Below are 46,553 nucleotides of genomic sequence, written 5' to 3'. Positions count from 1 at the left end.
GTGGACGGCAGCCTGACCGAGTACGGCCTGACGACGTACGTGCGGGGCGCGCGGCCGCGGCCCGCCCGCCCCTCGTCGTCATCGGAGCCCGGGACTCGGAGCCCGGGGCTCGAAGCCCGGGGCTCCGTACGGCGTCAGTCCTGCGGCGTGTAGTACGAGACCAGCTCCGCCGTACCCGGCTCGACGCCCTTCCACGAGCCGCTGAAGCTGAGCACCGCGATCGCCGCCGTCGGGAAGCCGCCGAGCCGCAGCCGCTCCAGCGCGTCCCGGTCGCCCGCATCACCGGCCAGCACCTGGGTCAGGCCCAGCACGCCGGGGTTATGCCCGACCAGCACCACGTCCGCGTACTCCTCCGGGGTCTCCTGGAGGACGGCGATGATCTCGCCGGGGCTGGCCTCGTAGACCCGGTCCTCGTACACGGTCTTGCGGGCCCGCTTCGGCAGCTCGTGCGCCGCCAGCTTCCAGGTCTCGCGGGTGCGCAGCGCGGTGGAGCAGAGCACGTAGTCGGGGTTGATGCCGGAGTCGACCAGCCAGCGGCCGGCGTCCGGGGCCTGGTGACGGCCCCGGTCGGCCAGCGGCCGCTCGTGGTCGTCCACGCCGTTGGGCCAGTCGGCCTTGGCATGGCGGAGAACGATGATCCTGCGGGGCGTGTCGGCGCTCATACCCAGCAAGCTTGGCAGAAAAGCCGCTCCGGGGCGCGGTGCTCCCGGTTGCCGCCACTCGCAGGGGTGGAGGGTGTCATCATCCGCCGTTCGTCCGGCCCTTCCGATGGACGGAGGTGCCCGGTGGACGGCGGTGATGCGGGGGGGGCTGGACCGGGTCAGCCTATGGCGGCGGCGACGGAGGCGATGATCGCCACCAGCACCACGATGCCGGCGATCGCCAGGGCGATCTGGCCGAGTTGCTTGCGGCCGTCGGTCGGGTTGGGATCGAGAACGGGCATGTCCGGGATTCTTCCACCCCGAACACGCCCGTCGGTCACCGACCCCTCGGGGTTGGCCGTCCCTTGGTCAGGCCTTGACCTGCGCCACGGGGTGGACCGCCTCGTCCTCGATGTGCCGGGCCATCGCGGCCCGCAGGCCGAACATCATCTGCGGCACCAGCAGCAGCGCCAGGAAGCCCAGCGGCCCGTACCACTCACCGGTCATCTGGTAGATCCGGCCGATCAGGATCGGGCCGGGGATGGAGATCAGGTAGCCGACGCCCTGGGCGAAGGCGGAGAGCTGGGCGACCCCGCCGGCCGTCCGGGCGCGCAGCCCGATCATCGTCAGCACCAGCGGGAAGGCGCAGTTGGACAGGCCCACCAGGACCGCCCAGAGCCACGACGCCCCGGCCGGGGCCAGCGCCAGCCCGGCGTACCCGACGATGCCGCAGGCGGCCAGCACGACGACGAACAGTCGCTGGTCGCCGCGGCGGGCGGCCAGGTTGGGCAGCACGAAGGAGACCGGCACGCCGATCACCATGGTCACCGCGAGCAGCACCCCGGAGGTGCCCTTGTCGACGCCGGCGTCCTGGAAGATCTTCGGCAGCCAGCCCATCACCACGTAGGCGCCGGTGGCCTGGAGGCCGAAGAAGCAGGCCATCGCCCAGGCCGTCCGACTGCGGGTGATCGGCAGCCTGGCGGCGGCCGCCCCGCCCGCGCGCTCGCCGCGCTCGCGCTTGGTCAGCAGCACCGGGAGCCAGAGCAGCAGGGCCAGCGCGGCGAGGCCGGCCCAGACGCCCAGGCCGTAGCGCCAGTCACCACCGAGTGCGCTGGTCATCGGCACGGTGACGGCGGCGGCCAGCGCGGTGCCGGCCGACAGCGCCATCGAGTACAGGCCGATCATCGGACCGACCTTGTCCGGGAAGTAGCGCTTGATCACCACCGGGATCAGCACGTTGGAGACCGCCACGCCGGCCAGCGCGAGCGCGGTCAGCAGCAGGAACACCGCGGTACCGCCGGCGAAGGAGCGGGACAGCACGCCCGCGGTGATCGCGCCCATGCCGGCGGTGATCACGGCGATCGGGCCGACCCGCCGGGCCATCGAGGGTGCGGCGAAGCCGAACAGGCCGAAGCAGAGCGACGGGACGGCGGTGAGCAGCCCGGCGAGCGTCGGGTTCATCCCGAGGCCGGCGCGGACCTGGTCGAGCAGCGGCCCGAGGCTGGTGACCACGGGGCGCAGGTTGAAGGCGGCGGCGGCGATCGCGATGGCGAACAGCCAGCCCAGGTACTTGCCGGAGGAGGTGGTGGAGGGCCGCTCGGTCTGCGGCCGGGCCTCGGTTCGTGGGGAGGCGGTGGTGTCTGCTGCGGGAGGCATGGACGCCATCATAGAATGATGGGATGAATCGGCGCACCTTGGAATTGGCATGATGTGCCGACCCACTCCCCCACCGGGCACCGGGCCGTCCCACCCACCGGCCCCGTCCACCCACCCGTAGCCGCAAGGAGTCCCCGTGGCGCTGTCCTCGCCGAGGCGCACCCCGCTGTCCGACCAGGTGATCGCGCAGCTGCGCGCCCAGATCACCTCCGGGGAGTGGCCCGTCGGCTCCCGCATCCCCACCGAGGCCGCACTCGTCGAACAGCTCGGCGTCGCCCGCAACACCGTCCGCGAGGCCGTCCGCGCCCTCGCCCACAACGGGCTGCTCGACATCCGCCAGGGCTCCGGCACCTACGTGCTCGCCACCAGCGAGCTGGCCGGGGTGATGCACCGCCGCTTCGCCGACGCCGACCAGGCGCAGGTCGCCGAACTGCGGGCCGCCCTGGAGACCTCCGCGGCCGGCCTCGCCGCCACCCGCCGCACCGACCGCGACCTCGGCCTGCTGGACGCCGCGATCGGCCGCCGCGAGGCCGCCTGGCACTCCGGCGACGCCGAGGACTTCATCCAGGCCGACGCCGCGTTCCACCAGGCCGTCGTCGCCGCCGCCCACAACGACGTGCTCGCCGCCGTCTACGCCGACCTCGGCGAGGTCACCCGCGCCCACCTGCGGCACGACGTCGGCCCCGAGCTGATCGCCGAGCGCTACATCGGCCACGACACCATCCTCGACGCCATCCGGGCCGGCGACCCCCAGCGCGCCGCCGTCGAGGCCGGCCGCGCCATCGGCGCGTGCACCCCCGCCGACGTCTGAGCCGTCCTGGAACGCCGCTGCCCGGCACCCCCGTGGGGGTGCCGGGCAGCGGCGTACGGCGGAGCGGCGTACGGCGAAGCGGTCAGGCGCCGATGGCGTGCACGCCGCCGTCGACGTGGATGATCTCGCCGGTGGTCTTCGGGAACCAGTCCGACAGCAGCGCGACGATGCCGCGACCGGCCGGCTCCGGGTCGCTCAGGTCCCACTTGAGCGGGGAGCGGTGGTTCCAGGTGTCCGCGAGGTCGCCGAAGCCCGGGATGGACTTGGCGGCCATCGAGCCGATCGGGCCGGCCGAGATCAGGTTGCAGCGGATGTCCCGCTCGCCCAGGTAGCGCGCCAGGTAGCGGTTGGTCGACTCCAGGGCGGCCTTGGCCGGGCCCATCCAGTCGTACTGCGGCCAGGCGTACTGCGCGTCGAAGGTGAGGCCGACGACCGAGCCGCCGTCCTGCATCAGCGGCAGCAGCGCCATGGTCAGCGACTTCAGCGAGAAGGCCGAGACGTTCATCGCGGTGGCCACGGACTCCCACGGGGTGTCCAGGAAGTTGCCGCCCAGGGCGTCCTGCGGCGCGAAGCCGATCGAGTGGACGATGCCGTCCAGGGTCGGCAGGTGCTCGCGGACCTTGTCCGCGATGCCCGCCAGCTCCTCCTCGCTGGAGACGTCCAGCGGCAGCACGGTGACCGGCTTCGGCAGCTTCTTGGCGATCCGCTCGGTCAGGCTCGGGCGCGGGAACGCGGTGAGGATGATCTCCGCACCCTGCTCCTGAGCGAGCTTGGCGGTGTGGAAGGCGATGGAGGACTCCATCAGCACGCCGGTGATCAGGATCCGCTTGCCCTCAAGGATTCCACTCATGCTCAGTGACCCATGCCCAATCCGCCGTCGACGGGAATGACGGCTCCGGTGATGTACGCGGCCTCGTCCGAACCGAGGAACCGCACGGTGGAGGCGACCTCGGCGGGCGACGCGTAGCGGCCCAGCGGCACGCCCGAGACGATCTCCGCACGGCGCTCGTCGCTGAGCACAGCGGTCATGTCGGTGTCGACGAAGCCGGGGGCGACCACGTTGACGGTGATGTTGCGCGGGCCCAGCTCGCGCGCCAGCGACCGGGCGAAGCCGACCAGGCCCGCCTTGGACGCGGCGTAGTTCGCCTGGCCCGGCGAACCGGACAGGCCCACCACGGACGAGATCAGCACGACGCGGCCCTTGCGGGCGCGCATCATCAGCTTCGAGGCGCGCTTGACCACCCGGAAGGCACCGGTCAGGTTGGTGTCCAGGACGGAGGTGAAGTCCTCCTCGGACATGCGCAGCAGCAGGGTGTCCTTGGTGATGCCCGCGTTGGCGACCAGCACCTCGACCGCGCCGTGCTTCTCCTCGATCTCGGTGAAGGCGGCGTCGACCTGCGCGGCGTCCGTGATGTCGCAGCGCACCGCGAGGACGTCGTACTTCTCCAGGGCCTCGGGCACCTCACCCGAACGGCTGGTGATGGCGACCTTGTCACCCGCCTCGGCGAAGGCCTGGGCGATCGCGAGGCCGATGCCCCGGTTTCCTCCGGTGACGAGAACCGAGCGGCTCAACGATCCACCTCTCTCCGTGTGTGAGCACGTACGTCGGAACGCGTACGCAGTGTGACGCTATCGGGCGGTCGGCGGTGTCGGCGCATCGGGCTCCCACAGCGCCGCACCAGAGGAACTGTCGCAATCCGACAATCCGTACCCGCAGCGCCCCGCACCTGCTCAGCCACCCCGATCGAACCACGGCCGGAGCCGAGCCGGCGCCGCCGTACGGGAACAACACGGCCCCGCGCACCCGTTGCCCCCGTGGTGCGGGCCGACCCGGGACCGGCCGTACCGATCCCCGAAGGGTCCCGCGAGGAACGAAGGCAGGGCGCATGACCAAGGCACGGCCCCGGAGCACCCACCGACACGGACGGCTGCTGGCCCTGACCGCCCTGGCGGCCGGCCTGGGAGCGGCCGCGTGGTCGCTGCGCGACCTGCCGGCGGCGTTCGGCCGGCGGCCGGACGGCGAGCACGAGGAGCGGGTGCGCGACTCGCCGCAGTACCGCGACGGCGTCTTCCACAACGCCCCCTCCACCCTGGCCCGGGCCACCACCACCCCGGACATCGACCGCGGCACCGTCCGCCGGATGCTGTTCGAGCGCGCGGGCCTCGTCCCCGCCAACCCGGTGCCGACCGTCCGCCCCGTCGGCGGCCCCGGCCCGGCCGCCGAGGGCGTGGCGATCACCTGGTACGGGCACGCCTCCGCACTGGTGGAGATCGAGGGCTCCCGGGTGCTGCTCGACCCGATCTGGAGCGAACGCTGCTCCCCCGCCGCGCACGTCGGCCCCAAGCGGCTGCACCCGGTGCCGGTGGAACTGGAGGAGCTGCCGCAGGTCGATGCCGTGCTGATCTCGCACGACCACTACGACCACCTGGACATGGCGACGGTCAAGCGCCTGGTGCGCAGCCAGTCCGCGCCGTTCGCGGTGCCGCTGGGCATCGGCGGCCACCTGCGCCGCTGGGGCGTCCCGGAGCACCGCATCATCGAGCTGGACTGGGACGAGACCTGCACCCTCGGCGACCTGGTGCTCACCCTCACCTCGGCGCACCACTTCTCCGGCCGCGGCCTGACCCGCAACACCACCCTGTGGGGCTCCTGGGTGATCGCCGGCCCCGACCGCAAGGTCTTCTACACCGGCGACTCCGGCTACTTCGAGGGCTACGCCCGGATCGGCGACCAGCACGGCCCCTTCGACGCCGCGCTGGTGCAGATCGGCGCCTACGACGCCGCCTGGGCCGACATCCACATGACCCCCGAGGACGCCGTGCGCGCCCACCGCGACCTCCAGGCGGGCCTGCTGGTGCCGGTGCACTGGTGCACCTTCAACCTGGGCCTGCACCCGTGGGCCGAGCCGATCGAGCGGCTGCTGGTCGAGGCCAAGGCGCAGGCCGTCCCGCTGACCGTGCCGCGCCCCGGCGAGCGGGTCGACGTGGACAACCCGCCGGAGCTGGACGGCTGGTGGGAGAGCGTCGGCTGACCGACCGGCCACCACGGCGGCGCACCGACCGAAATGCGCTGGCCGAAACCCCCTGGACCGGCCATGATGCGGTGCGGGCGCCCCTGTGCGGCGCCGCACCGCCACCCTCCGCGACCAGGGAGCTCGCTTGCCTCCGATCCCTCCGGCCGACAGCGTCGGCGCCCCGCACGGGCGCGCCGTCGATCCGCTGTTCCTCGCCTTCCCGCTGCGCACCCTCGCCGACGCCGCCCTCACCCGGGCGCGCGAACTCGGCGCCACCCACGCCGACTTCCGCCTGGAGCGGGTCCGCAGCGCCTCCTGGCGGCTGCGCGACGCCCGCCCGTCCGGCACCTCCGACAGCGTGCAACTCGGCTTCGCCGTCCGGGTGCTGCTGGACGGCGCCTGGGGCTTCGCCGCCGGGGTGGACCTCACCGCCGACGCGGCGGCGCGGGTCGCCGAGCAGGCCGTCGCGGTGGCCCGCCTGTCCGGCGGAATCAGCCGGGCCGCCGGCTCCGCCGAGCGGGTCGAGCTGGCCGACGAGCCGGTGTACCGGGACGCCACCTGGGTCTCCTCGTACGAGGTGAACCCCTTCGAGGTGCCGGACGCGGAGAAGACCGCACTGCTCGCCGAGTGGAGTTCGCGGCTGCTGGCCGCCGAGGGCGTCTCACACGTCCGGGCGAGCCTGCTGACCGTCCAGGAGAACAAGTTCTACGCGGACACCGCGGGCACCGTCACCACCCAGCAGCGGATCCGGCTGCACCCCACGCTGGAGGCCACCTCGGTGGACGAGCGCACCGGGGCCTTCGACTCGATGCGCACGCTGGCCCCGCCGGTCGGCCGCGGGTTCGAGTACCTCACGGGGGCCCGGGGGTCGTCCCCCGACGGACGGGGCCCGCGCGGAACGGGCTGGGACTGGGACGCCGAACTCGCCGAACTGCCCACCCTGCTGGCCGAGAAGATGAAGGCACCGAGCGTCCGGGCCGGCCGCTACGACCTGGTCATCGACCCGTCCAACCTCTGGCTGACCATCCACGAGTCGATCGGCCACGCCACCGAGCTGGACCGCGCCCTCGGCTACGAGGCCGCCTACGCCGGCACCTCCTTCGCCACCTTCGACCGGCTCGGCTCGCTCAGGTACGGCTCCGAGCTGATGCACGTCACCGGCGACCGCACCGCCGAGCACGGCCTGTCCACGATCGGCTACGACGACGAGGGCGTCGCCACCCAGTCCTGGGACCTGGTCAAGGACGGCATCCTGGTCGGGTACCAACTCGACCGCGGCATGGCCGAGCTGAAGGGCTTCGAGCGTTCCAACGGCTGTGCCTTCGCGGACTCCCCGGCGCACGTGCCGGTGCAGCGGATGGCCAACGTCTCGCTCCAGCCCGCCGCCGACGGCCCGGACACCGAGGGCCTGTTCGCCGGGGTGGAGAACGGCCTGTACATCGTCGGCGACCGCTCCTGGTCGATCGACATGCAGCGCTACAACTTCCAGTTCACCGGCCAGCGTGCCTACGCCATCAGGAACGGCGAACTCGCCGGCCAGGTCAAGGACTTCGCCTACCAGGCGACCACCACCGACTTCTGGGGCTCGATGACGGCGGTCGGCGGCCCACAGACCTACGTCCTCGGCGGCGCCTTCAACTGCGGCAAGGCGCAGCCCGGCCAGATCGCGGCGGTCAGCCACGGCTGCCCGTCGGCGCTGTTCCGCAACGTCAACGTGCTCAACACCCAGCAGGAGGCGGGTCACTGATGACCGCGATGCAGCCCCACGAACTGGTCGAGCTGGCACTCGGCCTCGCCCGCGCCGACGGCTGCGTGGTGATCGCCGACGAGGAGTCCACCGCCAACCTGCGCTGGGCCGGCAACTCGCTGACCACCAACGGCGTCACCCGCGGCCGCCGCCTCACCGTGATCGCCACCGTGGCCGGGGCCGACGGCACCGCCTCCGGCGTGGTCTCCCGCGAGGCCGTCACCCCGGACGAGGTGGAGGGCCTGGTCCGCGCCGCCGAGGAGGCCGCCCACGCGGCCGGCCCGGCCGAGGACGCCCAGCCGCTGGTGGCCGACCGGCCGTCCTCGCCGGACTTCACCCAACCGCCCGCCGAGACCTCGATCGCGGTGTTCGACGCCTTCGGCCCGGCCCTCGGCGAGGCCTTCGCCCGGGCCGCCGCGCAGGGCGAGCTGCTGTACGGCTTCGCCCGGCACGAGGTGGTCAGCAGCTACCTGGGCACCTCCAGCGGTCTGCGGCTGCGCCACGACCAGCCGACCGGCATGGTCGAGATCAACGCCAAGACCGCCGACCTGTCCGGCTCGGCCTGGGCCGGCGCCGCCACCCGGGACTTCTCCGACGTGGACGTCACCGCCCTGCACACCGAGCTGACCAAGCGCCTCGGCTGGGGCACCCGCAAGGTGGACCTGCCGGCCGGCCGGTACGAGACGCTGCTGCCGCCCTCGGCCGTCGCCGACCTGATGCTCTGCCTCGCCTGGTCCGCCGTCGGCCGCGACGCCCACGAGGGCCGCACCGTCTTCTCCAAGCCCGGCGGCGGCACCCGGATCGGCGACGAGCTCGGCGGGCTGCCGCTGACGCTGCGCACGGACCCGGCCGAACCCGGCCTGGAGTCGGTGCCGTTCGTCCTCGCGCACTCGACCGGCGGCGACGTCTCGGTCTTCGACAACGGCCTGCCGATCAACGCCACCGCGTGGGTCCGCGAGGGCGTGCTGGCCAACCTGGTCACCAGCCGCCACTCCGCCGGCCTCACCGGCCTGCCGCTGCGCCCGTTCGGCGACAACCTGGTGCTGGAGACGGCCGACCAGGACACCGCGCCGACCCTGGACGAGATGATCGCCCGCACCGAGCGCGGCCTGCTGCTCACCTGCCTCTGGTACATCCGCGAGGTGGACCCGGCGACGATGCTGCTCACCGGCCTGACCCGGGACGGCGTCTACCTGGTCGAGAACGGCGAAGTCGTCGGCGCGGTCAACAACTTCCGGTTCAACGAGTCCCCGGTGGACCTGCTCGGCCGGATCACCGAGGCGGGCCGCACCGAGCGCTGCCTGCCCCGCGAGTGGAGCGACTACTTCACCCGCACCGCGATGCCACCCGTGCGTGTCGCGGACTTCAACATGAGTTCGGTCAGCCAGGCCTCATAGCCACTGACCAACGGGGGGATACGAGAGACATGATGGACGAGAAGCGGCTGGTCAAGACGAGCAAGATGCTGTCGCGCATCCTGCGGCACGATCCGGAGCGGGTGGGCGTCACGCTGGACGAGTCCGGCTGGGTCCGGATCGACGTGCTCCTCGCCGCCCTCGCGGCGAAGGGCAACCGGCTGACCAGGGCCGATCTGGACCACGTGGTGGCGACCAACAACAAGCGCCGCTTCGGCTACTCCGCGGACGGTCTCTCGATCCGCGCCAACCAGGGCCACACGGTGGCGGTCGACCTCGGTCTGGCCGCCACCGTGCCGCCCCCGGTGCTCTACCACGGCACCGCCGACCGCCACCTGGCGTCGATCTTCCGGGAGGGCCTGCGCCCGATGGCCCGGCAGGACGTCCACCTGTCCGCGGACACCGAGACCGCGGTCCGGGTCGGCGCCCGGCACGGCCGCCCGGTGGTGCTCACCGTGAACGCGGCCGCGATGGCGGCGGCCGGCCACGAGTTCCGGATCAGCGACAACGGCGTCTGGCTCACCGACGCCGTCCCGCCGCAGTTCCTCTCCCGGCGGTCGTAGAACACGCCTCCGCCCGTCCCGATCGGCCGGACAGTCCCTTCGCACGCCCGACCGGGTGGGTCCGCCCCACCCGGTCTCGTCGTCGCCGCTGCCCGGGCGTACCGTGAGGAGGCCGTGCGGCGAGTCGCGCGGGAGCGTGGACGAGGGCGGTAGGACATGGGCAAGAGCGCCGGCGACGGGCAGATCCACCGGATCACGGGAGCGCGGAGCAGCCTCACCGAGGACGTCCGCGGGCGGCAGCGCCGCTACGTGATCTCGATGCTGCTCCGGACGGTCTGCGTGCTGCTCGCCGTGGTGCTGTGGGACGTCCAGCGGTGGCTGGCGTTCGCGGCGCTGGCGGGCGCCGTGCTGCTGCCGTACTTCGCCGTCCTGATCGCCAACGCGGGCCGGGAGCGGGCGCCGGGGCTGCCGAGCACCTTCGACATCCCGCTGGACACCCCGCTGATGCTCGGCCCCGGCGGGACGGGTGGGAAGGGTGGGGCGGGTGGGGCTCCTGGTACAGGAGGGGCAAAGGCCGGTGCCACCGATCCTTCACAGGGCCCGAACTGACCGTCCGTTTCGCGGTGTTTCGAGCGAATCCGGCTCGAAGAAAGCTCAGAAGAAGCTCAGATTAATCATGCAGGACCTCCCCATCCGAGGCACCTGGCGTGACATACTGCGTACGCGCTCCGCATCCCCCGTCGGAGCGACGGACCGACGCCGGGCGGCTCCCCCCGTGGCTGCCCGGCGTCGCCATGCCCGGATCCGGGCGGGCTCCCTCCGGGCCGCGGGAAGCGCGTGAAACACTGGCGGTGCAGACCACCCGCCTATCGCTGAGGACGACCCGATGGACACCCCGCAGACGCCGATCTGCTCCGCCAAGGGCTGCCGGGCGGACGCCCGTTGGGTGCTGGTGTGGAACAACCCCAAGCTGCACACCCCGGACCGCCGCAAGACCTGGCTCGCCTGCGACGACCACCGCGAGCACCTGTCCCAGTTCCTCGGCGTGCGCGGCTTCCTCAAGGAGGTCGTCGCCTTCGCCGACTGGACCCCCGACCCGTCCGAGCCGGCCTGACGCCCTGCGGCGCCCGGGACGCACCGGCCGCCCGAGACGCCCTGCGCCGCCCGAGGAGCCCTGACCGCCCGAGGACTGCTAGCCGCCGATCGCCGACATCGGCCGCTCGGGCTGGTGGAACTCCGGGTCGTCGATCCCGGCCCCGGCCTTCTTGCCCCACATCGCCGCCCGCCACAGCGTGCCCAGCTCGGCGTCGTCCGCGCCCGAGCGCAGGGCGGTGCGCAGGTCCGTCTCCCCGGTCGCGAACAGGCAGTTGCGCACCTGCCCGTCGGCGGTCAGCCGGGTCCGGTCGCAGGCCCGGCAGAACGGGCGGGTGACGGAGGCGATCACGCCCACCCGGGCCGGGCCGCCGTCCACCAGCCAGCGCTCGGCGGGCGCCGCGCCCCGGCGGGCGGACGGCTCCGGGGTGAGCGTGAACCGGGTGCCGAGCAGGTCGAGGATCTCCTCGGCGGTGACCATCGCGGAGCGGTCCCAGCCGTGCTGGGCGTCCAGCGGCATCTGCTCGATGAAGCGCAGCTCGTAACCGTGCTCCAGGCACCAGGCCAGCAGGTCGGACGCCTCGTGGTCGTTGACCCCGCGCATCAGCACCGCGTTCAGCTTGACGGGCGTCAGCCCGGCGGCCTCGGCGGCGGCCAGCCCGGCCAGCACGTCCTGGTGGCGGTGGCGGCGGGTGAGGGTGTGGAACACCTCGGGGTCGAGGGTGTCCAGCGAGACGTTGACCCGGTCGAGCCCGGCCTCGCGCAGCGCCGTCGCGGTCCGGGCCAGCCCGATGCCGTTGGTGGTGAGGGACAGCTCGGGGCGCGGCTCCAGCTCGGAGCAGGCGGCGACGATGGCGACCAGGCCGGGGCGCAGCAGCGGCTCGCCGCCGGTGAAGCGGACCTCCCGGACGCCCAGATCACGCACCGCGAGGGTGACCAGCCGGACGATCTCCTCGTCGGTCAGCAGCTCGGGCTTGGCCAGCCACCGCAGGCCCTCCTCCGGCATGCAGTAGGTGCAGCGGAGGTTGCACCGGTCGGTGAGGGATACCCGCAGGTCGACGGCCTGTCGTCCGAAGGTGTCGAGCAGCACGTGCGTCCCTTCCCGAAAATGCGGCCGGCCCCGGCAATGCGGCCGGCCCGGCCACCGTCACGGCGGGCCGGGCCAGCATAGTCATCGCCGGTCGGTCAGTGGGCGCCCAGCCCGGTCAGCGCCCGGACCTCCAGTTCAGCGTACTTCGCCGGGTCGGGTCGGTCCTTGGACAGCAGGGTGGCGATCCACCCGGCCAGGAAGCCGATCGGGATGGAGACCAGGCCGGGGTTCTCCAGCGGGAACCAGTGGAAGTCGCTGTCCGGGAACAGCGAGGTCTTCGCGCCGGAGACCACCGGGGAGAAGACCACCAGCACCACCGAGCTGATCAGACCGGCGTAGACCGAGCTGACCGCGCCGGCGGTGGTGAAGCGCTTCCAGAACAGCGAGTAGAGCAGGGTGGGCAGGTTCGCCGAGGCGGCCACCGCGAAGGCCAGGGCGACCAGGGCGGCGGTGTTGAGCTTGCCCGCGAAGAGGCTGAGCACGATGGCCACCGCGCCGATCGCGACGGCGGCCCACTTCGCCGAGCGCACCTCCTCCTTCTCGGTGGCCTTGCCGCGCCGGATCACGTTGGCATACAGGTCGTGCGCGAAGGAGGCGGAGGAGGCCAGGGTGAGCCCGGCGACCACGGCCAGGATGGTGGCGAAGGCGACGGCGGAGATCACCGCGAGCAGGATCGCGCCGCCGGTGGTGCCGGAGCCGCCGCCGAGCACCTCGGCCAGTTGCGGGGCCGCCGTGTTGCCCGAGGCGTTGGCCGCCTTGATCGCCTTGGGGCCGACCAGCGCCGCCGCGCCGAAGCCGAGCGCCAGGGTCATCAGGTAGAAGACGCCGATGATGCCGATCGCCCAGAGCACCGACTTCCGGGCCGCCTTGGCGGTGGGCACAGTGTAGAAGCGGACCAGGATGTGCGGCAGGCCGGCGGTGCCGAGCACCAGCGCGATCCCGAGGCTGATGAAGTCGAGTTTGCTGGTGTCGCTGGCCCCGTACTTCAGCCCCGGTTCGAGGAAGGCCGCGCCCTTGCCGCTCGCGCTGGCGGCCGCGCCGAGCAGTTCCGAGGGGTTGAAGTGGTACTTGGCGAGCACCAGGACGGTCATCAGCGCGGTGCCGGCGATCAGCAGCACGGCCTTGACGATCTGCACCCAGGTGGTGCCCTTCATGCCCCCTATCACCACGTAGACGACCATCAGCGCGCCGACCGCGACGATGGTCCAGCGCTTGGCGGCGTCCCCGTTGACCCCGAGCAGCAGGGCGACCAGCGTCCCGGCGCCGACCATCTGGGCGAGCAGGTAGAAGATCGACACCACAATGGTGGAGACGCCCGCCGCGGTGCGCACCGGGCGCTGGCGCATCCGGAACGCGAGGACGTCCGCCATGGTGAAGCGGCCGGAGTTGCGCAGCGGTTCGGCGATCAGCAGCAGCGCGACCAGCCAGGCGACCAGGAAGCCGATCGAGTAGAGGAAGCCGTCGTAGCCGGAGAGCGCGATGGCGCCCGCGATGCCGAGGAAGGACGCGGCGGACATGTAGTCGCCGGAGATGGCCAGGCCGTTCTGGAAGCCGGTGAAGCCGCGGCCGCCGGCGTAGAAGTCGGCGGCGTCCTTGGTCTGCCGCCCGGCCCAGACGGTGATCGCGAGAGTGGCCAGCACGAAGAGCCCGAACAGGGTCATCGTGATGCCGCGGTGCTCCGTGGCGGAGCTGGCGAGCAGGGTCATTCGGCGGACTCCCGGGGAGCGTGGACGACGGCGCCGTGGGCCTCGCGGATCGCGGCGGCGGTCGGGTCGATCCGCCGGTCGGCGTAGCGGGCGTACCAGGCGGCGATGGCGAAGGTGGTGACGAACTGCAGCAGCCCCAGCACCAGGGCCACGTTGATGTGCCCGACGACCTTGGTGCCCATCAGGCCGGGCGCGTAGCAGGAGAGCAGCACGTAGAGCAGGTACCAGAGCACGAAGCCGATGGTGACCGGGAAGGCGAAGCTCCGGAACGAGCGCCGCAGGGTACGGAACTCCTCGCTCTCATCAATGAGTTGGACTTCCGTAGGGGTAGTGGTGATCGGCGGCGAATCCACTCTGTCTCTCCTCACTCCTTCGGCGTAGCGGTCGCGCGGGGAGACGATCGGACGTGAGGGGCGTCACAATCCGTGTGCGCGCCGCGCAATGCTAGGAGCGTCGCGCCCGCCCCGAAAGGGGTTGACCGCGATCAGCCAGTCGTTCACCCTCTCGCACTACCCAATTGGCCGAAAACCACCACTCGTGTCGCTTTGCGACTCCGCCGCCACATGCGGAAGGGGCGGCACCGTCCAACGGTGCCACCCCTTCTGACGCATCGTCAGAAAACGATCCGGACCTTCAGCGCCGAACGGTCGTCCATCGCCCGGTAGCCGTCCGGGACACCGTCCAGGCCCACGGTGCGGTCGAACACCAGACCCGGCTCGATGGCCCCGGAGAGGACGTCCGGCAGCAGGTCGGGGATGTAGGCGCGGGCCGGGGCGACGCCGCCGTTGAGCGAAACGTTTCGGCCGAACATCTGACCGATGTCGACGCCCGCGCTGCCCCCGTGCGGAACGCCGACGTAGCCCACCGCGCCACCGTCCCGGGTGATCGAGACGGCCGTGCGCATCGACTCCTCGGTCCCGACCGCCTCCAGCACCGCGTGCGCGCCCTGGCCGCCGGTCAGCTCCTTCACCGCCTCGATCGCGGCCTCGCCGCGCTCGGCCACCACGTCGGTCGCGCCGAAGCGCCGGGCCAGGTCGGTGCGGGCGGGGTGCCGGCCCAGCGCGATGATGCGGTCCGCGCCCAGCCGGTGCGCCGCCAGCACGCCGCACAGGCCCACCGCGCCGTCGCCGACCACGGCGACCGTCGCGCCCGGGCGCACCCGCGCCGAGACGGCGGCGTGGTGCCCGGTGGCCATCACGTCGGACAGCGCCAGCAGCCCCGGCAGCAGCTTCTCGTCGCCCGCGGCCTCCTTCGGCAGCTTCACCAGCGTGCCGTCCGCGAACGGCACCCGCACCGCCTCGCCCTGGCCGCCGTCGGAGCCCACCTGGCCCCAGAACCCGCCGTGCGGGCAGGAGGTCTGCAGGCCCTCCCGGCAGAAGTCGCAGCTGCCGTCCGACCAGACGAACGGCGCCACCACCAGGTCGCCCGGCGCGAAGCCGCGCACCTCGGCGCCCGCCTCCTCGACCACGCCCAGGAACTCGTGCCCGATCCGCTGCCCGGCCACCCGCTGCGCCACCCCGCGGTACGCCCACAGGTCGCTGCCGCAGATGCAGGCGTTCACGACCCGCACCACGACGTCCGTCGGGTGCTGGATCACCGGGTCCGGGACCTCTTCGATCCGGATGTCGTTGGGGCCGTGGATCACGGTGGCGCGCATGGGGGTTCGTCCTTACGGAGTCGGTCGTCGGGGGGTGTCGGCGGCCGGTGGATGGCGTCGACCGGATATCCGACGCTTATGCGGAATACTCTATTCCGGGCGCTCGGCCGGAACATTTCGACCGGACCCGGGCCCGACGGCGCTTATCCTGTTGGACCATGCAACCGATCCAGCCCGAGACGTACGGCGCGCCGCGGACCGTCCCGGTCCCCGCCCAGCGCACCGCCGCCCCCGCCGAGGGCTTCGCGGTGGTCGACGTCGAGACCACCGGCCTCGGCCGCTCGGACCGCGTCATCTCGGCGGGCGTCTACCAGCTGGACCCGGACGGCGAGGTCACCGACCACTGGTACACCCTGGTCGACCCCCAGCGGGACCCGGGCCCGGTCTGGATCCACGGCCTCACCGCGGAGCTGCTCTCCGGCGCCCCGACCTTCCCGCAGATCGCCGAGGAGTTCGCCGACCGGCTGCACGGCCGGGTCCTGGTCGCCCACAACGCGCTCTTCGACTGGAACATGATCTCGCGCGAGTTCTCCCGGGCCGGCCTGCGCGCCCCGGTCGAGCAGCGGATCTGCACCATGGTGCTCTCCCGCGACCTGCGGCTGCCGCTGCCCAACGGCAAGCTCTCCTCGCTCGCCGCGCACTTCGGCGTCCGGCAGCAGCACGCGCACAACGCCCTGGACGACGCCCGGGTGCTCGCCGAGGCGTTCCGCCCCAGCCTGCACCTGGCCCGCCAGGGCGGCGTCCCGCTGCCGTTGCAGGCCTGCGTGGCCGTCACCGACCTCGGCGAGGACGAGCCCGCCACCCCCGGCCGCGCCTCCTGGACGGGCGCCGCCTACCGCCAGGCCAAGAAGCGCCCGCCCTGCCCGTACCCCAACCCGGGGCGCTGGGAGGACGGCAAGCCGCTGGTGCAGGGCATGCGGGTGGCCTTCACCGGCGACACCGCCACCGACCGGGAGCTGCTGGAGGACCGCGCCGCCGAGGCCGGCCTGCACATCGCCGGCTCGGTGAGCCGGCTCACCAGCCTGCTGGTCACCAACGAGCCGAACAGTTGGAGCGGCAAGGCCCGCCGGGCCCGCGAGGTCGGCACGCCGGTGGTCGGCGAGGACGCCTTCCTCCAACTGCTCCGCGAAGTCGCCCCGCACCCCGGTGCGTGAGCCGGGTGTGAGGTCGGCGTACCGTGCCCATGTGTACCGTTTTCTGCTGACCCGCCAGTGGCTGATCACCATGCTGATCGCGCTGCTGCTGATCCCCGCGACGATCGAGCTGGGCTTCTGGCAGCTGCACCGCCACGAGGCGCGGGTGGCCCGGAACGACCTGATCGGCAAGGCCCTCACCGTCGCCCCCGTGCCGTTCGACACGGTGTCGTCGGCCCCCGGCTTCGCGGTGCCCAAGGACCTCACCTGGCACCCGGTGACGGCCACCGGGCAGTACGACCCGGCGCACGAGTTCGTCGTCCGCAAGCGGACCGACTCCAGCGGGGACACGATCGGCTACTTCGTCATCACCCCGCTGAAGCTCTCCGACGGCAGGGGCAGCGTCCTGGTCAACCGCGGCTGGGTGGCCGGCGACGGCGGCGCCACCGCCTACCCGACGGTCCCGGCCGCCCCGACCGGCGAGGTCTCCCTCACCGGTCGGATGCGCGCCGACGAGACCACGGGCGGCAGCGGCATCAAGGACCGCGCCGGCCTGCCCGACCGGCAGTTCAACCTGATCAACACCGAGCAGCAGGCCAAGGAGACCGGCACCACCCTGCTCGGCGGCTACCTGGAGCTCACCGCCACCACCCCGGCCCCCGCCGACCAGCCCGAGCTGATCCCCGAGCCCAACCACTCCGACATCGGCCCGCACATGGCGTACGCGATCCAGTGGTGGCTGTTCACCGCGATGATCCCGGTCGGGGTCGGGGTGCTGGCCCGCCGCGAGGCCAAGGACCGGGCCAAGCAGGCCGCCGAGGCCGAGGTGGCGGTGGAGGCCGTACCGGCGGCCTGAGGCCCCGGCCCGCGGGAAGAGCCTCCTGGAACACGCCCTAGAGCACGTCCTCCAGCTCGCGCAGCAGCCGCGTCTTGGCACGGGCGCCGACCACCGAGCGCACCGGCTCACCGCCGCGGAACACCATCAGCGTCGGCATCGACAGCACCCCGTACGCCGCCTGGGTGCGCGGATTGCGGTCCACGTCCACGCTGACCACCCGCAGCCGGTGCGCCTCCTCGCGGGCGACGTCCGCCAGCACCGGCGCCATCATCCGGCACGGCGGGCACCAATCCGCCGTGAAGTCCACCAGCACCGGCCCTTCGGCCGCCAGCACCTCCGCGGCGAACGTGTCGTCCGTCACCGCGGGCACCCCTGGGATCTGCACCATCGTCTACTCCTTCGCCCATTCGTTCGCCAGTTCACAGCGCGGCGGCTGTCCGGAGGGCTCGGCCGCCAGCCCGTCCCGGGCCCGGACCGCCCGGTCGAACTGCCCGGCCACCCGGGCCCGGACGTCCTGCAGCCGGGCGATGCACTCGTCCAGTTCGGCGAGCTTGCGCCGGTACACCTCCAGAGAGGCCGGGCAGGAGTCGCCCTCGGGGTGGCCCGCCTGCAGGCACTCCACGAACGGGCGGGTCTCCTCCAGGCCGAACCCGAAGTCCTGCAACGTCCGGATCTGCCGCAGCAGCCGCACGTCCTCCTCGTCGTACGCCCGGTACCCGTTGCCCGCCCGCCGGGCCGGCAGCAGGCCGAGCTGCTCGTAGTACCGCAGCGCCCGGGTGGTCGTCCCAGCCCGCTCCGCCAGCTCCCCGATCCGCATCTGCGCACCCGCTCTCCCGGCCCGCCTCCGCACGCCGCCGGGACCGACGGTAGACCTTGACCCGGACGTCAACGCCAGCCCGCCCCTGCCTCCGGCCGGCCCGGCTCCGCCCGCCCGGTCGCCACCCCGCCCTCCCCCGGCCCCGGCTCTCCCCCTCGCGCCCGCCACCCGGCAGGATGGACCCCATGGATCTTGGACTGAAGGACAAGGTGTACGTGGTCACCGGCGCCACCCGGGGCCTCGGCTTCGCCGCCGCCCGGGAGCTGGCCGCCGACGGCGCCCGGGTGCTGGTCAGCGGCCGCGGCAAGGAGTCCGTGGCCGCCGCCGTCGCCGAACTGGACGCCATCGGCGGCGCCGGGACGGCCCACGGCCTGGCCGCCGACAACGCCGACCCGGCGACCGCCGAGCGGCTGATCGCCGAGGCCACCGGGCACTTCGGCCGGCTCGACGGCGTGCTGATCAGTGTCGGCGGCCCCCAGGCCGGCCCGGTGGTCACCGCCCCCGAGGAGGCCTGGCGCGACGCGTTCGAGTCGGTCTTCCTCGGCGCGCTGCGGCTCGCCCGCGCCGCCGCCGCGACCCTCGGCGAGGGCGGCGTGATCGGCTTCGTGCTCTCCGCCTCGGTGCGCCAGCCGATCCCCGGCCTGGGCATCTCCAACGGCCTGCGCCCGGGGCTGGCGATGGCCGCCAAGTCCCTCGCCGACGAGCTCGGCCCGCGCGGCATCCGGGTGGTGGGCCTGCTCCCGGCCCGGATCGACACCGACCGGGTGCGCGAGCTGGACTCCCTGGGCGGCGACCCGGACGGCGCCCGCGCCCAGGCCGTCGCGACCATTCCGCTCGGCCGCTACGGCACCCCGGAGGAGTTCGGCAAGGTCGCGGCGTTCCTGCTCTCCCCCGCCGCCTCCTACCTGACCGGTGTGATGATCCCCGTCGACGGTGGCGCCCTGCGCCCGCTCTAGGACATCCGGGGGCGGGCGGCCGACTCCGCCCGCCCCCGCTTCACTCCACCCGCGGGGGCCTGCGCCGCCCCCGGCGCCGGCGCGACTCGGGCGGGGCGGCCTGGAGGACCCGGATCCGCAGGTAGGCGGGGAGTTCCGGGAGGCCCAGGCTGGTCCGGGCGTCGGTTCGCGGGCCGGTGTCGAAGTGCTCCACCAGGGCCGCCGGATCGCCGCCGGGAGTGAGCCGGACGGCGCCCCGCAGGCGCGGGCGCCCGGGTGCGCGCACCAGGCGTACACCCGCGCGCTCGACTTCGGGGAGCGTGGCCGTCCCGGTCTCCAGCGCCTCTTCCAGCGCCCGGGTGCGGACCCGCAACCTGAGTCCGGTGGCGCCGGGGGTCGGCACGGCGATGCCGGCCGGGCCGCTGCGCCGCAGTTGCGCCACCAGCCACCAGGCGGTGCCCGCGACCACCACGGCCAGCCCGCCGATGACGGTGGGCCACCACCAGGTCGAGTCCGCCCAGCGGGTGCGCGAGCGGGCGCTGAGCACCGGTTGGTCCGGGGAGGTGAGCGGCCACCAGCCCGGCGGGTCGGCGCCGAGCCGCCGGTACAGGTCGAGCCCGCCGGCCAGCAGCAGCACCCCGGCGGCCAGCAGCACCGCCCCGACCACCCCCAGCAACACCCGGTTGACGGTCGTCCGCCTCATCCCGCCGCCCCCGCTCCGGGGGCCGCCCCGCGCGCCGCCCGCACGTCGAGGCGCAGCGGCCTGGCCAGCGTCAACCGCGCCAGCTCGTCGCGCAGTTGGCGCTGGACCGACACCGGGTCCGCCGTCCCGGTGAGGGTGACCCGGACGCGTCGGCGGCTGATCCGGATCCGCAGGTGGTCGATGCCCGGGAGTCCGGCGGCGCGGTCGGCGAGCAGGTGCCCGATACCGGCCCGGTCGATGGCGGCGCCGGTGTCACCGCTCGGGCGCAGCGGGAGCCAGCGGCCGAGGCCGGGGGCGAGGGCCAGCCAGAGCAGCACCCCGCCGAGGAGGACGGTGGCGCCGGCGCCCACCAGCACCCCCAGGTCGTCGAGGTGGCGGGTGGCCAGTTCGTCGGCGATCCGGGCGCGCCACCGACGGGTCGGGTAGCCGGCGCGGACGGCGACCACGTCGTACAGCAGCGCGCCCGCGACCACCAGCAGCACGGTGGCGACGAGCGCCGCGACGGCGGCGCGCGGCGCCCGCGGCCGCCGTACCTTCTCCGGCGCCGGCCCGTCCCCGGCTGCCGTCGCCTCCTCGCCGGGCACCGGTTCGGCCCCCGTCCTCATGACACTCCCCCGGTCACCAGCCGCTCCACGACGACGACCACCTCGGACACCCTGGTCCCGGTGAGCCCGGCGACCTGCACGGCGACGCGCTCGCGGACGGCCCGGGCGAGCGCCGCGAGGTCGGCGGGGAAGGGCAGTTCGACGGCGACCCGGACGGTCACGGTGCTGCCGGGCGCGGCCACCGAGACGGCCGGGGGCGCGCCCTTGGCGGTGCGGCCGGTCCAGGCGTCGGCGAGGGCCTCACGGGCGGCCCGGGCGGCGATCCGGGCGTAGACGCGGTCGGCGACCCGGAGCCGGCCCCGGGCGGCGGGTTCGCGGCGGGTAGTGGTGGTGGGGGCCGCCATCAACGGCGCCGGTCGCGACCGCGGAGCAGGTCGCCGAGGTCGCCCAGCTCGATGTCGCCCTCCAGCAGGCGGCCGGCCACGAAGCCGACCAGCCCGAGCGCGGCGACCAGCAGGAACGCCGCGAAGCCGCCGAAGTACCCGGCGAAGCCGAGGGCCATGCCCACCACCAGGCCGACGATGGCCAGGTTCATCCGCTACTCCTCGTCCTCGCTGCCGCCCGCCGCCGGGCGCTTCGTGGGCTCGCTACTTGAGCTTGGGCCGCTGCCCCGAGACGATCGTCTCCTCTTCCTCCTCCTCGACGTCCGGCTCGTCGGGGAGGTGGACGTCGTTGACCGCGATGTTGACCTCGACGACTTCCAGGCCGGTCATCCGCTCGACCGCGTCGATGATGTTCTCCCGTACCTGGCGGGCGAGTTCGGGGATGACCACGCCGTACTCGACGACCAGGGCGATGTCGATGGCGGTCTGCTTCTCGCCGACCTCGGCCTTGATGCCGCGCCCGATGCTGGACTTGCCGCCCGGCACCCGGTCGCGCATCGCGCCGAAGGTGCGGGAGAGGCCGGAGCCGAGGGCGTGGATGCCGTTGACCTCGCGGGCGGCCATGCCGGCGATCTTCTCGACCACGCCGACGGCCAGCGCCGTACGGCCGCGCTCGCCGACCGGCTTGCCGGCGTCGGTCGCGGCGGAGGCGACGGACGCCGGGGAGGGCGCGGACGACGCGTGGGCGGCGGAGCCGGCGGGCGCGGCGTGGCCGGGGTTCTTGTGCATGGTCGCGGGCGTCGGAGTGTCAGGCATGGGGGCGGATCTCCCGTCGTACGGCTCCAGCTATATCGCAAATCCCCCCAACTCTGGCATTTCGCCACGTTTCGCGCCCGCCGGGGAGGGCCACCGGGATGCCGCCGGAACGCCGCGGGCCCGGCCCGGGGAGTGCTCCCCGGGCCGGGCCCGTTCACGCGCGGTACGAGGTCAGTCGCCGATCCCGGCGAGGTCCCGCAGGCGCCGGGCCTGCGCCGCCCGTTCGGCCGAGCGCTGCTCGTCGAAGGAACGGCCGGAGGCGCCCTGGAGCAGGGCCTTGGTCTCGATGACGGCGTTGCGCGGCGCGGCCAGCAGGGCCGCGGCGAGGTCGCGGGCGGCGGCGTCCAGTTCCGCGCCGGGGACGGCCAGGTTGGCCAGCCCGATGGCGGCGGCCTCCTCGGCACCGACCCAGCGGCCGGTGGCGCAGATCTCCAGCGCCCGGGCGTAGCCGACGAGTTCGGTGAGCGGCTTGGTGCCGGCCAGGTCGGGGACGAGGCCGAGCGAGGTCTCCTTCATGGCGAACTGGACATCGTCGGCGACGACGCGCAGGTCGCAGCCGAGGGCGAGCTGGAAACCGGCGCCGACGGCGTGGCCCTGGACGGCGGCGATGGAGACCAGGTCGGGGCGGCGCCACCAGGTGAAGGCCTGCTGGTAGGAGGCGATGGCGTCGTCGAGCTCCTGGTCGGAGGCGCCGGCGAGCTGGAGGAAGGTGGGCTCGCCGGGGATGCCCTCGGGGGTGAACATGGCCCGGTCCAGGCCCGCCGAGAAGGAGACGCCCTCCGCGCGCAGCAGGACCACCCGGACGCCGCCGGGCAGGTCGCGGCCGGCGGCGGCGAGGGCGCGCCACAGGGCGGGCGACTGGGCGTTGCGCCGCTTGGGCTGACACAGGGTGACGACGGCGAGCTCGCCGTCGACCTCCAGGCGGACGCCGTCCTGCTCCCAGCTCGGGGCCTGCGGGTCGGTGACGGGGGCGGTCATGCGGGGACCTCCGGTGGCGAGGGGCTTGGCTACCGGAGAGTAACAAACCTGGGGGCGCGGCGGCAGGGCGCTGACCCGGAAAGATCGGCGGAGGGAGGGAGCCGGGGGGCGACGACACCCCGGACATGACGATCGGCGGCCGGTCCACTCGATCCGAGGGCGGACGATCGCTTGTCGTCTCCTCGGTCGGCGCCCTGCCGCCGCGTCATCCGGCCATAAGCCGACGGACCGTCAGGAACCGGCCCCGGCGGTCGCCTTGCTCTTGCCACGCGTGGCACCACCGCGGCCCCGGAGAATGACTCCGGACTCGCTCAGCATCCGGTGCACAAAGCCGTACGAACGACCGGTCTCCTCCGCGAGAGCGCGAATGCTCGCCCCGGAGTCGTACTTCTTCTTGAGATCGGCCGCGAGCTTCTCACGCGCGGCACCGGTTACCCGGCTGCCCTTTTTCAGAGTCTCGGCCACCCGTGCCTCCTCGTAGCGTTGCTCGGTCAGATTCCCATGATCACCCATCCACCGCGTCCTGGCCACCCATTCGGCAAGGTCGATGTCGGGAATGCGTGGTCCTGCGGTGGTGATCCGAGCGCATCAGGGCGCTCACGTAGAGTGCACGCCCCCGGGCGGATTCCGCCGTCCGCCGCGAAAGGGCTGATCAGCAGCGTCGGCCCGACCACGATCGAGTGGCGGGCCGACAGGAAGTCCTTAAACGGAATCCAGGCTTTCTTCATTCCCGGACACGCCGTAAGTACTAGTTTTTCTGGTCCTCAAAGCCGAGGTCACGTCTACACCCGGTCAGGCCAGCGAGACCAGGTCGGCGTACGCCGGGCTCCAGAGGTCCTCGACCCCGTCGGGCAGCAGGATGATCCGCTCCGGCTGGAGCGCCTCGACGGCGCCCTCGTCGTGGGTGACCAGCACGACCGCGCCGGTGAACTCGCGCAGCGCGCCCAGGATCTCCTCGCGGCTGGCCGGGTCGAGGTTGTTGGTGGGCTCGTCGAGCAGCAGCACGTTGGCGCTGGAGACCACCAGCGAGGCCAGCGCGAGCCGGGTCTTCTCACCGCCGGAGAGCACGCCGGCCGGCTTGTCGACGTCGTCGCCGGAGAACAGGAAGGAGCCGAGGATCTTGCGGATCTGCACCAGGTCGGTGTCCGGCGCGGAGGAACGCATGTTCTCCAGCACCGAGCGCTCCGGGTCCAGGGTCTCGTGCTCCTGGGCGTAGTAGCCGATCTTCAGGCCGTGGCCCGGGGTCACCTCGCCGGTGTCCGGCTGCTCCACCCCGGCGAGCATCCGCAGCAGGGTGGTCTTGCCCGCGCCGTTGAAGCCGAGGATGACGACCCGCGAACCGCGGTCGATGGCCAGGCCGACGTCGGTGAAGATCTCCAGCGAACCGTAGGACTTGGAGAGCCCGCTGGCCATCAGCGGCGTCTTGCCGCACGGCGCCGGGTCCGGGAAGCGCAGCTTGGCGACCTTGTCGTTCTGGCGCACCTGCTCCAGGCCGGAGAGCAGCTTCTCGGCGCGGCGGGCCATGTTCTGCGCGGCCACCGTCTTGGTCGCCTTGGCCCGCATCTTGTCGGCCTGGGAGTTGAGGGTCGCGGCCTTCTTCTCGGCGTTGGCCCGCTCGCGCTTGCGGCGCTTCTCGTCGTCCTCGCGCTGCTGCTGGTACTGCTTCCAGCCCATGTTGTAGACGTCGATGGCGGAGCGGTTGGCGTCCAGGTAGAAGACCTTGTTGACGACCGTCTCGACCAGGTCGACGTCGTGCGAGATGACGATGAAGCCACCCTTGTAGGTCTTCAGGAAGTCCCGCAGCCAGACGATCGAGTCGGCGTCGAGGTGGTTGGTGGGCTCGTCGAGCAGCAGCACGTCGGAATCCGAGAACAGGATCCGGGCCAGCTCGACGCGGCGGCGCTGACCACCGGAGAGGGTGTGCAGCTCCTGGTTCAGGATGCGGTCCGGCAGGCCCAGCGCGGCCGCGATGGTGGCGGCCTCGGCCTCGGCGGCGTACCCGCCCTTGGTGAGGAACTCGGTCTCCAGGCGCGCGTACTTCTTCATCGCGTTGTCCCGGGTGGCGCCCTGGCCGTTGGCCATCCGGTCCTCGTTCTCGCGCATCTTCTTGAGCACGGTGTCGAGGCCGCGGGCGGAGAGGATGCGGTCCTTGGCGAGGATGTCCAGGTCGCCGGTGCGCGGGTCCTGCGGGAGGTAGCCGACCTCACCGGAGCGGGTCACCGTGCCCGAAGCCGGCATGCCCTCGCCGGCCAGGACCTTGGTCAGCGTGGTCTTGCCCGCGCCGTTGCGCCCGACCAGGCCGATCCGGTCGCCGGCGGCGACCTTGAAGTTCGCGGACTCGATCAGGATCCGGGCACCGGCGCGCAGCTCAAGGGCGTTGGCGGAAATCATGGCGGAAACTACTCCTGGGACGTGGGCGGGCGGCCGGACGGGGCCCGGGGCCGGGCAGCGGGAAGGGGCGTCGTCGGTGGTCGGCACAGCGCACGGGGCGGTGCCGCGCGCCCGCTATTGCCCGGAGAAGTCAGCCATGACGGCAAGTCTACCGGGCCGCGCGGGAACCCCCGGAGCTACCGCCCGGGGGTACTGGCGGTCCGGCGCTACTGCTAGGGCTGCTGGGGCTGCTGTGCCTGGGGCGGCGCGGGCGGCTGATCGCCCGCCGGGGCGTCCTGACCCGCGGGGGCGTCCTGGGTCGGGACCGCCGCCGGGTCGGTGCAGCCGCCCTGCGGACGGACCGCCGCGAACGGCGCGGACGGGCTGTCGCAGGCCGCCTCGGGGGCGGCCGCCTTGGTGTCGAACACCCGGGCCGGGACGATCGGGCCGTCGGTGATCAGCACCCGGCTGCCGTCCAGCGCCTTGATCGACACGCTCGGACCGGTGTTGAGCTGCCAGCCGGTGCTGTCCAGCCGGTAGCCGTTGATGCCGCCGGAGACGGCCTGCCCGGCGCCGTTGGTGCAGCTGCGCGGGACGAGTACGGCGTACTCGGTGCCGACCGTGCGCAGCGGGTCGTAGAGGCAGCTGCCGGGCGGCTTGGAGTTGTAGCGCAGGTCGCCGTCGGCGTCGCGCAGGCCCATGGTCAGGTTCGGGGTCACCACGGCCACCCAGGCCGAGCCGCCCCGCTGGACGGTGTGCAGGGCCGCCGCGGCCCGCTCCTGGGCCAGTTCCTTGCGCTGCGCGTCGGTGCGCTTGTCGGCGCCGGGCTCGCCGTCGCCGCGCAGCCAGTCCGCCAGGCCCGGTACCGCCCGGTGCCAGCGCACCTCGTGGTCGCCGGGGCGCACCGAGGTGACCAGGCCGTCGTCCCAGACCACGATGGCGTTGTCCCCCGCCATCGACAGGTACAGCGCGGTGGCGCCCTCGCGGCGGTAGGACCAGGCCTGCTCGCCGCTCTGCCGGTGGAAGGCCTCCAGCCCGGGGCCGACCTTCAGGTCCAGGTCGGCGGTGCTCAGCGACTGCGTGCTGACCGGCGCGGCCTCCGCTTCGCCCGACCCCGCCACCCGGTCGCCGAACGGCACCGGCTTGTTGGCGTGCGCCGCCGCACCGGCCGCAAGGACCAGCATCACCGCCAGGGCAGGCAGGATCGAGCGGGGGGTCAGTACACGCAGCGGCTTCCAGGACACGGCCGGAGCGTACCTTTCACCGGGCCCGCGAGTCAGCCCGGAATCGCCCCCGCTCCACCGCGCGGACCGCACGTCCGGCCGCGTGCGCCCTCCCCGCGCACCCGCCCGCCCACCTGCACCGTCGGTGCCGCGGCCGGGCCGCCGCCGCCTCCGGGGCCCGGCGCCGAGGCCCGGCCGGACCGTTACAGAGCTGATACACGCAGCGAGGTCCGGCCGGGCGTTGCGGCAGACGGCGTTCGAATATCGCCCACTTTAGGGTGACATTCGGCTTTTCCGACGCCCGCCGGGCCTACTGTCGGCGAGCGGAGCGCCACGGTCCGTCCAGCGCGCCCCCCGCCCCGCGACGCCCGGAGGAGAGACCATGCGAATCGGCCGCCTGACGCTGGCCGCCGCCGCCCTGCTGCTGATGGCCACGGCCAGCGTCCCGGCCGGGTCGCCGCTCAGCCAGACCGAACGGCACTCCCTCTCCTCGGATGCCTTCGAGCCGCGCGGCGCCGCCCCCCGCCCGCCCGTCCAGCGGCCCCAGCACGAGCCGCCGTTCGGCGCCTTCGTCGGCTCCTGGGACGACTACATCCCGCAGATCGGCCGGTACGCCCAGTGGCTGGGCGACGCCAACCTCCAGGTCGGCCACACCTACCTGGCGGGCAACGGCTGGGCCGACGTCGAGGGCGAGCCGATGGTGCTCGGCACGTGGTCGCAGTGGCGGCTGGCCGACCCCTCCCGGACGCTCGTCCTCGGCGTGCCGATGCTGGTGCCCAACGAGGCGAACGTGCCGGACGGCGAGGTCGCCAAGCTGCTCGCCCAGGGCGCGCGCGGGGACTTCGACCGGCACTTCCTGCGGCTCGCCCGCCGGCTGGTCGCCCTCGGCGGCGCGGACACCGTGCTCACCCTCGGCTGGGAGATGAACGGCGTCACCTACACGCACCGCTGCAAGCCCGACCCGTCCGCGTGGAAGGCGTACTGGCGGCGGATCGTCGGCGTGATGCGCTCGGTGCCCGGGCAGCGGTTCCGCTTCGACTTCACCCCGAACCGGGGCCTGGACGCCATCCCGTGGACCAAGTGCTACCCCGGCGACGACGTGGTCGACATCATCGGCATGGACAACTACGACCAGCCCGCCGGTGGCACCTTCGACGACTACGTGCGCGAGCCGTACGGGCTGCAGGACCAGGTGGAGTTCGCGGCCAAGCGCGGCAAGCCGGTCTCCTACCCGGAGTGGGGGCTGTTCCGCAACGGCGACAACCCGGAGTTCGTACAGCGGATGGTCGAGTGGATGCGCACCCACGACACCGCCTACCAGACCGTCACCGACTACTGCCCGCACGGTTTCTTCCAGTGCGACCGCAACCCGCGCTCCGCCGCGCGGTTCAAGCAGCTGATGTCCGGGTCGCAGGGGGCGCCGGCGGTGGTGCCGACGACGCCCCAGGCCCCCGTCCCGCCGGTGGCACCGAGCCCGCCCGCCCCGCCGACCGTGCCCGGGGCGCCGCACACGGGGCCAGGCCCGTCCGCGAGCCCGTCGCCGGGCCCGTCCGCCACCGCGTCCGCGAGTCCGTCGGCGAACCCGTCCGCGAGTCCGTCCGCGGCCGGGACGCCCGCCCGGCGCTGAACAACCCGGACGGGGCCCGCGGTCAGCCGCGACGGCGGGCCAGCAGGGCCTCCTTGAGCCGCGGGAAGCGGGTCCGCAGCACGTGCGCCGCCCGCTGCCGGACGCGCACCGCGCCGGACCGGGCGGTGGCCGCCGGCGCCGGACCGGGCGGACCGAACAGCAGACGCTGGTTGGGCAGCTGATCCGGCCGCCAGCGCTGCTTGTACGGCTCCTGGCCGCGCAGCAGGCCGAGCACCGGGACGCCCGCGCCGACGGTCTCGTCCAGGGCCGCGCTGAACAGCAGCCCGGCGATGTCCAGCCGCTCGCGCAGCACCGGGTGCGCGCCGTACATGTACAGGCCGCCGAAGGACGGGCAGAGCAGCAGCAGGTTCACCGCGACCAGTTCGCCGTTCAGCCGGAACTGGTGGACGGCGGCCCTGCCGGTGGCGACCAGGCCGACGGTGGACTCGGTCAGGTGGCGGGCGAAGCGCTCGGTGCGGTGCTCCGGGGTGACGCCGCGCTCCTGCCACTGCAGGAAGTGCAGCCGCAGCAGGCCCTCCAGCGCCGCCGGCACCTCGGCCACCGGCGTCGAGCTGACCTGCACCCCGGCCTCGGCGATCTTGCGCAGCTTCACCCGGCTGCGCTGGGCGGTCTTGCCGGGCACCCGCTTGAGCAGCCGGTCCATCGGGACGGCCGGCAGGTACTGGCAGAGCGAGTCCTGGTAGCGGCGGCGCCGGCCGTGCCAGTGCTCGTACACCCGCTGCACCGCCGCCTCGGGGTGCACCTCGCGCAGCTCCAGGGAGTGCCACGGGCGGGTGAGCGGGAGGGCGGCGGCGAACTCGGCGGCGGCCCGGTCGGCGCAGTCGTCGTCGAGCAGCACGTCGGAGTAGTCGACCAGCCCGGCGCCCAGGGCGGTCAGCCCGCCGAGTGGGCCGCCGCGGCGTCTGAAGGCGCCCGCACCGACCAGGAGGCCGCCCCGGCGGACGAGCACCACCAGCAGGCCGCCCGGGCTGCCGTAGTGGCGCCACCAGGAGCGCTGCCAGTCGACGGCCTGGAAGAAGGTGGCGGTCCGGCAGCGGGCGGCCAGGTCGTCCCACTCCTCGGCGAGGGTGTCCAGGGCGTCGTCCTCGCGGCGCAGCTCGGTGGTCCAGCCCGGCGCCGCCGACTGGGCCGGGACGCCGGTGTGCCGGGCCTCGGTGCTCATCGCCCGCTCCCGGTCGCGGCCTTCTCCTTGGCCGGGGGCTCCTCGGCGCTCTTCTTCGCGGCCTCGGCCTTCCCGGGCCTCCCTCCCGCCTTCGCCGTCCTCTCCGCCGTTTCCGTCTTCTCGGCCTTGTCGGCCTTGTCGGCCCCGTCGGCCTGCTCGACGGCCGGCGGTTCCTCGCTGCGCGGGCCGGGGGTGATCGGCGCCACCGGGGCCTCGACGGCCTCGGCGGCCTCCGCCGGGGCGACGGCCTCGCCCCGGCGACGGGTCATCATCACCAGGGCCCCCACCAGCAGCCCGGCCGCGCCGCCGACCGCGACGTCCAGCTTGGCGGACGGGGTGGTCGGTTTGTCCGGCTCGGCGGCCGGGGCCAGCGTCACCAGCCGGACGTCGGTGTCCTTGCTGCTGGCGTTGGCGAAGGAGACCAGCGAGCGGGCCACCGCGTCGGCGGTCTGGGCGGCCTCCTGGGGGCGCGTCCCGGTGCCGGTGATCTCGATCATCGGGGCGTCCGGGGAGGTGGTCCCGTGCACCAGGGACTCCAGCTCCGCACGGGTGTGGCCGGTCTCGGCGGCCGCCACCGCGAGCACCTGCGGCTGGCCCGCCAACCGCCCGTACGCCTGGGCGAAGTTGGTCGCGGTGGCGGCTTCCCCCGGGTTCTGCGGCACCACGAGGACGTAGGAGCTGGCGGCGTACGAGGGGTGCGAGACGACGGCGTACCCGGCGCCGGCCGCGGCGCCCAGCGGCACCGCGAGCGCCACCGGCCACCAGCGGCGGACCAGGTGGCGGGCGCTTCGGCGCGGTGTGGTCATGGGTGTGACTCCTTGGGTATGTGACGGCGGTTCCGGCGGCGGCGGGCGGTCAAGCGCGGGCCAGCCGGTCGTAGAGGGCGCCCAGGTCGGCGGCGACCCGGGCGATGTCGTAGTGGCCGACCGCCGGGGGGTGCGGCAGCGGGTCGGCGTTGTGGTCGTTCAGGTGCCGCAGGTCGCGCAGCGCGGCGGCGTACGCGGCGCCCTCGGACGGGATCCGGCGGGCCTGCGGGGCGGCGCTGGGCGGCAGCTCGTCGAGCGCCGGGCAGGCGCTGTGCCGCACCGGCAGGCCGGCCGCGAGGCCCTCCAGGACGCCGAGGCCGAAGGTCTCCGTGGTGGAGGGGGCGGCCAGCACGTCCAGGGCGGTCAGCAGATCGGGCACGTCGTCGCGCTCGCCGGTGAGCACCAGCCGTTCCCGGACGCCGAGTTCGGCGGCGCGGTGTTCCAGCGCGGCGCGCTCCGGGCCCGCGCCGACCAGCACCAGCCGGGTGGCCGGGTCGAGTTCGGCGAGGGCCTCCAACAGCACCTCGAAGCGCTTGCCGGGGACCAGCCGGCCGACGCCGCCGACCACCCAGCTCCCCTCCGGCAGGCCGAGTTCGGCCCGCAGCCGGCGGCGGGTGGCGGCCCGGGCGGCGGCCGGGCGGCGGTAGCGGGCGGTGTCGATGCCGTTGGGGATCAGTTCGACCCGGGTCGGCGGGACGCCCCAGGAGTGCAGCGTCTGGGCGACCTGCCGGGACACCGCGACGGTGGTGCTGCCGAGCCGCTCGGCCGCCAGGTAGAGGCCCTTGACGCCGCGGGTGACCGGGCGGCCCTCGATCACCCCGGCGTGCAGCGAGTGCTCGGTGGAGACCACCGCCCGGACCCCGGCGAGCCGGGCCGCCAGCCGGCCGTACAGCTGCGCCCGGTACAGGTGGGTGTGCACCAGGTCGTAGCGGCCGGAGCGGACCAGCCGGACCAGCCGGGGCAGCGCGCCCAGGTCGTGGTTGCCGCGCATGCCGAGGTGGTGGACGGTCACCCCGTCGGCGCGCAGCGCGGCGGCCACCGTGCCGGGGTTGGTCAGCGCGACCACCTCACACTGCTGATGTGCGGGCAAGTGCCGTAGCAGCAACTGGAGTTGGCGCTCTGCACCGCCCGAGGCGAGGCCGGTGACGATGTGCAGGACCCTCACGGCCGGGCCCCCCGCCGGGCACCCAGGGGGCTTCGACGCAGCTCGGTGACGATGTCGCGCAGCCGGTGGCGGCCGCGCTTGGCCCGCAGCCGCCAGGCACCGTCACGGTCGCCGACGTAGCAGCGGGGCAGCGCGAAGCGGCCGGTGAGCGGGGAGTGCGCGATGGCACAGGCGTAGTCGTAGCCGGCGTCGCGGACGGCCTGGGTGGCGGGCAGGTCGACGGCACCGTACGGGTAGCAGAAGCCGGTGACCGGGCCGCCGACCACGTCCTCCAGGAGGCGCCGGCTCTCCCGGGTCTGCACCGCCAGGACGTCGGCCGGCAGGCCGGGCAGCGCCTGGTGGCCGAGGCCGTGCGAGCCGATCTCCCAACCGGCGGAGGCGAGTTCGGTGACCTCCTGGACGGTGAGCAACTGCTTGCGCGGCCCCTTGGTGTCCCAGCCGTTGTCCCGGCCGAGCAGGTCGGCGACCACGTACGCGGTGGCGGTGAAGCCGTACGCCTGAAGGATCGGAACGGCGTAGCGCGCGAAGTCCGCGTAGCCGTCGTCGAAGCTCAGCCCGACCAGTCGGTCGTCCCGGCCGACGGCCCGGGCCCGCATCAGCTCGCGGACCGAGACGCCGCGCCGCCCGCGCCGGTGCAGCCAGGCGATCTGCTCGGCGAACCGCTCGGGGCTGACGGTCAGCTGGTACGGGTCCTCCTTCTCGACCGCCACCGAGTGGTACATCAGGATCCACGGCGAGGAGGCGCCGGGGCCGGACGGTTCGCCGACCGGGCGGCGGCTCCTGGGCAGCTGCGCCTTCGGCCCGGCGGGGTCGGCGTACGGGAGGTCGCCGCGTGGTGCGGCGGCAGCCGGCACGGCCTGGCGGCGGACGCCCGCCTGGGCCGAACGGACGGTTCCCCGTTCATTGTCCATGGGGAAGCTTCCCTTCATCGGCGACGGTTGGCGGGTTCAGGGCCCGGGCCACGGCGAGGACCGGACCGCGCACCTCACGCGCGCCGAGACCGGTGCCGAGGACGGCGAAGGCCAGCGCCACGGTGAGGCCCCCGAGGAGGGTCGAGAGCAGGGGGTCGGCGGCCAGCCCGGCGACGGCGGCGCCGAGGGCGGTGGCGCCGCCGGCGGCGACCACCAGCCGGGCGTGGCCGCCGAGCACCCGGCGCAGCCGCAGCGGAATGCCGCGCAGCACCAGGCCGTGCAGCAGCAGCGCGGCGGTGGCGGTGATCCCGGTCGCGTTCCCGGCGGCGAGCCCGAGGGCGCCGAAGCGGGGGGTCGCGAGCAGGCTGACCGTGACGGTGACACCGAGGCCGAGCAGCATCGCGGCGACCGGGAACCAGTCCAGCAGTCGGCGGCCGCCGTCCTCGGTGCCCGGATCGTCGGCCCGGCGGACCACCGGGCGCAGCGAGAAGTACGGGCGGATCATCACGCCGATCAGCGCCTGGGCCGGCAGGCCGAAGCTGTAGACCCGGATGACGGCGGCGGTGGCGGCGGTGTCCTGCGGGCCGAAGGCGCCGCGCTGGAAGAGCAGCGAGACCACCGAGGGGGCACAGGCCATCAGGAAGGCGGTGCCGAACAGGACGACCGTCGCGGCCTGGCCGAGGTCCTTCTCGACCCGGTCCCGGGCGGCGGTGAGGTCCCCGGCCGCCAGCGCCCGGGCGACCAGCGGGAAGGTGACGGTGCAGATCAGGATGCCCGCCGTCATGGCCAGTTGGGAGACCTTGGCGGCGTAGTTGAGATGCGAGATGGTGCCGGGCGGCAGCGCCGAGCCGAGGTAGCGCTCGACGAAGACCTGCGACTGGCGGGTCAGGGTGAACGCGGCCACCGGCAGCAGGGCGAACGGCATCAGCACCAGCGCCTTGCGGGAGCGGCGGGCGCGGCCCGTTCCCGCACCCGCGCCCGCACCCGCACCCTGACGCAGCCGGCGCAGGAACGGGGCGACCAGCAGGCCGGCCATCAGCAGGCTGCCGAGCGCGACGCCGAGGGCGGCGGAGCGCACGCCCAGGAAGGACTGGCAGCCGAGCAGCACGGCGAGGATGCCGACGTTGTAGGCGACGTAGATGCCGGCCGGCGCGGTGAAGCAGTGGTGGGCGCGCAGCGCGGCGGCGAGGTAGCCGGCCACGCCGAACGGCAGCACGGTGATCGCGGTGATCCGGGTGCAGGCGACGGCGAGTCCGGGGTCGGCCAGACCGGGGGCGAGCAGGTCGACCAGCTGCGGGGCGCCGAGGGCGACGGCCAGCGCGAGCCCGCTGAGCGCGAGCAGCAGCCAGGGCAGGGTGGCGCGGACCAGTTGGCGGACCGGGTCTGGGGCGTCCGGGTCCTCCTCGCGCAGCACCAGGGCGAGCGCGAAGGCGGGCACCATGAGGAAGGACATGGCGTCCTCGATCAGCAGCGGCGCGGCCGTCTCCGGGACGGTCCAGGCGACCAGGAAGGCGTCGGTGCCCTGGTTGGCACCGAAGTAGCGGGCCAGCAGGAGGTCGCGCAGCAGACCGAGGCCGGAGCCGGCGGCGCTGAGGACGGCGGTGATGCCGAAGGCCTTGGCGAGGAAGCCGCGCCGGGGGGCCGGGTCGGGCCCCGGTGGCGGGCCGTCGGCGCGGACGCCGCGCGGGGCGGGCACGGTGGAGGCGAGGGCCGGCTGGTCGGTGGTCATCGCGGGTCGGCCTCCGCGACGCAGGCCCGGGCCGCGAGGCCGAGGACGACGGAGGTCAGCACGGTGGTGGTGCCGCCGATGTCCGCGTACAGGAAGTCGACCAGCACCCAGGTGAGCAGGGCCAGGGCGGCCAGGGCCGGGCCGCGGGAGTGCCGCAGGCAGCCGAGCAGCAGGCCGAGGAAGAGCGCGGCGTAGGCGACGATGCCGATCAGGCCCTGCTCGCTGAGCACCAGGAAGTACATGTTGTGCGGGGAGAGCAGCGGTTCGCGCTGGAAGCCGATGGTGGAGTCGGCGGCGTCGCTGCCGGAAGAGAGCCGCAACGGGGCGTGGCTGTCGCGCAGTTGCTGGAAGGCCTTGGGGCCGGCGCCGTGGAGGGGGTGGTCCTGCCAGATCCGCCCGGCGGTGGCCCACAGGTCGTAGCGGTCGGAGACGGACTGGTCGGGGGCGGCGGAGACGGAGCCGATCGAACCGAGCCGCTCGGTGACGCCGGAGGCGCCGAGGCCGAGGCCGCCGACCAGGACGACCGCGGCGGCCAGGCCGAGGACGGCGCCGCGGACGGCGAGCCGGGCGTCGGCGCGCAGCAGCAGCACGGTGGCCGCGGCGGCGGTGGCGATCCAGCTGCCGCGGCTGAACGAGACGGCGAGCGGGAAGGCCAGGAAGGCGGCGGCCGCGAACACGGCGCGACGCAGCCGGACGTCGCCGCCGGGGCGGCGCTCGGCGAGCCCCAGGGCCAGGGCGGCGAGCAGCCCGTAGCTCACGACCGTGGACATCGCCATGATGTCGAGGGCGCCGAAGGTGCCGACGGCCCGGATCGGCTGGCCGGTGTAGGAGGCGCCGGTCCGGGTGAGGTACTGGTGCGCGCCGACCACGCCCTGGATCAGCGCGGCGAGCACGAAGGAGCCGAGGACCAGCCGCTGGTCGACGCGGTCGCGCAGCGAGCAGAGCACCCCGGCCGGCACCAGGACGAACACCTGGGTGAGCCGGACGAAGCCGGTGAGGCTGGTGGCCGGGTCGATCGAGCCGACGGTGGCGACGGCGGCGGCGACCACGATGCCGCCGAACAGCACGCAGGTGGCGCGGCTGACGGCGGGCAGCCGCCCGCGCAGCAGGTTGAGCGCGGTGAGGGCGACCAGGGCCAGCGAGGCCACGTCGGCGGCGGTGACGTGGACGGCGGCGGTGACGTCCTTCTCGCCGGTGGGCACGCAGACCAGCAGGACGGTCGCCGCGGCGAGCAGGCTGGGCCGGTCCGCGAGCGCGGGCAGCGCCTTGCGTAAGGCGAGCCGCGGGACGGCGGGAAGGGTCAGGGCCACGCGGGTCAGCTCCCGTCCGGGTGGAGCATCAGGACCGCGGTGCGGCACAGGATCTTGACGTCCTGCCAGAGGCTCCAGCTCTCGATGTAGCGGTTGTCGAACCGGGCCCGGTCCTCGATGGAGGTGTCCCCGCGCAGGCCGTTGACCTGGGCGAGGCCGGTCAGGCCGACCGGGACGCGGTGGCGGTCGGCGTACTCGGGGTAGGCCTGGCCGAACCGCATGACGAAGTAGGGGCGTTCGGGGCGCGGGCCGACCAGGCTCATGTCGCCGCGCAGGACGTTCCACAGCTGCGGCAGCTCGTCCAGCGAGCTGCGGCGCAGCAGCCGGCCGACGGCGCCCATCCGGTGGTCCTGGGAGATGTTCCAACGGGTCGCCGACTCGTGCTCGTTGCTCGGGCGCAGGGTGCGGAACTTGAGAACGGTGAACACCCGGCCGTCCAGCCCGGTGCGCTGCTGGCGGAAGAGCACGCCGGGGCCGGTGTCGAAGCGGACGGCCAGCGCGCAGAGCACCAGGACGGGGGCGAGCAGCAGCAGGCCGAGCCCGGCGGCGGCGACGTCCAGGGCGCGCTTGGCGGCCCAGCCGGGGCGGCGCATCGCCGGTTGGCCGACGCGCAGGCAGGGGAAGCCCCACAGGTGGTCGCCGCCGGCCAGCGGGCCGGCGGGCAGCGAGCCGTACTCGCGCAGCGCGGGCACCAGCCAGACCTGGCAGCCGAGCCGGGCGGCGTCGCGCAGGGCGGCGGCGGTCTCGGCCTCGTCGGCGGCGCCGGCGGTGGCGACCACGTGGTGGATCCGGTGCCGGCGGACCTCGCGTTCCAGCACCTCGCGGCCGCCCAGGACGGGCAGGTCGGTGTCGCCGGCGAGCAGCGGCGGGTCGGCGTCGAGGAAGCCGATCGGGCGCATCCCGTACTCGCCGCGCTCGTTGAGGGCGGCGGCGACCCGGCGGCCGAGCCGGCCGGCGCCGAGCACCAGGACGGGGCTGGGGCGGCTGCGGCGGATCCGCCGGACCAGGTGGTAGAGCACCGCGCGGCCCGCGGCGGCGATCAGCAGTTGGACGCCGAGCAGGATGGTGAGCCGGGCCGGGGTGGCCGGGCCGCAGTCGGGCCAGCGGCCGTCCAGGCAGCCGGCCAGGGTGACGGCGAAGGCGGTGGCGACGACGGCCCGGACGGCCAGCGCGGGCAGTTCGTCCAGGACGGAGAGGGTGAGCCGGGTGCGGTAGAGGCCGCCGACCAGGTTGAGGGCGAGCAGCAGGGGCAGGACGGCGGCGGCGCCGAGCAGCGGCGCGAGCGGGACGGCCGGGTCGACGGCCCGGTTGGCGAGGCCGGTGGCGGTGCACAGCGCGATCGCGTCGACCTGGACCAGCGCGAGCGGCAGCGCGAGCCGGGAGTGGACCGCCCTGCGGCGCCGGCGGGGCGGTGGCACCGTCCGGGTCTGGGCGGATCCGGCCGGGCGGTCGAGCAGCCCGGTGCCGGGCCGCCGCGGGCCGGACAGGGACCGACCGGATCGCGGCACGCTGTCGTGGTCAATGGTCATCAGCGCACGAACTCCCCTGCTGTGTGCCCGGGGTGACGGCGCCCCGGCGCCGGATGGCGCGGAGCGGCCGTCCCGGCCCGGTGGGCGCGGTCCTGACAGCACCTGCTGCCGCTGGCGGCTTTCGGTCCTCTCGCGTCGGGCCCGGCCGCGCGGGGCGCGGCCGTGAAGACCTCAGTCGCGAATTCCCGGCGTGAAATCGAAACGAAGCAGGCGAAATCCGACAATACATAACCGGGCTGCGCAGGCTGGAAGTTGACTTGCCGTTTCATTCCAGCCGCCCATTAATAGGTATTTCGGATTTGACGCCTCGTCCCTATCCGGTTGAGGGTGCGAATACGACAGCGCCGGATCGGCGGGCATTCACGGCATGTGAAACGATCAGATCCGCTCTGGGACACGGGCCCGGCGCCGCCCGGCCGCCGGACCGGCACCCAGCAGATGGCGGTACAGGGCGTCCACCTGTTCGACCACCGTGCGGACGTCATGCCGGGCGACCACGTGATCGCGCAGCCGCGCCCCGCGCCGCTCGCACTCGATCGAATCGGACAGCGCTTCCGCCATTCGGGTGGCGAGCGCGGCCACGTCCTCGGGCGGCACCACGGCCTGCCCCCGCTCGGCCTGGGGCAGGCACTCCCGGGCGCCCGGCACGTCGGTCAGCAGCACCGGACGCGCCGCCGCCATCGCCTCCAGCGGGGCCAGCGCCATGCCCTCCCAGCGCGAGGGCAGCACCACCAGGTCGGCCGCCGCCAGCCACGGCCTCGGGTCCGGCACGTCCCCGACCAGCCGGACCCGGGACGGCTCGGCCGACTCCCGGACCAGGTCCGCCAACCGGTTCTCCTCGGGACCCCCGCCGACCAGCGCCAGCCGGGCCCGCGGCACCGCCCGCAGCACCTCCGGCCAGGCCGCCAGCAGCACGTCCTGGCCCTTCTGCCGGCACAGCCGGCCGACGCAGACCGCGAGCGGGGCGTCCAAGTCCAGGCCCAGCGCGATCCGGGCCGCCCGGCGGTCGGCGGGCGCGTAGTGGCGGACGTCCACGCCGTTGGGCACCACCGCCCAGTCCGCGCTCACCCCGGCGGCGACGCCGTCGGCCCGCTCCTGGACGCTGACGCAGAGCAGGCGGTGCGCCCAGCGGCTGGCGAAGCGCTCCCAGTGCAGGGTGGCGGCGGCCAGCGAGCCCTCGACGGCGGCGAAGGACCAGGCGTGCGGCTGGAAGACGGTCGGCACCGCGCCGCGCACCGCCAGTCGGCCGGCCAGGCCGGCCTTGGCGCTGTGCAGGTGGACCACGTCGGGCGCGGCCGCCCGGACGATCCGGCGCAGCCGCCAGGCCTCGGCGACGGTGCCCGGGCCCGGCGAGCGCCCGGCGGGCCAGTCCTGGACCAGCGCGCCCACGGCGGCGGCCTCCTCGGCCAGCCGACCGCCGCGCGGGCAGGCGACCAGCACCCGGTGACCGGCCTCGCGCTGCCCCCGGACCAGATCGGCGACGACGCGGGCGACTCCGCCGTCCACCGGCTGTGAAATGTGAAGGATCGTCATATGCACGGCGGCGAGCCTAGGGTGGCTCCCCCGCGCCGGGCGGCCCTCGTCACCCGGAGGTGGCGGGCCGTCCACCCGTACGGCTTTCCGCTCGTACGGGCGGGCGAACCGCTCGAATTCCCGGGCGAATTACCGCGGGAAAAACGGACTCAGCGGACTCAGCGGACTCAGCGGACCTCGGCGGCCAGGTTGGCCAGCACCTGGTCGTGGATCCGGTTCAGGCCCTTCGGAGCGAAGGTGCGCTCGAAGAAGCCACCGATGCCGCTCGCGCCCTGCCAGGTGGCCGAGACGGTGACCTTCGACCGGCCCTCGCCGGCCGCCGAGACGGTCCAGGTGATCACCATGCTGGAGTTGGCGTCCTTCTCCACCAGTTGGTCGGGCGCGGGCGCCGAGACGGTGAACAGGCAGTCCCGCACGCGCTTCTCGGTGGCCTGGAGCTTCCAGTGCACCTGGGTGCCGGCGCCGGTGCCGCCGACCCGGACCTCGTACTCGCTGTACTGCGGGGGCAGCAGCTTCGGGCGGGTCACCTGGTAGTCGGCCAGCGCCTCGTACACCCGCTCGGGGGCGGCGTCGTAGTCCCGCTCGGTGGTGGCCTGCACCTGTCCCATGGCCTTGCTCTCCTCATCTGGTGGTCTTCCGGTTCTCACCGGCAAGCCAATCACAGCGCCCGGGGCGGAGGCCGACCGGACGGCCCGCCGCGGTGGCGGGGCGGCGGGATAGGGTGGCCGGTGTGCTCGATCTGGTGACAGCAGTGCGCTACGTCGACCCGCTGCGGTCCGGCGGCTCCGTCCCGGGCGTGGTGGAGACCGACGACCTGGGGACGTACGTGGTCAAGTTCACCGGCGCCGCGCAGGGCCGCAAGGCGCTGGTCGCGGAGGTGATCGTCGGCGAGCTGGCCCGGCGGCTCGGCCTGCGCGTCCCCGAACTGCGGCTGGTGGACTTCGATCCGGCGGTCGCCGCGGACGAGCCCGACACCGAGATCCAGGACATGCTCAAGGCCAGCGGCGGCCTCAACCTCGGGATGGACCTGCTGCCCGGCGCGCGGGACTACCGGCCCGGCATGATCCCGGTGGACTCCGCCGAGGCCGGCCGGGTGGTCTGGCTGGACGCCCTCACCGGCAACGTCGACCGCACCGTCCACAACCCCAACCTGGTGGTCTGGCACGGGCGGCTCTGGCTGATCGACAACGGCGCCGCGCTGATCTTCCACCACCGCTGGGCCACCGCCGAGGCGGCGGTCGGCAAGCGCTACGACCTCAGCGCGCACGCGCTGGGCGGCTCGGCCCCGGACGTCCGGCTGGCCGACGAGGAGCTCGGCCCGCTGGTCACCGTCGGCCTGCTGGCGGAGGTGCTGGCGCTCGTCCCGGACGAGTGGCTGGCCGACGAGCCCGGCTTCGACTCGGTGGCCGCCGTCCGGCACGCCTACGTGACCCACCTGGCCGCCCGCGTGGTGCTCTCCGCGCAGTGGCTCCCGGAGGACTTCGCCACCCCCGAGCAGCTGCGCGAGGCCGAACGCCGCCGGGCGGCCCGGACCCGGGCCGGCCGGCCCGCCTGGCTCCAGGAAGTCCCGGACCTGCACGGCAAGCCGCCGGTGGAGACCGGCTGGGAGCACCACGTCGAGTGAGTGCGCCGGGGCGCGCCTCGGACATCGGCCGATCGCGAGCCGGGCGGGGGCCTGAGTACGGGGACCCGGAAACGACCGGGGAGCGGGACCTGGACGGTCCCGCTCCCCGGCTCAGTGTTCAGGTGTCGCCGTGGTCAGCGCGTCAGCGCCACCACTGGACCGCCTTCTCGGCGTTGATGATGCCCGCGCCGTAGAAGCCGTTGTCGTCCGCGCCGCCCTCGCAGGTGGCCTTGTAGTCGCCGGTGCCGCCCGGGTTGTACGCGCCGGTCGGGCAGGGGTGCGACTCGGCCTGGTTGGTGAGCAGCTCGGTCAGCTCGTCCGGGTTGGCCCACGGGAAGGTGCTGGCGAGCAGCGCGACCACGCCGACGACGTGCGGGGTGGCCATCGAGGTGCCCTGCATGTAGCCGTACTTGTTGCCCGGGATGGTGGAGAGGATCCGACCGTCCTTGTCCGGGGTGTCCGGGAGCTGGTAACGGCGGTCGCCACCCGGCGCGGCGACGGTCACGACGCCCTTGCCGTAGCTGGAGTAGTACGCCTTGTCACCCTTGACGCCCACCGAGGAGACGGCGATGACGCCGGGCAGCTCGGTCGGCAGCGACAGGCAGTCGTTGGTGACCGGGCGGGTCACCTTGGTGGTGTCGTCCGGGCTGGCGACGTCAACGGTCTTGTGGGCCAGGTCGATGTTCTCGTTGCCCGCCGCGGCGACGTTGAGGACGCCCTTGCGCTGCGAGAACGAGACCGCCTTGCGGACGGCGGCGCTGATCGCGGCCTGGTCCTTGTCGTTCGGGCAGTTGAACATCCACGGGTCGACGTAGTAGCTGTTGTTGGTCACCTTGAACTGGTGCTCACCGGCCCACACGAAGCCGCAGATCGCGTACTCGGGGTAGATGAACCCGCCGTCGTCGACGACCTTGACCGCGGCCAGCTTCACGTTCGGGGCGATGCCGACGACGCCCTTGCCGTTCTTGGCGGCGCCGATCGTGCCGGCCACGTGGGTGCCGTGGTCGCTGGTGGTGGGCTGCCAGGACTTCCAGTCCGTGTTCGGCTTGCCGCCGTCGATGCAGGAGACCGACTGCGCGGCGTCCACGTTGGCGGCCAGGTCCTCGTGCGTCGCGTCGATGCCGGAGTCCAACACACCGACGGTGACGTTGCGGCTGCCGAGCGAGAGCTTGTGCGCCTTGTCGACACCGATCTGGCGCATGTCCCACTGGTTGGCCTCGTACGGCTCCTGACCGGCGGCGGGCGCGGCGGAGGGCTCGGCGGCGACGTCGGCCTTGGCCTGGTCGGCGGCGGTGATGCCCTTGGTGCGGCTGGCACCGACGGAGTCCACGCCCTTGGCCTGACGCAGCTTCTGCGCGAACGCGGTGTCGTTCGAGCGGGCGATGACGACGCCGATCTGCTCGTACGAGTAGACCACCGAGCCGCCGAGGGCGGTGACCGCCTTCTCGACCTTCTGCACCTGGCCGTGGTTGGCCTTGGTGTTGACGACGTAGCTGAGCAGCGGACCGGTCGTCGAGCCCTCCGAGGGGGCCGCGACGGCGGTGCCGGCCGGCAGCGCGAGGGCGCCGGCGGTGGCGAGCACGAGACCCACCGCCGCGAACCGGGTCCGGCTGATCCGAGGAACTCTCATAGGGGTTGGCCCTCCCGAGTCGTCATGCGGCAGCTGCGGTGTGGCAGGTGCGCTGGAATGATCGGGACGTTAATGAATATTTGCTTATAAGCGCAAGAGGTAGACATCTAATCGTCACATCTTGGCCAGCAGCGGAAACCTGGAGTCCGGGGCCAACAACGTCAACAGAGTTGAAGAGTGTTAAAAAGTGATGGTTCGCCGACGTGCTACGGTGCGCCCTACAGCGAGTACAGCCTGCGGGCGTTGTCGGCAGCCACCGACCGGGCCAGCCGCTGCGCGTCCGCCGCCGAACAGGCGCCACCCGCCCGCCAGTCGGCCAGCACCGCCCCCAGTCCGTACCGGAACTGGGCGGCGCCCACCAGGTACAGCTCGGACAGCCCGTACGCGTCGGTGGAGAACAACAGCTTGCCGAACGGCGCGAGTTCCAGCATCTCGCCCAGCACCGCCGCCACCCGCGGCCCTGTGTAGGAGGCGGTCAGCCCGAGGTCGGTGTACACCGTCGGGAAGGCCTGGGCCAGCCAGCCGGCCTGGCGGTGGTACGGGTAGCAGTGCAGCAGCACCAGCGGGACGCCGCTCGGCTCGGCGGCGCGCACGAAGCCGGTCAGCAGCGACGGATCGGCCCGGTGCAGGGTGAGGTCGGGATCGCCGAAGCCGGTGTGGAGTTGGAGCGGCAGGCCCAGCCCGGCGCAGACGTCCACGGCCGTCCAGAGCAGGTGGTGCAGCAGGACCGGATCGGCCAGCCGGCCCCGGCCGCCGCGCAGCCAGGCACCGGCCGCGGCCACCACGGCCGCCCGCTCGGGCCGTTCGGCGGGGGCGGCCAGGCCGTGCCGGTAGGCGAGCACCGACTTGACCGCGACCGCACCGGCGGCGGCCGCCGCCAGCGCCTCGCCGACGGCCCGCGGCCAGGCCTCGGCCGGGCCCGTCACCGTCTCGGCGACCGACTCCAGCCGGACCACCTCGCGCACCACCGCCCCGGTGGCCGCTGCCAGTTCGCCGAGCGGCAGCAGCGGAAGGCCCGCGGCGGTGGTCAGCCCGGTGTCCACCAGGCAGGTGTCCAGCCCGGCGGCGGCCAGCAGCCGGCGGGTGGCCTCGGCGCCGCCCAGCTCGCGCCGCCGGGCCAGGTAGTCGGCGGCCGGGGCGTGCGCGGGCAGGCCGAGGGCGGGCGGGCACCAGCGCCGGACGGCCAGGCCGAGTGCGCTGTCGAAGGGCGAACAGCCGGGCGCGGGCGGTCGGTCGGACTCGGTGAGCAGCCCGGCCAGGGCGTCGTCGGACAGGTCCGGTCCGGCCGCCACCACGCTGTGGCAGTGGTGGTCGACCAGCGCGGGCACCGCCAGGGCCTGTCCGGCGACCACCGGTCAGTACCGCCAGCGGGTGGCGGCGACCAGCTGCTCGGGGGTGGCGACGGCGTACTGCTCGCCCTCGGCCCGGCGCACCGCCAGCACCGCCTCGTACAGCGGCCCGCCGAGCGCCTCGCGCAGCACCGCCGACCGCTCGAACGCGGCCAGCGCCTCCGCCGGGCCGGTCGGCAGCCGGGGCACCGCGCCGGGCTCGGCGGCGGCCGGGTCCCCGGTGAACTCCAGCGGCAGCGACAGGTGTCGGTCGAGACCGGCGAGACCGGCGGCGAGCACCGCGCCGACCGCCAGGTACGGATTGGCGCTGGCGTCGAAGCACTTGACCTCGGCGTTGGCGGCGGCGGCCCGCTCCCCCGTGGAGCCCGTCACCAGGCGCAGCGCGGCCTCGCGGTTCTCCAGGCCCCAGCACTGGTAGGCCCCGGCCCAGTGCGAGGGCACCAGCCGCAGGTAGCCGGCCGGGCTGGAGCAGCCCAGCACCAGGAGTTCGGGCAGCGCGCCGAGCACCCCGGCGAGGAAGCCCTCGGCCTCGGCGGTCAGGCCGTGCGGGCCGGGGCCGCCGTGGCCGAGGTTGCGGCCGTCCCGCCAGAGGCTCAGGTGCAGGTGCCCACCGTTGCCGACCGCGCCGGGCTCGACCACGGGGGCGAAGGAGACCCGAAGGCCGTGCCGGGCGGAGACGGCCCGCACGGTGTGCCGGACCAGGACGGAGGTGTCGGCGGCGCCGACCGGGCCCTCGGGGGCCACCGAGACCTCGAACTGGCCCGGTGAGTACTCGGGGTGGATCTGCAGGACGGTCAGCCCCTGCTCGCCGAGGGCCCGCAGGACGTCCCGCAGGTAGTCGGCGAGGTCGGTGAGCCGGTGCATCCCGTACGCGGGCCCGTGCGTCGGGTACTGCGGCTCGTCCTGCGGGCCGCCGGCGAGGGCGACCACCCACTCGACCTCGATGCCGGCCTGAACGGTCAGGCCGCGCTCGGCGGCCGCGGCCTCCATCCGGCGGGCGAACAGCCGCTGGCAGCCGGGGTGCGGGGTGCCGTCCTGGGTGTGCCGGTCCCCCGGGGCCCAGGCCCAGCCGGGCTGGGCGGCCAGCGGGACGACCCGGTCGAGGTCGGGGTAGAGCCGGAGGTCCCCGGTGGGGCCGCCGGTGCTCGGGCTGGTGGTGATGCCGTCGTCGGCCAGGAAGACGTCGAAGCAGGGTGCGGCGCCGACGCCCCACTGCGCGGCGTGCAGCAGGGCGCCCAGCGGGACGGCCTTGACCCGGGTGATGCCCGCGTTGTCGACCCAGGTGACGGCCACCGCGTCGACGGCGGCGGTGCGCAGCCGGTCGACGGCGGCCTCGGCCTGTTCGACGCGCACGGCGCGCGGGGGCAGCGTGACGGCGGCGAGGTGCCCGCCGAGGCCTCCGGCAGGGCCGGTGGAGCCGGAGGTGGACGCGGCGGGGCCGGCGGCGGTTCCGAGGGTCATGCCTCCATGCTGCCCCGCCCGTCGCGGCCGGGTAACTCCCCTATCGGGTGGTCCCCGTGGACGCCCGTCCGCTCGTTCACCCGTTCGGGCCACCACGGGACCCCGCCCCGATGCACCGGACGCGATATATGGCGCCCGCACCCCTTCCTACTCGCGGGTAGCTTCGCTACAGTGGCCGGACGCACCACCGCCGGGCTACGGGAGCCGCACCGGCGGGGGCCTGCGGTCGCCGTGTCCACGGCGGGCGCGCGGTGCGTCTTTCACCGGCCGGCGCCGCGAACCGCGGCGGGCCGGGTCTCCTTCCTCGTATCAGAGCCGCTTCCTCTCACCCTTGAGCGCCTGAGCACCACGGCACACCCCTCAGTTCGGCCGGAGCGGACCGGCCGCCGGGCCGGTGTGCCGGAACCCGTCATCTCCCCAGCCCCGCGCGCGGACCCTCCCCCGGCGGCGGCCGCCCCCGACGCACGCTCGGGCGCGGCGGCCCGCCCGCCGGGGCGCGCGCGGACCCCTCATGACTAGGAGTCAGGACAGATGGAGCGTCCCTTTTCCACGGTCGCCGTCGTCGGCCTCGGCACGATGGGTGCCGGTGTCGCGGTGGCCGTCGCCAGGAGCGGCCGCCGGGTGATCGGCATCGAGGCCACCGAGGACTCGGCCGCCCGGGCACTGGCCCGGATCGAGGAGGCGACCGCGCACGCGGTCGACCGGGAGCGGATCACCGCCGGGGAGCGCGCCGCGCTGCTGGCGCTGATCTCGGTCGGCCACGAGCTGCCGGCCGCCGCCGGGGCAGACCTGGTGATCGAGGAGGTGCCCGAGCAGCTGGAGCTGAAGCGGGAGCTCTTCGCCGAGCTGGACCGGATCTGCCCGGCGGCGACGGTGCTGGCCACCGGCACCACCGCGCTCTCGGTGACCCGGATCGCCGCCGCGACCGCCCGCCCGGAGCGGGTGCTGGGCCTGCACTTCTTCAACCCGGTGCACAGCATGAAGCTGGTCGAGGTGGTCCGCACGGTCCTGACCTCCCCGCAGGTCGCCGAGGACGCCGCCGCGTTCGCCCGGGACCTCGGCAAGGAGCCGGTGGCGGCCGGCGACCGGGCCGGCTTCGTGGTCAACGGCCTGCTGTTCGCGTACCTGAACCAGGCCGCCGCGATGTACGAGTCCAGGTACGCCTCCCGGGAGGACATCGACGCCGCGATGCGGCTCGGCTGCGGCCTGCCGATGGGCCCGCTGGCGCTGCTCGACCTGATCGGCGTGGACACCGCGCGGACCGTGCTGGAGGCGATGTACGAGCAGTCCCGGGACCGCCTGCACGCGCCCGCCCCGATCCTCGGCCAACTGGTCTCGGCCGGGCTGCTGGGCCGCAAGTCCGGCCGCGGCTTCTACACCTACGAGGCGCCCGGCTCGTCCAGGGCCGTGGACGCGGCGACCGGCCCGGCGCGGCCCGCGGTGGCGGGCCGGGAGGTCCGCACGGTCGGCGTCTGCGGCTCGGGCACCATGGCGACCGGCATCGCCGAGGTGTTCGCCAAGGCCGGCCGCCCGGTGCTGCTGGCCGCCCGCAGCCAGGAGAAGGCCGACCGGGCCAAGGCGCAGCTGGCGAAGTCGCTGGCGCGCGCGGTCGACCGGGGCCGGCTGAGCGCGCAGGCGCGGGACGCCGCGCTGGCGCTGGTCACCCCGGTCGGCCAGTACGCCGAGCTGGCCGAGGTGGACCTGGTGATCGAGGCGGTGGCCGAGGACCTGGCGGTCAAGCGCGAGCTGTTCGCCACCCTGGACAAGATCGTCAGGCCGGGAGCGGTGCTCGCCACCACCACCTCCTCGCTGCCGGTGATCAGCTGCGCGACGGCCACCTCGCGGCCGCAGGACGTGATCGGCATGCACTTCTTCAACCCGGCGCCGGCCATGAAGCTGGTCGAGGTGGTCTCCACCGTGCTGACCGCGCCGGACGTCACCGCGACCGTGCTGGAGCTGACCGCCGAGGTCCGCAAGCACCCGGTGGAGTGCGGCGACCGGGCCGGCTTCATCGTCAACGCGCTGCTCTTCCCCTACCTGAACGACGCGGTGCGGATGCTCCAGGAGCACTACGCGACGGTGGACGACATCGACACCGCGATGAAGCTGGGCTGCGGCTACCCGATGGGCCCGTTCGAGCTGCTGGACGTGGTCGGCCTGGACGTCTCGCTGGCCATCGAGCAGGTGCTGCACCAGGAGTTCCGCGAGCCGGGCCTGGCCGCCGCGCCGCTGCTGGAGCACCTGGTCGCGGCGGGCTGCCTGGGCCGCAAGACCGGCCGCGGCTTCCGCGACCACGCGCGCCGGTGACGACGCCAGCGGCCGGGGGCGCCGCCGCGCGCGCGGCGGCGCCCGGGGCCGGGCCGTCCGCGGCCGGACCGGGCCAGGCCAGACCGGGCTGGAGCCCGGGGACGGTGTCCGCGCGCTGGCCCAGACCGGCCGTCAGCGGCCCGGTCGCACCGGTCCGTCGGGGAAGGGCCGCGGCCGAGCCGCCGGGGCCGTGTAGCGTTCCGGACATGGATCGGGTTCAGTCAGCCACCCCGCAGCACTCCGCCGGACCGCGCGGCGCCGACCGGACGGCCCCCTCGACCGGGGGCACCGGGCCGGAAGGGGGGCCGGGCAGCCG

The 46,553-nt window shown here is 74.1% G+C and carries 46 protein-coding genes (1 of these 46 cut by a window edge); 14 read left to right on the top strand and 32 right to left on the bottom strand.

Annotation, left to right across the window (positions count from 1 at the left end; genetic code table 11):
* Positions 1-134: 134 nt before the first annotated feature.
* The 3 genes from ACIPLC_RS08405 to ACIPLC_RS08395 all read right to left on the bottom strand — a co-directional run bounded on the left by ACIPLC_RS08405 (position 135) and on the right by ACIPLC_RS08395 (position 2,297).
* Positions 135-662 (bottom strand): SixA phosphatase family protein, encoded by a 528-nt coding sequence (locus ACIPLC_RS08405; protein ID WP_400472164.1) that lies wholly within the window; start codon positions 660-662, stop codon positions 135-137.
* 158 nt (positions 663-820) lie between these two features.
* Entirely contained in the window at positions 821-943 is a 123-nt protein-coding gene (locus ACIPLC_RS08400; protein WP_279634939.1) for an SGM_5486 family transporter-associated protein, read from the bottom strand.
* 67 nt (positions 944-1,010) lie between these two features.
* Positions 1,011-2,297, bottom strand: a complete 1,287-nt coding sequence (locus tag ACIPLC_RS08395) for a CynX/NimT family MFS transporter (protein ID WP_400472163.1) — start codon at positions 2,295-2,297, stop codon at positions 1,011-1,013.
* A gap of 136 nt (positions 2,298-2,433) precedes the next feature.
* Between ACIPLC_RS08395 and ACIPLC_RS08390 the strand changes: the two genes are divergently transcribed.
* Positions 2,434-3,108: a FadR/GntR family transcriptional regulator gene (locus ACIPLC_RS08390; protein ID WP_400472162.1), complete on the top strand. Its 675-nt coding sequence runs from the start codon at positions 2,434-2,436 to the stop codon at positions 3,106-3,108.
* Between the two features lie 82 nt (positions 3,109-3,190).
* Here ACIPLC_RS08390 and fabI read toward each other — a convergent pair whose 3' ends face one another.
* Positions 3,191-3,958 (bottom strand): enoyl-ACP reductase FabI, encoded by a 768-nt coding sequence (gene fabI, locus ACIPLC_RS08385; protein ID WP_400472161.1) that lies wholly within the window; start codon positions 3,956-3,958, stop codon positions 3,191-3,193.
* Between the two features lie 2 nt (positions 3,959-3,960).
* Positions 3,961-4,680, bottom strand: a complete 720-nt coding sequence (gene fabG, locus ACIPLC_RS08380) for a 3-oxoacyl-[acyl-carrier-protein] reductase (RefSeq protein ID WP_400472160.1) — start codon at positions 4,678-4,680, stop codon at positions 3,961-3,963.
* Between the two features lie 314 nt (positions 4,681-4,994).
* Between fabG and ACIPLC_RS08375 the strand changes: the two genes are divergently transcribed.
* From ACIPLC_RS08375 to ACIPLC_RS08350, 6 genes are all read left to right on the top strand, one after another.
* Positions 4,995-6,140 carry an MBL fold metallo-hydrolase gene (locus ACIPLC_RS08375; protein WP_400472159.1) on the top strand — a complete coding sequence of 382 codons (1,146 nt, stop codon included), beginning with the start codon at positions 4,995-4,997 and terminating at the stop codon, positions 6,138-6,140.
* A gap of 127 nt (positions 6,141-6,267) precedes the next feature.
* Positions 6,268-7,869, top strand: a complete 1,602-nt coding sequence (locus tag ACIPLC_RS08370; RefSeq protein ID WP_400472158.1) for a TldD/PmbA family protein — start codon at positions 6,268-6,270, stop codon at positions 7,867-7,869.
* A complete protein-coding gene (locus ACIPLC_RS08365) occupies positions 7,869-9,266 on the top strand; it encodes a metallopeptidase TldD-related protein (RefSeq protein WP_400472157.1) in 1,398 nt (465 codons plus the stop codon). Before ACIPLC_RS08370 ends, ACIPLC_RS08365 begins: the two co-directional genes overlap by 1 nt.
* A 32-nt stretch (positions 9,267-9,298) precedes the next feature.
* Positions 9,299-9,847, top strand: a complete 549-nt coding sequence (locus tag ACIPLC_RS08360) for an RNA 2'-phosphotransferase (RefSeq protein WP_400472185.1) — start codon at positions 9,299-9,301, stop codon at positions 9,845-9,847.
* A gap of 156 nt (positions 9,848-10,003) precedes the next feature.
* Positions 10,004-10,396 (top strand): DUF3099 domain-containing protein, encoded by a 393-nt coding sequence (locus tag ACIPLC_RS08355; protein ID WP_400472156.1) that lies wholly within the window; start codon positions 10,004-10,006, stop codon positions 10,394-10,396.
* Between the two features lie 277 nt (positions 10,397-10,673).
* On the top strand, positions 10,674-10,901 hold the full coding sequence (locus tag ACIPLC_RS08350; RefSeq protein ID WP_400472155.1) for a hypothetical protein: 228 nt from the start codon (positions 10,674-10,676) through the stop codon (positions 10,899-10,901).
* A gap of 78 nt (positions 10,902-10,979) precedes the next feature.
* On the opposite strand, the gene moaA is transcribed toward ACIPLC_RS08350, so the two are convergent.
* The 4 genes from moaA to ACIPLC_RS08330 form a co-directional block, all read right to left on the bottom strand.
* The gene (moaA, locus tag ACIPLC_RS08345; protein ID WP_400472154.1) at positions 10,980-11,969 is read right to left on the bottom strand and encodes a GTP 3',8-cyclase MoaA; all 990 of its coding nucleotides are present in this window, start codon (positions 11,967-11,969) and stop codon (positions 10,980-10,982) included.
* A gap of 95 nt (positions 11,970-12,064) precedes the next feature.
* Positions 12,065-13,675: a cation acetate symporter gene (locus tag ACIPLC_RS08340; protein WP_400472153.1), complete on the bottom strand. Its 1,611-nt coding sequence runs from the start codon at positions 13,673-13,675 to the stop codon at positions 12,065-12,067.
* The gene (locus ACIPLC_RS08335; RefSeq protein ID WP_400472152.1) at positions 13,672-14,028 is read right to left on the bottom strand and encodes a DUF485 domain-containing protein; all 357 of its coding nucleotides are present in this window, start codon (positions 14,026-14,028) and stop codon (positions 13,672-13,674) included. Before ACIPLC_RS08335 ends, ACIPLC_RS08340 begins: the two co-directional genes overlap by 4 nt.
* 260 nt (positions 14,029-14,288) lie before the next feature.
* A complete protein-coding gene (locus ACIPLC_RS08330; protein WP_400472151.1) occupies positions 14,289-15,332 on the bottom strand; it encodes a zinc-dependent alcohol dehydrogenase family protein in 1,044 nt (347 codons plus the stop codon).
* Between the two features lie 158 nt (positions 15,333-15,490).
* Between ACIPLC_RS08330 and ACIPLC_RS08325 the strand changes: the two genes are divergently transcribed.
* Together ACIPLC_RS08325 and ACIPLC_RS08320 are read left to right on the top strand one after the other, a co-directional pair.
* Positions 15,491-16,486: a DEDDh family exonuclease gene (locus ACIPLC_RS08325; protein WP_400472150.1), complete on the top strand. Its 996-nt coding sequence runs from the start codon at positions 15,491-15,493 to the stop codon at positions 16,484-16,486.
* A 31-nt stretch (positions 16,487-16,517) separates the two neighbouring features.
* Positions 16,518-17,321, top strand: a complete 804-nt coding sequence (locus tag ACIPLC_RS08320; RefSeq protein ID WP_400472149.1) for an SURF1 family protein — start codon at positions 16,518-16,520, stop codon at positions 17,319-17,321.
* Between the two features lie 37 nt (positions 17,322-17,358).
* On the opposite strand, the gene trxA is transcribed toward ACIPLC_RS08320, so the two are convergent.
* Both trxA and ACIPLC_RS08310 read right to left on the bottom strand, forming a co-directional pair.
* Entirely contained in the window at positions 17,359-17,691 is a 333-nt protein-coding gene (gene trxA / locus ACIPLC_RS08315) for a thioredoxin (RefSeq protein ID WP_400472148.1), read from the bottom strand.
* A gap of 3 nt (positions 17,692-17,694) precedes the next feature.
* A complete protein-coding gene (locus ACIPLC_RS08310; RefSeq protein ID WP_400472147.1) occupies positions 17,695-18,120 on the bottom strand; it encodes a MerR family transcriptional regulator in 426 nt (141 codons plus the stop codon).
* 185 nt (positions 18,121-18,305) lie between these two features.
* On the opposite strand from ACIPLC_RS08310, the gene ACIPLC_RS08305 reads away from it, so the two are divergent.
* Positions 18,306-19,076, top strand: a complete 771-nt coding sequence (locus ACIPLC_RS08305) for an SDR family oxidoreductase (RefSeq protein WP_400472146.1) — start codon at positions 18,306-18,308, stop codon at positions 19,074-19,076.
* A 40-nt stretch (positions 19,077-19,116) separates the two neighbouring features.
* On the opposite strand, the gene ACIPLC_RS08300 is transcribed toward ACIPLC_RS08305, so the two are convergent.
* The 9 genes from ACIPLC_RS08300 to ACIPLC_RS08260 all read right to left on the bottom strand — a co-directional run bounded on the left by ACIPLC_RS08300 (position 19,117) and on the right by ACIPLC_RS08260 (position 26,094).
* Positions 19,117-19,758 (bottom strand): alkaline shock response membrane anchor protein AmaP, encoded by a 642-nt coding sequence (locus tag ACIPLC_RS08300; RefSeq protein WP_400472145.1) that lies wholly within the window; start codon positions 19,756-19,758, stop codon positions 19,117-19,119.
* On the bottom strand, positions 19,755-20,363 hold the full coding sequence (locus ACIPLC_RS08295; RefSeq protein ID WP_400472144.1) for a DUF6286 domain-containing protein: 609 nt from the start codon (positions 20,361-20,363) through the stop codon (positions 19,755-19,757). Before ACIPLC_RS08295 ends, ACIPLC_RS08300 begins: the two co-directional genes overlap by 4 nt.
* The gene (locus tag ACIPLC_RS08290) at positions 20,360-20,707 is read right to left on the bottom strand and encodes a hypothetical protein (RefSeq protein ID WP_400472143.1); all 348 of its coding nucleotides are present in this window, start codon (positions 20,705-20,707) and stop codon (positions 20,360-20,362) included. The genes ACIPLC_RS08295 and ACIPLC_RS08290 overlap by 4 nt, the downstream gene beginning before the upstream one ends.
* Positions 20,707-20,898 (bottom strand): hypothetical protein, encoded by a 192-nt coding sequence (locus ACIPLC_RS08285; RefSeq protein ID WP_063349611.1) that lies wholly within the window; start codon positions 20,896-20,898, stop codon positions 20,707-20,709. Before ACIPLC_RS08285 ends, ACIPLC_RS08290 begins: the two co-directional genes overlap by 1 nt.
* Before the next feature lie 52 nt (positions 20,899-20,950).
* Positions 20,951-21,502 carry an Asp23/Gls24 family envelope stress response protein gene (locus ACIPLC_RS08280; RefSeq protein WP_400472142.1) on the bottom strand — a complete coding sequence of 184 codons (552 nt, stop codon included), beginning with the start codon at positions 21,500-21,502 and terminating at the stop codon, positions 20,951-20,953.
* A gap of 171 nt (positions 21,503-21,673) precedes the next feature.
* On the bottom strand, positions 21,674-22,480 hold the full coding sequence (locus ACIPLC_RS08275) for an enoyl-CoA hydratase/isomerase family protein (RefSeq protein ID WP_400472141.1): 807 nt from the start codon (positions 22,478-22,480) through the stop codon (positions 21,674-21,676).
* Positions 22,481-22,711: 231 nt separating this feature from the next.
* A complete protein-coding gene (locus ACIPLC_RS08270) occupies positions 22,712-22,945 on the bottom strand; it encodes a helix-turn-helix domain-containing protein (protein WP_188300454.1) in 234 nt (77 codons plus the stop codon).
* Positions 22,946-23,272: 327 nt separating this feature from the next.
* Positions 23,273-24,871: a ribosomal protection-like ABC-F family protein gene (abc-f, locus tag ACIPLC_RS08265; protein WP_400472140.1), complete on the bottom strand. Its 1,599-nt coding sequence runs from the start codon at positions 24,869-24,871 to the stop codon at positions 23,273-23,275.
* Between the two features lie 212 nt (positions 24,872-25,083).
* A complete protein-coding gene (locus tag ACIPLC_RS08260) occupies positions 25,084-26,094 on the bottom strand; it encodes a hypothetical protein (RefSeq protein WP_400472139.1) in 1,011 nt (336 codons plus the stop codon).
* 361 nt (positions 26,095-26,455) lie between these two features.
* On the opposite strand from ACIPLC_RS08260, the gene ACIPLC_RS08255 reads away from it, so the two are divergent.
* Positions 26,456-27,700, top strand: a complete 1,245-nt coding sequence (locus ACIPLC_RS08255; RefSeq protein WP_400472138.1) for a glycoside hydrolase family 26 protein — start codon at positions 26,456-26,458, stop codon at positions 27,698-27,700.
* Positions 27,701-27,722: 22 nt separating this feature from the next.
* On the opposite strand, the gene ACIPLC_RS08250 is transcribed toward ACIPLC_RS08255, so the two are convergent.
* The 9 genes from ACIPLC_RS08250 to ACIPLC_RS08210 all read right to left on the bottom strand — a co-directional run bounded on the left by ACIPLC_RS08250 (position 27,723) and on the right by ACIPLC_RS08210 (position 38,474).
* Positions 27,723-28,883: a GNAT family N-acetyltransferase gene (locus ACIPLC_RS08250; protein WP_400472137.1), complete on the bottom strand. Its 1,161-nt coding sequence runs from the start codon at positions 28,881-28,883 to the stop codon at positions 27,723-27,725.
* Positions 28,880-29,689, bottom strand: coding sequence for a hypothetical protein (locus ACIPLC_RS08245; RefSeq protein ID WP_400472136.1), 810 nt, complete (start codon positions 29,687-29,689; stop codon positions 28,880-28,882). Before ACIPLC_RS08245 ends, ACIPLC_RS08250 begins: the two co-directional genes overlap by 4 nt.
* Before the next feature lie 49 nt (positions 29,690-29,738).
* On the bottom strand, positions 29,739-30,854 hold the full coding sequence (locus tag ACIPLC_RS08240) for a glycosyltransferase (RefSeq protein WP_400472135.1): 1,116 nt from the start codon (positions 30,852-30,854) through the stop codon (positions 29,739-29,741).
* Positions 30,851-31,765, bottom strand: coding sequence for a polysaccharide deacetylase family protein (locus tag ACIPLC_RS08235; RefSeq protein WP_400472134.1), 915 nt, complete (start codon positions 31,763-31,765; stop codon positions 30,851-30,853). Before ACIPLC_RS08235 ends, ACIPLC_RS08240 begins: the two co-directional genes overlap by 4 nt.
* Positions 31,755-33,494 (bottom strand): murein biosynthesis integral membrane protein MurJ, encoded by a 1,740-nt coding sequence (gene murJ, locus ACIPLC_RS08230; protein ID WP_400472133.1) that lies wholly within the window; start codon positions 33,492-33,494, stop codon positions 31,755-31,757. Before murJ ends, ACIPLC_RS08235 begins: the two co-directional genes overlap by 11 nt.
* On the bottom strand, positions 33,491-34,804 hold the full coding sequence (locus tag ACIPLC_RS08225; protein ID WP_400472132.1) for an O-antigen ligase family protein: 1,314 nt from the start codon (positions 34,802-34,804) through the stop codon (positions 33,491-33,493). The genes murJ and ACIPLC_RS08225 overlap by 4 nt, the downstream gene beginning before the upstream one ends.
* A 5-nt stretch (positions 34,805-34,809) precedes the next feature.
* Positions 34,810-36,333: a sugar transferase gene (locus tag ACIPLC_RS08220; protein ID WP_400472131.1), complete on the bottom strand. Its 1,524-nt coding sequence runs from the start codon at positions 36,331-36,333 to the stop codon at positions 34,810-34,812.
* A 378-nt stretch (positions 36,334-36,711) separates the two neighbouring features.
* On the bottom strand, positions 36,712-37,866 hold the full coding sequence (locus ACIPLC_RS08215) for a glycosyltransferase (RefSeq protein ID WP_400472130.1): 1,155 nt from the start codon (positions 37,864-37,866) through the stop codon (positions 36,712-36,714).
* A gap of 167 nt (positions 37,867-38,033) precedes the next feature.
* Positions 38,034-38,474, bottom strand: coding sequence for an SRPBCC family protein (locus tag ACIPLC_RS08210; protein ID WP_400472129.1), 441 nt, complete (start codon positions 38,472-38,474; stop codon positions 38,034-38,036).
* Positions 38,475-38,596: 122 nt separating this feature from the next.
* On the opposite strand from ACIPLC_RS08210, the gene ACIPLC_RS08205 reads away from it, so the two are divergent.
* Complete coding sequence (locus ACIPLC_RS08205; RefSeq protein ID WP_400472128.1) at positions 38,597-39,490, top strand: HipA family kinase; 894 nt, start codon at positions 38,597-38,599, stop codon at positions 39,488-39,490.
* A gap of 142 nt (positions 39,491-39,632) precedes the next feature.
* On the opposite strand, the gene ACIPLC_RS08200 is transcribed toward ACIPLC_RS08205, so the two are convergent.
* The 3 genes from ACIPLC_RS08200 to ACIPLC_RS08190 form a co-directional block, all read right to left on the bottom strand.
* Positions 39,633-41,120 (bottom strand): S8 family peptidase, encoded by a 1,488-nt coding sequence (locus tag ACIPLC_RS08200; RefSeq protein ID WP_400472127.1) that lies wholly within the window; start codon positions 41,118-41,120, stop codon positions 39,633-39,635.
* Between the two features lie 218 nt (positions 41,121-41,338).
* The gene (locus ACIPLC_RS08195; protein WP_400472126.1) at positions 41,339-42,472 is read right to left on the bottom strand and encodes an amidohydrolase family protein; all 1,134 of its coding nucleotides are present in this window, start codon (positions 42,470-42,472) and stop codon (positions 41,339-41,341) included.
* Positions 42,473-42,475: 3 nt separating this feature from the next.
* Entirely contained in the window at positions 42,476-43,930 is a 1,455-nt protein-coding gene (locus ACIPLC_RS08190) for a glutamine synthetase (protein ID WP_400472125.1), read from the bottom strand.
* 531 nt (positions 43,931-44,461) lie between these two features.
* On the opposite strand from ACIPLC_RS08190, the gene ACIPLC_RS08185 reads away from it, so the two are divergent.
* Complete coding sequence (locus ACIPLC_RS08185) at positions 44,462-46,237, top strand: 3-hydroxyacyl-CoA dehydrogenase family protein (protein WP_400472124.1); 1,776 nt, start codon at positions 44,462-44,464, stop codon at positions 46,235-46,237.
* A 206-nt stretch (positions 46,238-46,443) separates the two neighbouring features.
* Positions 46,444-46,553 carry the beginning of a TetR family transcriptional regulator gene (locus ACIPLC_RS08180; protein ID WP_400472123.1) on the top strand. The gene runs 811 nt beyond the window's last position, so 110 of the gene's 921 nt are visible here — the first part of the coding sequence; the start codon lies at positions 46,444-46,446; the stop codon falls past the right edge of the window.

Origin of the sequence: Kitasatospora sp. NPDC086801, assembly GCF_044745805.1 — a bacterium.
In the GTDB taxonomy this organism is placed as follows: domain Bacteria; phylum Actinomycetota; class Actinomycetes; order Streptomycetales; family Streptomycetaceae; genus Kitasatospora.
The sequence above is the reverse complement of the archived record's forward strand: the minus strand, read 5'-3'. Positions and strand labels throughout refer to the sequence as shown.

Excerpts from the sequence above, each read along its gene's own strand:
- ACIPLC_RS08405 (WP_400472164.1), bottom strand. The coding sequence starts at position 662 with ATGAGCGCCGACACGCCCCGCAGGATCATCGTTCTCCGCCATGCCAAG.
- ACIPLC_RS08400 (WP_279634939.1), bottom strand. The coding sequence starts at position 943 with ATGCCCGTTCTCGATCCCAACCCGACCGACGGCCGCAAGCAACTCGGC.
- ACIPLC_RS08395 (WP_400472163.1), bottom strand. The coding sequence starts at position 2,297 with ATGCCTCCCGCAGCAGACACCACCGCCTCCCCACGAACCGAGGCCCGG.
- fabI (WP_400472161.1), bottom strand. The coding sequence starts at position 3,958 with ATGAGTGGAATCCTTGAGGGCAAGCGGATCCTGATCACCGGCGTGCTG.
- ACIPLC_RS08375 (WP_400472159.1), top strand. The coding sequence starts at position 4,995 with ATGACCAAGGCACGGCCCCGGAGCACCCACCGACACGGACGGCTGCTG.
- ACIPLC_RS08365 (WP_400472157.1), top strand. The coding sequence starts at position 7,869 with ATGACCGCGATGCAGCCCCACGAACTGGTCGAGCTGGCACTCGGCCTC.
- ACIPLC_RS08360 (WP_400472185.1), top strand. The coding sequence starts at position 9,299 with ATGGACGAGAAGCGGCTGGTCAAGACGAGCAAGATGCTGTCGCGCATC.
- ACIPLC_RS08355 (WP_400472156.1), top strand. The coding sequence starts at position 10,004 with ATGGGCAAGAGCGCCGGCGACGGGCAGATCCACCGGATCACGGGAGCG.
- ACIPLC_RS08350 (WP_400472155.1), top strand. The coding sequence starts at position 10,674 with ATGGACACCCCGCAGACGCCGATCTGCTCCGCCAAGGGCTGCCGGGCG.
- ACIPLC_RS08340 (WP_400472153.1), bottom strand. The coding sequence starts at position 13,675 with ATGACCCTGCTCGCCAGCTCCGCCACGGAGCACCGCGGCATCACGATG.
- ACIPLC_RS08330 (WP_400472151.1), bottom strand. The coding sequence starts at position 15,332 with ATGCGCGCCACCGTGATCCACGGCCCCAACGACATCCGGATCGAAGAG.
- ACIPLC_RS08325 (WP_400472150.1), top strand. The coding sequence starts at position 15,491 with ATGCAACCGATCCAGCCCGAGACGTACGGCGCGCCGCGGACCGTCCCG.
- trxA (WP_400472148.1), bottom strand. The coding sequence starts at position 17,691 with ATGGTGCAGATCCCAGGGGTGCCCGCGGTGACGGACGACACGTTCGCC.
- ACIPLC_RS08310 (WP_400472147.1), bottom strand. The coding sequence starts at position 18,120 with ATGCGGATCGGGGAGCTGGCGGAGCGGGCTGGGACGACCACCCGGGCG.
- ACIPLC_RS08305 (WP_400472146.1), top strand. The coding sequence starts at position 18,306 with ATGGATCTTGGACTGAAGGACAAGGTGTACGTGGTCACCGGCGCCACC.
- ACIPLC_RS08300 (WP_400472145.1), bottom strand. The coding sequence starts at position 19,758 with ATGAGGCGGACGACCGTCAACCGGGTGTTGCTGGGGGTGGTCGGGGCG.
- ACIPLC_RS08295 (WP_400472144.1), bottom strand. The coding sequence starts at position 20,363 with ATGAGGACGGGGGCCGAACCGGTGCCCGGCGAGGAGGCGACGGCAGCC.
- ACIPLC_RS08290 (WP_400472143.1), bottom strand. The coding sequence starts at position 20,707 with ATGGCGGCCCCCACCACCACTACCCGCCGCGAACCCGCCGCCCGGGGC.
- ACIPLC_RS08285 (WP_063349611.1), bottom strand. The coding sequence starts at position 20,898 with ATGAACCTGGCCATCGTCGGCCTGGTGGTGGGCATGGCCCTCGGCTTC.
- ACIPLC_RS08280 (WP_400472142.1), bottom strand. The coding sequence starts at position 21,502 with ATGCCTGACACTCCGACGCCCGCGACCATGCACAAGAACCCCGGCCAC.
- ACIPLC_RS08275 (WP_400472141.1), bottom strand. The coding sequence starts at position 22,480 with ATGACCGCCCCCGTCACCGACCCGCAGGCCCCGAGCTGGGAGCAGGAC.
- abc-f (WP_400472140.1), bottom strand. The coding sequence starts at position 24,871 with ATGATTTCCGCCAACGCCCTTGAGCTGCGCGCCGGTGCCCGGATCCTG.
- ACIPLC_RS08255 (WP_400472138.1), top strand. The coding sequence starts at position 26,456 with ATGCGAATCGGCCGCCTGACGCTGGCCGCCGCCGCCCTGCTGCTGATG.
- ACIPLC_RS08250 (WP_400472137.1), bottom strand. The coding sequence starts at position 28,883 with ATGAGCACCGAGGCCCGGCACACCGGCGTCCCGGCCCAGTCGGCGGCG.
- ACIPLC_RS08245 (WP_400472136.1), bottom strand. The coding sequence starts at position 29,689 with ATGACCACACCGCGCCGAAGCGCCCGCCACCTGGTCCGCCGCTGGTGG.
- ACIPLC_RS08235 (WP_400472134.1), bottom strand. The coding sequence starts at position 31,765 with ATGGACAATGAACGGGGAACCGTCCGTTCGGCCCAGGCGGGCGTCCGC.
- murJ (WP_400472133.1), bottom strand. The coding sequence starts at position 33,494 with ATGACCACCGACCAGCCGGCCCTCGCCTCCACCGTGCCCGCCCCGCGC.
- ACIPLC_RS08220 (WP_400472131.1), bottom strand. The coding sequence starts at position 36,333 with ATGACCATTGACCACGACAGCGTGCCGCGATCCGGTCGGTCCCTGTCC.
- ACIPLC_RS08215 (WP_400472130.1), bottom strand. The coding sequence starts at position 37,866 with ATGACGATCCTTCACATTTCACAGCCGGTGGACGGCGGAGTCGCCCGC.
- ACIPLC_RS08210 (WP_400472129.1), bottom strand. The coding sequence starts at position 38,474 with ATGGGACAGGTGCAGGCCACCACCGAGCGGGACTACGACGCCGCCCCC.
- ACIPLC_RS08200 (WP_400472127.1), bottom strand. The coding sequence starts at position 41,120 with ATGAGAGTTCCTCGGATCAGCCGGACCCGGTTCGCGGCGGTGGGTCTC.
- ACIPLC_RS08190 (WP_400472125.1), bottom strand. The coding sequence starts at position 43,930 with ATGACCCTCGGAACCGCCGCCGGCCCCGCCGCGTCCACCTCCGGCTCC.
- ACIPLC_RS08185 (WP_400472124.1), top strand. The coding sequence starts at position 44,462 with ATGGAGCGTCCCTTTTCCACGGTCGCCGTCGTCGGCCTCGGCACGATG.